This window comes from Planctomicrobium stercoris, from assembly GCF_051465655.1.
In the GTDB taxonomy this organism is placed as follows: domain Bacteria; phylum Planctomycetota; class Planctomycetia; order Planctomycetales; family Planctomycetaceae; genus Planctomicrobium.
Window position 1 is genome coordinate 3229609 of sequence record NZ_CP195791.1, and the last position, 57671, is coordinate 3287279.

Genomic DNA, 57671 nt, shown 5'->3' on the forward strand with positions numbered 1-57671 from the left:
CCGCATTCGGGATCGGTTGCCGCTGGAGATTCACCAGCAGGTGTTCCAGCTGGTGCTCAGCATCATCGATGAGCATGGACTTCTCAAGCTGAAATCAACCGGTGTCGACTCCACGTTGCTGGAGGCCAACGCCGCCATGAAGACGATCGTCCGTAAGGACTCGGGTGAAGACTGGAAGGAGTTCCTCAAACGCCTGATGCAGGAGGAAGGGCTGATCGAAGAAGATGATGATCCCAGCGACGACGACCTGCGCAAGTTCGACAAAACCCGTCATCAGCAGGGGAAGAAGAAGGTCTCCAATGCCGACTGGGAATCGTCGTCAGACCCCGATTCCCGCATCGTGAAAATGAAAGATGGCCGCACTCATCTGGGCTATAAGGCTGAGCATGTGATCGACCTGGAGAATGAGTTCATCCTCTCCGCCACGGTGTGTCATGGGACGAACAGTGATGCCGGCACGCTCATCGAAAGCGTGGTGAATGCCCAGCAGAACGTGATTCTCGCTGGCAGTCCGGAAGAGATTGAAGAGGTTGCTGCCGACAAGGGGTATCACAAGAACGAGACGATCACGCAGGCCACGCAGCTGGGACTGCGAACGTACATTCCCGAGCCCAATTCACAACACAATCGTACGTGGACGGACAAGCCGGAGGAAGTGCAGCAGGCAGTGCTCAATAATCGTCAACGGATGAGTCGAGCCAAAGGGAAGAACCTGCAGCGTCAACGCAGCGAGAAGGTGGAACGCAGCTTCGCCCATGTGTGCGAAACCGGCGGAGCGAGGCGAACGTGGCTGCGAGGACTCGAGAAGATCAACAAGCGTTACCTGATCGTGACCGCTGCGAGGAACCTGGGTCTGCTCATGCTCAAAGCATTCGGCATCGGCAAACCCAGAGGTCTGCAAGGCGGAATCCGGGCCATTCTGGCACTCTGGGGAACCTGCACGCTGCTCTGGGCCGCTCTGAGAAGCTGCCTGCGATCGCTCCAGGCAAGGACAGCTCATCCGATGGCGTTCCGAGACATCAACTGGCAATTGAACCCACAGCGACCACGTACACCCCGGAAACTCCAAATCATGCCAACTTCAACGGGCTGCTAAGGCTGCTTGGATGTACTCGTGGAGATCGGCCAATGTGCAGTCTGGAATCTGAATACGCCGCCAGATCGACGGTTTGATTTCGAGCAGCGTAATCTTGAATTGGTAAAGCAAGTCGCCCTTCTTCGGGGCCGTCTTTCGAGTCTTGGGCGTTTCTTCACCAAACAGTCCCGCATGATCTTCAGCGAAGAGTTCAACAACTTTGCGTTGTACTGCCACCAGTCGCTTCTTATCGGGATGCATGGCATATACCGCAGCCTGTCCGATCTCATCATTCAGGTGATCGAGTTCAGTGTGCGTGACACCAAAGATCTGCGTACCTTCACCGGCGGATTTCAGTCGTTCCTTGATCTTGTTTTTAATTCGGGTGCAATGAATCAGGCTGTCCCGTTGATGCTGGGTGAGCTTAAGCGGGTATGTTTCGCCGGGCTTCTTTGTCGGTTTGAGGCGGAATGAGATCGGTCCTGAATAGTTGCCCGCCAGCAGATCGTTCATGGCTTTGGCGATCTTGCCTCGGGCCTGTTCCATGGAGAGGGGCTTGTCGTCGGCGGGTTGTTTTCGGGACATATTAACCATCCTGATCTCGCATGGGAGTGGATCGCAAATTGTTCAGTTCAGCCTCTCTCCAGGCATCCATATTTTGCGATTCGTCCTTCAGCTATTCCACGGTACTTGGCGCTAATATCGATACCATGAAAACGTCGGTCAAGCTGAACTGCTGCAATTCCACACGGAGCGACTCCGCAGAACGGTGAACAGACCATTTCACCCGACTCCGTAAGGGCATGGATCAGCCACCTCATGACTCTCACTGGTTTCTGACAAGGATGTTGTCTCAGTTCCTCTCCGGTGAAGCATTGAGAGCAACATCAGAATGAACTCCGTGAACGACCGTATTTTCGATCTGGTTGAACAGTGGGAAATTGCCCGAAATGAAGGGCAAATCCTTACTCCAGAAATGCTTTGCCAGGAGTGCCCAGAACTTCTGCCTGAAGTGGCTCGTCGAATTCGAGCCTTGGCAGCCACAGCATGGATGGAGAACTCTGCTGTAGCGGATGCGGAACTGCTTGAACCCCCACTGCGACAGGTGGGTCGATATGAACTCATTGAATTGATCGGTGCAGGCGGATTTGCCGAAGTTTTCCGATGCACTTCCACTGTAACTAACTGTAACTGGTGGACCTATTCGCTGTTCTAAGTCCTAGGCAGGCAACTGCTTTATGACGTAAGTCGATGAAAGACAGTAAATTGCGTTTTTCGTGGCTTTCGAGCTACGGAACCGAAGGGCGGAAATCACTCCCATTTCCATCCCACGTTTCTCGAGAGTGCGAGCGATCTGCTCCTGCACCTCCACCGGGCGGCTCATCCCAACGAATGAGCTGCCCGGAGTACGTCGCCAGTCGCCCCATAATCGCAGTCAGAGTGCTGTAAGCCCCATTTTCAGCTTCATTATGTGGCTTGTCCTGAACGATTGCTTCGAAGAGGACATTGTGCTCCACTTGATAGGGGCTGATCTTCTTCCCGGAATCCTTCCGCCCCGGCTGCCAGACCTTCTCCTCGCCACGGAGGAGCGCAAATCGATTCCCTCCCAGTTCCGCTTGCCCTTCTGTCGCTTCCACAAACTCAGCGACTCTCTTCTGGCACCCCGGAATCTGACGGCACTGGCTATACATTTTCGTGCCGTCGGCATATGTGTACTCCACGGTATGATGATCGAAGATGTTGCCGAACTCCTTGCCTGTCCGGACCTGACGACCACCGATTCCCTCCGCGGAGACTGGATGCGCGTTCGCAATCCAGTTTCCCACGTCCAGATTGTGAATATGCTGCTCAACGTTGTGATCTCCGCTGAGCCAGTTGAAGAAGTACCAGTTCCGAACCTGATACTCGAGTTCCGTGAGATTCTCGCGGGGAAAAGGCTTTTTCGCGGGGAGTCCACCGTTCCAGTAAGCGCGAATTGCCACGATGCGACCGATCTCTCCGTCATGAATGCGCTGAATGGCCTCTTGATAGGAGGATTCGTGATGACGCTGCAGACCGACCCCCACTTTCAGATTCTTCTGCTTTGCAATCTGAGCTGCCGCGAGGATCCGACGCACACCCGCAGCGTCTGTCGCCAGGGGCTTTTCCATAAAGACATGCTTCCCTGCATTGACCGCATACTCGAAGTGCTGAGGACGGAACGCTGGGGGGCCGGTGATGATCACCACATCAACACCCGAATCAATCGCCTTGCGATAGGCGTCCAGCCCCACAAAACGACGCTCTTCCGGAACATCAATGGCGCCGTCAAAGCCATCCCCCTGATCGAGATTGTAAGCCCCGGCGGACCCCGCCTTCAGAGCTTTCAGGCTGGATTCCAGACGATCGGGAAAAGCGTCCGCCATTGCCCAGAGCTTGACCGGAAAAGGAGTCGAAAGAGCTTGGGCAGCCGCCCCGGCCCCGCGGGATCCACTTCCGATCAGGGCCACTTTGATCGGCTCGCCATTGCCAGCGTAAGCCCGGCTTCCCAGCGAGGAGAGCAACAGCGCCCCACCGGCAATTGCGGTCCCGAGAAACTCGCGGCGACTGGAAGTGGAGAAATTGAGATCAATCGTCATGCATCGGCTCCGATATAGTATCACGACAAAAGTGGTAGAAATTCATGCAAAAAAACAAAAACGCAATTACCAGCCATCCCGCATCGAAAATGCAGGTCCAACATGAGGTAAGTGGTCTAGAGAGTTGAGTTAATGTGAAACCATGAACTTCGCTTGAAATATTGTCGATCTCCTAGGTATTGCGTATTGACAAATTTCGAAAGCAAAACAAGTATAGAAGAATCTTTCTCGCGTTTGCAAGGGGAATCCACAAAAATCATGAGACTCGGTGAAGAAACTGGTCGCGATCTCGAATGCCAGATCGTGCGTTGCCTGCGTGGAAAGAAGGCTCTTTCCCGCGTTGAACTGGCACGCAGAATGGAGTTGGCACCTTCAACAATCGGCGCTTACGTCGATCGACTCATCAGCCACGGATATCTGCAGGAGGGAAGAAAGCTCTCGCAAGGGACTGGCCGTCCCGCGACGGCAATCGGACTGAATCCCTTGGCCGGGTGCTTCGCAGGGATTGACTTCGAAGGGCGCCACTTCTGGGTCACCGCAGTCGACTTCGCGCAGCAGGTCCTGCACTCAAAACGCGTCCCGATTCAACCGTCTGAAACGGCCGAAGCGATTCTGGAGAAGGCTGAAATCGCGATCGCCTCGACGATCGGGGGCGATCGTAAGCTTCTGGGGCTGGCAATTGGTGTCCCCGGTTTGATCGATATGGAAAAGGGGGTGGCGGTCCATTACAGCCATATCCGTGGCTGGAGCGACCTGCCGTTGAAGCAGCGGTTCGAAGCCCGATTCAAAGTCCCTGTCTCTCTTGAAAACAACATTCGAGCCATGGCGCTCGCGGAAGAACTGTTTGGCCAGGGACAGGGAGTCCGCAACTTCATCTGTGTCGGGGTTCGCAGCGGTATCGCTGCTGGAATTGTCATCGACAATCAACTCTACACCGGGGCCAATCACCTGGCTGGCGAAATTGGAAACTACCCCTGCCCCCAAGGAGCCACGCTCGAACAAAGAGCTTCTCTACTCGCCGTCCTGGAAACGCTTGAAGAGGCCATCCGGAATGGGGAACCGACAAAACTCAGCCTGCGCCGTGATCGTCTTCATCTTCAGGATCTGCTCGTTGCCGCCCGTGCTCAAGACCCACTCGTGCAAGACGTCTTCTGGAATACAGGCAAGGTCCTCGGCAGGGTGCTTGCACAGATTACTTTTGTGCTGAACCCGGAAAAAATCATTGTCTCGGGGCCGTTGGCTGAGTTTGAAAGCACCTTTATTCGCTCCATCCGTGAAGAAATGGACACCTTGCTGTTACCTCCTCACAGCAAGATGCCGGAGGTCGTCGGATCGACACTCGGGGAATACTCCGGAGCACTGGGAGCCGCAGCATTGGCTGTGCGTGAATGGGTTCCGGGTTCCCGTGAGAACTGAACGGCCTCATTCGATCCCGGGACTTTCTGAAGCCCCTTCCCAGTGATGATTGAAACCTCATCACCTTTAACAGAGATCCTGAACTGGAAATGGACCCAACTGTGTCAGTGGATAAATTGACCTTAAATACCGGACGAACAATCCCCTCACTCGGCCTGGGACTTTGGAAAGTTCCTCAAGAGGAGACAGCTGGTCTCATTCTTCAGGCGGCCAAAACGGGTTATCGCCATTTTGATTCGGCAAGCGATTACGGTAACGAAGCAGATGCGGGAAGGGGATTGCAGAGTGTGATTCAATCGGGAATTGCCACTCGCGATGACCTGTGGGTGACATCCAAACTCTGGAACACCGATCACCGCCCGGAGCATGTCCTGCCGGCACTGAAGAAGTCTTTGCACGACCTGCGACTCGATTATCTGGATCTTTACATGATCCATTTCCCCATCTCTTTAAAGTATGTCTCGCCTGAAAAACGTTATCCCGCAGGGTGGGTCCACGACCCCGATGCTGCACACCCCCAAATGGAAGAGGACCCGGTCCCCATCCGTGAAACCTGGCAGGCCATGGAAGAACTGGTCCACGCTGGGCTCGTTGGGAATCTGGGTGTCTGCAATTTCGGAGTCTCGCTGTTGCGGGATCTGAAAGCGTCGGCTCGCATTCCGCCTGCCGTTCTTCAGGTGGAATTACACCCCTATCTCACTCAGGAAAAATTATTGCGTTATTGCCAGGAATCCGGGATTGCTGTGACCGCGTTTTCACCACTGGGAGCTCAATCCTATTTTTCACTGAACATGGCACGGACGGAAGAGTCCGTGCTGGAGACGGAAGTGATTCGTCGCATTTCAACCCGTCTGCAGCGGACGCCCGGACAAGTTGTACTGCGGTGGGCGCGGCAACGGGGGACGGCCGTGATTCCAAAAACGACGAAACCCGAACGGTTAACCGAGAATTTCGGCATCTTCGATTTCGAGTTAACGACGGAAGAGATGTCGGCGATCAGCAGCCTGAACCGCAATCGACGGTTCAATGATCCCGGCGATTTCTGTGAAGCAGCATTCAATACGTTTTTCCCCATTTACGAATAGCCTCAACCCTTCCCCCTGTGAAACTGGTTTCCCTTCAGCCGACACCTTGAAGTTCGCGAATCTCTCAGAAAAGTATTCACATGAATTCGGTCATCAACATCTCGCCATTCCATCCCGATCAACAACAGGCTCATGGAGAGACGGTTTTCCCGTTCGCACTCCGCAGCCAGGGCACCGATCTTTCACGAGAGGATTTCCGCGACTGGATTTCATCGCAGCGTGGCAGTTTACTGGAACTGGCTGCGACACACGGCGCCGTTCTATTCCGCGATTGTCCTTTGAAGTCTGTTGAAGACTTCGATGCCTTTGTGGTTGCTCTGGGATTGCAGAATTTCCCGTACAAAAAATCACTCTCGAACGCGGTCCGCGTAAACCGGACCGAGCGTGTGTTTTCCGCGAACGAAGCTCCCCCGGAAGTGAAAATTCTCTTTCATCACGAGATGGCCCAGACCCCGCTGTATCCGGAGTGGATTCTCTTTTACTGTGAACTCGCTGCATTGGAAGGAGGAGCGACGCCGGTCTGTCGATCCGATGTGTTGTATGAACGCCTGAAAGTTCAATGCCCGAAATTCATTGCAGATTGCGAGCAGAAGGGACTGAAGTATTCCAACGTCATGCCGGATGCGGATGATGCGCTCTCAGGGATCGGACGCAGCTGGAAAGGAACTCTCGGTGTCGAAACGCGTGAAGCCGCCGAAGGTCGGCTCCGTGAGCTGAACTACACCTGGCAGTGGCTGAATGATGGCAGCTTACGGGCCACAACACCCACCTTGCCGGCAGTCAAACAGGTTTCCCTGGGAAGGAAGTCCTTCTTCAACCAGTTGATCGCAGCCTTTCTGGGATGGAATGACACCAGAAACGATGTGTCCGAATCATTGCGTCACGGAGATGGAACGCAGCTTGATCGTGACGCCGTGATGATCGCAGTCGAACTGGCGGAAGAATTGGCGTTCGATCTGCAATGGCAAGCCGGGGATGCCATCCTGATTGACAACACCATCGTGATGCACGCCCGCCGTACATTTCGAGGTCCGCGCAAAGTCGTTGCGTCGCTGGCTGAACCTCGCAGCAATATTTTCGTACCTCAATCGTGATGGTCGACACCACCGGCTGATTTTTCCATCGGCTGATTGGATCCGACAGGTTTCCTTCGCTGCGGATTGATGCCGTCCATGAACTGGTTTCATAACCCTTTGTGATCGCGATTCGGGAGGGCGAAGCTCCTGCTGAGCCGCATAAAAGACCACGCGTTCAGTGGTTTAAGGCTCGCCAGGAACCTCGCCCTCCCAGTGATGAAGCCGCCTCATGCCGTGACTTTGAAATGAAATCCGTGAATGAAGGCGCTGAAGTTTGGTCTGTTTCTCTGGGATCAATGACTGATGCGACCGGAATCTTATCGAGTCAGCAGTTCTTAATTGGATTTCAAGATGACTGACGAAATTCGCTCGACTGCCTACGCTAACCGTTCTGCAGATGCTGCGCGGCCGGAACAGGCATCTTCAGAAAATGGAAAGTGGTACTCAGGAATTACCTGGTACCAATGGACAGTTCTGATTGTCGCCTGTGCAGGTTGGATCTTCGATGTTTACGAAGGACAGATTTTTAACATCACTCGAAATGTGATGTTGAGTGAGATCCTTGACGGCACCGATCAGAGCAAAGTCCGGCAGTATGGCGACTTCTTTCTGGGGATCTTCCTGTTGGGAGGTACGATTGGCGGCATCGGCTTTGGGATGCTGGCGGATCGTTTTGGACGCCGCCTGACAATGGCGCTCACCATTCTGTTCTACTCTGTCTTTTCCGGACTCACATTCTTTGCAACCTCGCTGGGGCAAGTGGCTGTGCTGCGATTTCTCGTGGCTGTGGGAGTTGGAGGGGAATGGGCCGTGGCCGCCAGCCTGGTTTCGGAAGTGTTTCCCGCGAAAGCACGATCACATGCATCCGGAATTTTTCACGCCACCAGCATTCTTGGAACCTGGATGGCAGCGATTGTCGGAATGCTGGCGGGGACACATTGGCGATATGTTTATCTGCTGGGAGTGTTGCCGGCGCTTCTGGTGCTCTGGGTCCGAAGTAGTCTGCGTGAACCGGATACCTGGATTGAACGCCGGACACAAATTGGCGCGTCTTCCATGGGGCGTCTCCAGGACCTCTTCCGGGTTGCCTGCTGGAGAAAGCTTGCGGTGCTCGGAACCCTTCTGGCTGCGGTTGGACTGGGAACATTCTGGGCGATCACCGTTGCGGGACAGAACATTACTGAAGAACTATTGATCCGCAACGGCATGGCAAAACCGGAAGCGATTCGAAACAGTCAGTTCGCTTATGGTATTGTCCAGACAGCAGGTGGAGGCCTGGGATTGCTTGCCTTCGGCCCACTGAGCGCCAGATTCGGTCGACGGGCGACTTTTATGTTTTACCATCTTCTGGCGGCCGTCATCGTCCCAATCACCTGCTTTGTTCCTCAAACCTATTCGCAATTGCTTGTTGTTTTGCCGATCTTCGGCTTCTTCACATTAGGGATCCACGCGGGATACGCCATCTATTTCCCGGAATTATTCCCCACAAAACTACGTGCTACTGGCACCAGCGTCTGCTTTAATGGAGGGCGAACACTCGCGATTCCCGTTCTGATTTTCTCAGGGTGGTTAAAAGGGCTTCCCGATATCGACCTGCGCTGGACGCTCACCTGGCTTTCGCTGCTGTTCCTGCTGGGAATTCTCATCGTCTGGTGCATGCCGGAAACGCGCGGAAAGGCGCTGCCAGAGTAATTCAAGTGATGGCGTGTCAACGGGACCATCTCACTGCCCCGTATTGCGTCCGTGACAAGAGCGATTCTGAATAGGGGGACCACCAGCCCGCTTCCGATGGCTGGGAGTTCTCCAAGTGACGACCGACCCGTTGACGCGTGTCGCAATCCGTGCTTGTTCTGGGGAGTTTGACAAGTTCAACGCGAACGCAATGCTCCTCGGAAATCAACGTCTCCTCGAACCCAGTAACATCACTCTCGCTGAAGCGATGAATCGCACCCGTCGAGTGTCGCGATGAAGCTCAGTAATCTTGCTTCCTTGGATCCAGCGCATCAACAGCGAGGAATGATGGGATTGTCCGGTGCTTCGGAGATGGATCGGACAGTTTGGGATGAGCTCCACACCTGCGGAGCCGCATCAAAGATCATGCGTGAAATCCATAGCGGCTCGGCAGGAGCCTTCATCAGGCCGCAATGAGCGATTCGGAACAGTCCAGGCTGCGAAGACACAGGGACGGAAGTGAGCCATACCGATTCATTCTGCGTCTCTGAACGGACGATTGAAGGCCTCTTTTCGGAATTCGAAATGTGGATTTCACGTATCGAGTTGTGGACTGACATGATGGATTCAATACTCGTTGATGCACCACAATATTCTGATTCACAGGGCCACAATTGAGATCGTTGAGAGAATCGGAATTATGCCAAATCCCTGGACTGGACGTGGAAATCCATACACTCGCGAAGAGGTTCTCGAACGGTTGCAACAAACGTTGCAACGCGGAGAGCCGATCATCGCTGCCGGTGCAGGGACGGGAATCAGTGCCAAGTTCCTGGAAAAAGGGGGAGTCGACCTCCTGATTGTTTACAACTCCGGACGGTTCCGTATGGCGGGACATGGCTCCACAGCCGGATTGATGGCGTATGGGGACGCCAACGCTGTGGCGATGGAGATCGGCGAGTTCGAAGTACTGCCCATCGTTCAGGAAACTCCTGTGATCTGTGGAGTGCATGCGACCGATCCTCGCCGCCGGATGTGGCACTGGCTTGGGAAGGTCAAGGAGATGGGGTTTTCGGGAGTCAATAACTTCCCCACGCACAGCATCGTCGATGGTGAATTTCGTCAAGTGCTGGAAGAAACAGGAATGAGCTTCCGCAAGGAAGTTGAAATGACTGCTCTGGCCCGCCGTATGGACCTGTTTTCCATTGTCTATGTAGGAACTCCGAACGAGGCCCGCGCCATGGCGGACGCTGGAGCAGATGTCATCGTGGCTCACGTCGGCACGACCATCGGAGGATCAATTGGTGTCAGCAAGGCAGCGTGCACCATCGAAGAGGCTGCCCGTCGCACTCAAGAAATCGTCAAGGCGGCGCATGAGGTTCGTAAGGATCTCATCTGCCTGTCTCACGGTGGCCCAATTTCGAGTCCTGCCGATGCAGAATACATCAATCAGCATACCGATGCTGTGGGGTTTGTCGGAGCCTCCAGCCTGGAACGAATGGCATTGGAGCAATCGCTGCCTGATCTGGCTCGGCAATTTAAAAATATCCGCACACGCAAAATTACTAAAGAATAGGATTCCGATCAGTTTCTCCTGGTCTTCAGTTTGTCATCTCACCAACACTTGTCAGTTCGTCCTATTTCAATTCTTAAACATCAGGATATTGCCATGCGCCGCGGCTTTACACTCATCGAGTTACTGGTGGTCATTGCGATCATCGCGACACTCATTGCACTGCTGCTTCCTGCAGTCCAGCAGGCCCGTGAGGCTGCCCGCCGCAGCCAGTGCAAGAACAATCTGAAGCAGCTTGCTCTCGCCTTACATAACTACCACGATGCCACGCGAGTTTTTCCTTACGCCAGTTCCTATGATGAAGATGGAACATACAGACGCCACAACTGGGTGGAGTTCCTCCTGCCTTATATTGACCAGGCTCCGCTTTACTCGCTGATCAACTTTAACGAAGACATCGACACGGGTACCAACTGGACCAACGTCAACAACAAAAGATTTTCCGTTCTGACATGCCCGTCGAATCCCAACGGATCGTCTGGATTAACCATTGCGAATTTGCCGTTTCGCACTGGAGCATCGGCGGGATTCCAGATGCCGGGGCCGCAGCAGCCGTTGCATTATGTCGTCTCTGGAGGGACCAGCCTGGACAATCCTTCTGACGACTGCTCAGGAGGAACTCCAGCGGCGACGTATAACAGTTTCTGCCGCAATATTCTCAGTAACGGTTCAGGAAATCAGTGGGGTTACGCACATCAGTATCCGGCATCGAGCCATCCAGGGGTCTTTACTGTTCGTGGCATCACAAAAATCGGGATCCCGCAGGTAACCGATGGCACCAGTAATACTTTCATGATCGGTGAGCGGCGGGCAGAACTCATCGGATACGGAGGAGGGGCCTGGAGCGTAAATTATCCTGGAGCCTACACGACGCAGCGTCCTAACAGTCCGACAATGGCCATTGATCCCACAGCTTATGCTGCAACTCCTTCAGGACATATTAAAAATGGCGGATTCAGCAGCCACCATGTGGGCGGACTGCAGATGGCCATGGCGGATGGCTCAGTCCGATTCATCAACAGCAATGTCGACTTCCCAACTTATTGCTACATGGGGGACAAGAGCGACGGGAAAGTTGTGTCTGGAGAATGACCACAGGACGTTTCACTGAAGTACGGTGATTTTCAGATCCTTCATTGAGCAGGAGACAGGTTGTGCTGTGCCGCAATTTTGTGGTGACGTTGTTGCTGGCAGTATCCATCGGAGCTTTTCCTGGATGTGGTAAAAAGAACAATTCCGGGCTGATTGATGTTCGGGGCGACGTTCAATTTGACGGGAAGCCGATTGAACGCGGAACAATCGCCTTTACGAAGGCCGATCGCAGCAACATCTTCAGTGGAAACATCAAAGATGGCAGGTTTACAATCGGCAACTCTGAGACCGGACAAGGGGTCCCTCCTGGAACTTACCACGTCTCCTTCAGCGTCTGGGAAACTGCTCCGGGTATGGGACAGGCTGGGAAAGAAGCGATCCCCCAAAAGTACTTTGATCCTGCGACATCTGGCCTGGAAGTCGAAGTTTCACCTGAGAAGATGCAGCACAATTTCGAATTGAAACCGTGATTCTGGACAGACCAGGCGTTTCAATCTCAAAGAGTGAAGCGTTCCTACGCGGCACACTTTCGTCTGGTTGAAGCTGTGAATTTCTAATCAAAAGCCCTGTAAACTTAAAATTCACAGCTGACCGATTCGCGAAGGGCGTTCAATACATGGCCAAGATCGCAGTTCTGGGAACGTTCGATACGAAAGGGGATGAACACGCCTTCGTCGCTGAATGTCTTCGAAGCCGTGGGCACATTCCTGTTTTGATTGATGCCGGAACGGGAGCCCCCTCGCAGATCACCCCGGATATCAGTAGAGAAGAAGTTGCAGAAGCGGGGGGAATTAACCTCCCTCAGCTGATCGCGACGGGAGATCGCGGAGTTTGTATTGCAGGAATGGCAGAAGCCGCCGCTGTGGTCCTCAGTCAACTGCATTCCGATGGAAAGATTGATGCCGCTATTTCCTTAGGAGGAGGCGGAGGAACCGCGATCGCCTCTGCAGCCATGCGTTCATTGCCACTCGGAGTTCCCAAGCTGATTGTCTCGACGCTGGCGAGCGGAAACACAGCTGGTTACATCGGCACGAGCGACCTGGTTCTGATTCCGAGTATCGTCGACATTGCAGGCTTAAACCGAATCTCGAAATCTGTTTTCAGCAGAGCAGCAGGAGCAATCTGCGGAATGGTCGAGGCGGCTGTTCCGGAGGAGGAGATTCGACCTTTGATTGTTGCCAGCATGTTCGGCAACACCACGAAATGTGTGGGGACCGCTCGACAATTGATGGAAGATGCGGGATATGAAGTCCTGGTCTTCGCAGCGACCGGCGCCGGCGGAAGGTCCATGGAAGCGGTGATCGACAGTGGCATGGTCGCCGGCGTGTTGGACATCACGACAACAGAGTGGGCGGATGAACTGGTCGGTGGAGTCTTGACCGCCGGTTCGGAACGCCTCGATGCAGTCGCGCGAGCGAAGATTCCGGCGATTCTTGTGCCCGGTTGCCTGGATATGGTCAATTTTTCCGAACCGGAAACTGTCCCTGAGAAATACGCTGGCCGGAAATTCTACCAGCACAATGCTCATGTCACTCTGATGCGGACGACCCAGGAAGAATGCACGCAGCTGGGACGGATCCTGGCCCGTAAGATCAACGCCTATTCCGCCCCCGTCAGCGTGTTGCTTCCTCTGCGCGGTGTGAGCGTCATCAGCGCCCCGGGCGGACCGTTCCACGATCCACAGGCGGATGCGGCACTGTTCAATTCGATTGAAGAAGAGCTGCGGAGCGAAATTCCGGTGATCAAGCTCGATTGCGACATCAACGCTGACGAATTCGCCCAGGCCTGTGCCCGGACGCTTCTGAAGATGTTGCAAGTAAAAACCCCATGAGCGATTGGGCCGATCGCTCCCAATTCAAAACCTGTCGACGCGGGAGCGTAAGTTCCCAGAAACAGCGTTCTAAAGTGAACCACGGATTACACGGAAAAAGTAGCTCCCCGATGATTATGAAATGCTGTCACTACGAAGGGGGAATCGCGACCAGTCGGGGGAACCGCCTTGAACTTTCAACGTTCAATCGTCAACAGCACAGAATCAACCGGCTGACATTCGCCGCTGGCAGGGTCGCTCAGGCATGTTTCGTTCTGATGTGCGCTGCGGTCTGGATATTCGGCATCACACCCGGAGAAGCATGGTCGTCGGAAGAGGCTCAGTCAGCACCGGTGAAAGTGTTGTTCCTGGGGGATCAGGGACATCATCGCCCTGTCGATTTCGCATCGATTCTGGGGCCAGCGTTGGAGCCGCGATCGGTGCGTCTCGATTACACGGAACAGCTTTCGGATCTGAATCCTGAGAAGCTGGCGGAGTACGACAGCCTGTTGATCTATGCCAACATCAACTCCATCGAGCCGGCTCAGGAAGAAGCGTTAGTCGAGTATCTCAACAACGGCGGCGGCCTGGTTGTTGTGCATTGCGGAGCGTTCTGTTTCCAGAATTCGAATCGCTATGTCGCGATTGTCGGCGGGCAATTCCGATCACACGGCGTCGGGACCTTTCGGGTCCAGATTCTCGATTCCCAGCATCCTGCCATGCATGGTCTCACCAGCACGGACTGGACCGATGAAACCTACATTCATCACAAGATTGCAGACGATATCCACGTGCTGATGGCACGCGAGCAGGATGGTGGACTGGAACCGTATACCTGGACGCGGGATCAGGGCAAAGGGCGCGTTTTCTACACCGCACTCGGCCATGATGACCAGACACGTCGCCGGCCCGAGTTTCACTCGTTGATCGAGCAGGGCATTCTATGGGCATCCGGTCGCCTGCAGGGATTGCCCAGCATCGCAGCTTCCGGCCCGGTTCAGCAAAGTGCCAGCGGACCTCAGACCGAAAATTTCCCGGAGCCGCTTTCTCCGGAAGAATCCCGCAAACGCATGCATGTGCCCGATGGCCTGGAAGTCCAGCTGTTCGCTTCAGAGCCACTGATCCAGAACCCGATGGCAATGGCGTTCGATGAACGTGGGAGACTCTGGGTACTGGAGTCGTCAGACTACCCGAATAACGTGCTGCCCGGATCGGTTGGCAACGATGTCGTCAAAATTCTGGAAGATACGGATCAAGATGGTCGGGCCGATACGGTAAAGATCTTTGCCGAAGGCTTGAACATTCCCACAGCCATCGCTTTCGGAGGAGGGGGAGTGATCATCGGGAACACTCCGGACATCCTTCTGTTCCGCGATCTCGATGGAGACGATCGCGCCGATGAAAGAAAAGTGCTGTATACCGGCTTCACTCGCGGTGACACCCATTTCGAGATGAACAATTTTCAGTACGGGCATGACAACTGGATTTGGGGTGTCCTTGGTGCTGCCGGGGCGAACGTGACAGCCGGCGGGAAAAACGCTCAGTTTCAACGCGGGATCTTCCGTTTCAAACCAGACGGCTCTGCGTTCGAATTCATGACCCTGACCAGCAACAACACGTATGGACTCGGCTTCACTCCGGCTGGTGACGTGCTGGCATCAACGGCCAATCGAGATCACAGCTGGTTCCTGGGGATTCCCAATCGATACTTCGAAGCGGTGCATGGCTGGCGTGGGACCGGCAGTCGCTACAACGCCGACCATCATCGGACATTCCCCATCAACCGCCCTCCTCGCCAATGGGACTTTGCCGGATCATTCACGGCGGCCTGCAACGCTTTTGTGTATACCGGGTCGCAACTCCCCGAGATGTATCATGACCGCACCATGATGGTCTGCGAACCGACAATTAACATCATCCATGCCAATCTGCTCCAGCCAGCAGGGGCAGGTCTCGTCAGCCGCGACGGTTTCAATCTCCTCGCCAGTGAAGATCCCTGGACCGCCCCGGTTGTCGCCCGGACCGGGCCGGATGGAGCAGTCTGGTTTCTCGATCTGTACAGTTTCACCGTCCTGCATAATAAACCGGATGAACCACATAGCTCGCATGGTGCGGGGCATGCCTGGGTCACAGCGATTCGCGATCGAGACAGAGCCCGTATTTATCGCATCACGAAATCGCCTGACTCATCCTCCACCGGAAATGCTGTCCCGGAAATCCGCAGCCTGAGTCTCTCGGACGTGAACCAGCTGCTCGCTGCATTGGGGCATCCCAACATGGAATGGCGACTCCACGCCCAGCGACTTCTGGTCGAACGCAACCAGCTGGATATCGCCGATCCATTGCAGGCGCTGGTACGCGGAGAGAATGTTGACTCGGCACTGCATGCCTTCCGGACCCTGCAGGGCCTCAATTTCTTCGAGAACGAAGAGCATGGCGAACTGCTGGACTTCGCATTGCAGCACACGAATCAGGCGGTGATTCGAGCTGCACTGGATGCGCTTCCGAAATCCTCGCGGTCCGTCACCTCGATTCTGAACGCTCAACTCTTGAATCACGCTTCACCATTCGTGCGACGCGATGCACTCCTGGCCTTGTCGGCCATGTCCCCCAGTGACGCGCTCGGTCAAGAGATTCTGAGTGTGCTGAAGCAACCGGAAAACGTCCGAGATGAATGGATTCGTCAAGCAGCAATCGCAGCAGCAGCGGCAAACAGTACCGCCTTCCTGGCGGCTGCCATCAACGACAACCAGCTGTCGACGGCCAGTGCAGAGGAACTCGACAATCTCGTCAGGACGATACATATCGTCGCGACAAACTGCGCACAGGGAGGGGATCTTCACGGCATTCCCGAACTGCTGCTCCTGTTTCCAGGTCGCGAGATTAATGCGCGGTTGAAGACGGCGTTGCTGCAAGGGCTTGTCGACGGAACCCGCAAGGGGATCGACGTCACACTCTCCGAAGCCGAGGAGAAAGCGTTACGGCAAGGAATCGCCTCGCTCACCGATGAGCAGCAGGTTCTCCTGATCGCTCTTTCCCGCAGGTGGAAGGAAGGTTCCCTGTTCGATGATCTGGCACAGGTCACAGCAGAACGGCTCATTCAGCGAGCGTCTGACTCCACGCTTGAACCTGCTGTCAAAGTGAACGCTGCCAGACAGGTCTTCCAGCTTGGCGACAACGCAACCGTCATTGAGGCATTAATGACTCAGGTCGACGCTCTGCAGCCGCCTGAAGTTTCACTGGGGATTCTCGAACTTCTTTCGGGCAGCAGTAACGAAAGTCTGGGCACGCAATTGGTCGGTCGTTGGACGTCGATGACGCCCAAGCTCCGCGCGGAAGCGATCGACATTCTCATCAGGCGCAAGGTCTGGACGGACGAGCTTCTGAAAGCGTTGGATGCCGGCACGGTGAACTTCGCAGATCTTTCCGCCAGACAGCGTCAGCAACTCGCATTGAGCACCGATGCGGACATTGCAACCCGCTTCCAGCAGCTGATGGAAGCAAAAGGATCCGCTGCCGACCCTAACCGCAAGAAAGTCATCGAAGAACTTCTGCCTGTGACGCAAACCCACGGAGACGTTGTCAGAGGCCGTCAGGTCTTTCAGAAGAACTGCATCATCTGCCATACCCGGGATGGAGAAGGGGGAAAGGTCGGGCCGGATCTGACCGGGATGAACATCCGTTCGAAGGCTCAGCTGTTGACGGACATTCTCGATCCGAATCGGTCGGTCGAAACGAATTTTCGAATGTGGGTCATTCAGACAGTGTCCGGGCAGATCTTCAGTGGCCTCATCGGAGCTGAAACACAGACATCGATTGAAATTCTGGACTCGGCGGCCAAGCGGCACCTGCTGCAGAGGAGCGATATCGAGGAACTGGTCTCCCGCGCTGAATCCGTCATGCCGACAGGGCTGGAGAAAAACATTTCACCTGAGGAGCTGACAGACCTGCTGGAGTATCTGACCTCCGGTGGAAAGTACGTCCCGTTATCATTGGAATCAGTGGCGAATGTCGTGACGACGACACCGATCTGGCAGGAAGGGATGCTGCATGAACGGCTGATCTTCGACTCGTGGTCGAACCGCGTTCTCTTCGGGGTGCCCTTCACCTTCATCGATCCGGTGGGAATCAGCAAACCCAACTCCGTGGTGCTGTACGGCCCGAATGGCAACCTGTCGAAGCGGTATCCAAGGACCGTCGAAATTCCCTATCACGGGTCCGCGGCAGCGATTCATTTTCTCGGTGGAATTGCTGGCTGGGGCTTTCCTGCCGACAAGTCAAAAACCGTGTCGATGACGGTTCGGCTGCGATATGTCGATGGGGCAACCGAGGATCATCATCTCGTCAATGGGGAGCACATTGCCGACTTTTATACTCGCATTGATGTGCCCAAGTCGCAGTTTGCGTTCGCGGACGAAGAGGGACGACAGATCCGCTATTTCTCACTCCGCCCGCAGAGATCTGTTGAGCTGAGTGCCATCGAACTGATCAAAGGGGACGATCAGACTTCCCCCGTGGTGATGTCGATCACTGTCGAAGTTCTTCCACAGAGCCCCGCTGCGCAGCAGTAGTGAATGCGCAGCTGAAATCCGAGTGATCAGCTTTTATTGACAGGGGAAGTTGAACCGATGACGCGACCGGAGACACTCAGCTTTATCACTTCAGCTGAAGTTGAAATTGAAGATGTTCCGTGGTGCCGATGCGAATGGATCTGCCGTCCGGGTCTGGTCGATACGGAGCAACTCCTCCTCGTCCGTGCCGACATGCCCGCAGGCCAGGGACATCGCTTTCATTGCCATCCGCATGCAGAAGAGATCATCTACGTACTTGATGGGGAAGTGGAACAGTGGGTGGGGCAGAAGAAGAGGCTTCTCAAGGCTGGTGAATCGGCCCACATTCCCAAAGGAGTCGTTCACGCGACCTTCAATCGTTCTGAACACCCGTCTCGATTCCTGGCGATCCTCTCACCAGCACGGTTCGAGGGGCCAGCCACCGTCGACAAGTACGAAGAAGAGCCATGGTGCTCTCTCGTGTAGCATCCGGCCTCAGATGAGTGTGGCAGCGATTGGCCAGCAAGTTCGAAATTCGTGTTGATCGACGCCCGGACGTGACTCTCACGTGAGACTCGCGTCAGGCTGCGGGGCGTCATTTTCGCTGTTCCAGCAGGAAGGCCATCAGGGCACATAACTCGGCTTCCGGAATGATTTCGCCCCAGTTGTCAGGCATGATCGACACGTTCGAGACCGCTTGATCTTCAACATCACTCTCGGCAAAGGAGTGTTCGTTCCCCTGGTTGTCGGCGATGACAATCAGCGCGCCTTCCTGTCTGCGGAAAATTCCGGAGTAGATCTTTCCGTTCTCCAGAGAGTAAGTCCGGCTGCGGAATGAGTGGTCGACGTTGCGGTTGGGATCGAGGATGTCTTCGAACAGACGTTCCGCACCTCGGGAACCAATGCCGTCGAGTTGCGGTCCGATGACCTTACCGACGCCTTGAACCTGATGGCAGGCAGCACACTTGCTTTCAAAGACCTTTCGGCCGAATGTGGCATCTGGCGTGGAATTGACGAACTGCTGGCTCAGCTGGTTGATGCGTTCATCCTTCTCGGCGGATGCGGCAGGCAGTTTTTCCAGCAACTGCTTCATGCGGTGCTTGAGTTCGATCTGCCGGGTCGCTTCCACGCGAGGACGAATCGACGAACTGACCAGCACTCGCGGAGAAATGGAATTCGATTCGCACATCTCCAACAGCAATGCGATTCCGCCATCGCGAGAGAGCATTGCCTGAGCGATCTCCACCTGAAAACGTGTCGACAGTGTTTTCGTGATTTCACTCAGGATTTTGAGACGCTGGTCTCTCAGCGATGTGTCAATCAGAGCGGATTCTGCCTGCTTCAGCTGCTCGGGCGAGATGTCGGGGAGGTGCCACAGTACCGCCAGTGCAGAAGCTTCCGGCGTTCCATCCAGCCGGGCAATTGCCGTCGCCGCAGCTCCGCGAGTTTCTGAGTTGAGGTCAACTTGCTGAAGAAGCGAGATCAGCTCCTCCGCGACACCTTGAAGCTCCATCTCCCCTGCCAGCAGAGCTGCTGCTGCCAGGCGTTTCTGCCTTTGAACGCCACTGATTGGAGGAGCGGTCATCACTGCGGGTTCCAGCCGACCGAATGCAATCCAGGCGTAAGCCGCCAGGTCAAGGCCGTCGACAATCTCCAGATATCCTTTTTGCCCCGCGTACTTTTGCAGGTTCCAGGAGACCGGCTGTGCAATATCATTCCGTGGCGGAAGGGCACGCTCGATTTCCTGATCAGAATCGACCAGTCGGAGCCGGACAAAATTCACCGGACGTGCCGGTTCATTGGGGAATCCAAGATGACCGCAAATGAGGAAATTCAGCTGCGGAGGAATCACAAAGTCCGGTGAACGCAACGTGGAGACAGCCTGTTCACCCGCCGGCAGACTGCTGAACAGCTGCAGTGGTTGAGGGCTGTCGACGCTGGAACGGAATTCAAAGTCCCAAGCGGCCGTCACCCCGGATCCGTCAGGCAAAAGTCTCCACCCACTCTCGGTGTCTTGAGTCTTCAGTATCTTACGGACAAGTCTCGTGGCCCAGTTCTTGAGCGGATCAGAAGAGTCGACCTTCTGCTGTTGGAACCCTTTTCGAGTCGCCTGCAAAAGTCGCAGCTGGAATTCAGGATCATCGCGATAGCGGGACTGAAGAACATCGATGAGCTGCATCTGTTCATCGGTCGTGGCCCATTTCGCGAGCCGTTCCACAAGCGATTCCACGTTCTGCGGGACGAAGGACGGATCGGAGAAGGACGACAGCAGGAAACTGGCAGCATCCTGAGAGTCGAGTCCGAGGCAGAACTCCGCGATGGCCGTGCGCTCCTCTGAAGAGACTCCTTGTGCTCGCAGCTGCTGCAAGACACCTTCCTGTCTCAGCTGATTTCGCAGTGCCACTTTTAACTGGTAGCGGAGCATCACATCCGATTCCGGGCAGGACTGCCACAGTGACAGGAGTGGCCTGAACTGATCGGCATGGGGATGCTGGCCGAGTGCCTCCGCTGCAGCTCGTTGTACAAATGGACTGACATCCCGAAGCCCGGCCAGTGCAGCGGATCGCAGTTCGTCATTCCACGCGGGTGTCTCGGTCAGAATTCGCTGTGCGTGCAGACGAACAATTTCGACTGGTGACCGGGCAGCTGTGAGAAGCTCGGATTCGGTCAACACCGAGAGTCGATGTAATGTCCAGAGCAGACTGACTCTGATGGTGTCATCAGCAGTCTCGTGGAGTGCTTTGCGAACTTCAGGAACAGCTTCGGTGCCCAGTCGATCCGAGAGTTCATCGATCGCACAGATGCGTCTGGGGAGATTCAGCTCTCCTGTGGCAGCGATGACTTCATCCATCTTCGCTGTGCGCAGATTCGCGACCTGTGCGAGAGTTGAACGGGAATGATCCGCTCCGACATATTCGACCCGCCAGATCCGGCCTCGATGTCGATCCCGGTCAGGATGGTTGAGCGGCACTTCGTAGTGACCAATGATCTTGTTGTAGAAGTCCGCGATGTAGATGGCACCGTCCGGGCCGAGTTGAAGATCGACGGGTCGGAACCAGGGATCGTCCGACGCCAGAAAGTCCGGCTGTTCGACCGCTGTCATCGACGAGCCTGAATAGCTCAGCGAGTCCCGGTTGACACGGCTGGTCATGACATTGCCTTCGAGAAACTGGCCCTGCAGGTTTTCGGGAAGACGCCGGTCGGTGAGCTGCATCGCTCCCGCGATGGCTGTCGAGCCGTGGCTGTGATGCATGACTTCGGGAACGAATCCCAGGCCGTCATGTTGACGTCCGAATCCCTGATACTGGCCTTCACGAATCAACAGCGTCAGCGGCTTCGTGTGGCAGTCGGAATTGAAGAGGTCCCCCCGGAAGTCAAACGTCATTCCGAACGGATTGATCTGGCCGTGAGTAAAATGTTCGATCCGCGATCCGTCGGGCCGGAACCGATAGGTATTCCCACTGGTCATGGTGACGGTATTTCCGTCCCGTCCCGTCACGACCGAATGGTTGGCGAATCCATGGCAGGCATAGATCCAGCCGTCGAAGCCGCGTCGGAACGCATTGGTCATTCCGTGAGTGTCACGAGAAAAATCGAACGGTCCATAAAGCAGTTCGCGATGGTCGCAGCATCCATCCCCATCCCGGTCCTCGAAGAACCAGATGTTAGGAATGCAATACGCGATCACTCCGTCACGATATGGAAGCAGCCCCATCGGATGAGTGATCTTGTCCACGAATGTGGTGAATCGATCTGCTCGCCCATCGCCATCGGTATCTTCGAGGATTCGAATGCTGTCCCCGGGCTGTTTCTGATTGGGAAACGGATAATCGACCGTACCACTCACCCAGAGCCGTCCCCGGGAATCAAACGCCATATTCAAGGGTTTCTGAATGTCCGGCTCGGATGCGAACAGCTGAACACGAAACCCCGGAGGAACGTGCAGGGCTTGTTCCTCCTCAGCGGGAGTGAGGGCATTCGTGGGACGAACAGCAGATGCAAACGGATCTTCAGCAGCGACTGCGAGACTCGCGGTGAAGCAGAATGCCACTTTGACCAGCAGAGTGATCACTTTGCCGTGAAAACCACACATGCCACATTCCCCCCTGCGTAACGCTCTGCTCTTCCGGGCCAATATCATGACGCCGGCCCGCTTTGCTTCTGGCCGAATCACCATATTACCAACGCAGAGGGTTCCGTGCAGCCGCGTCGCTTCAGTTCATTCTTCAGACAGCAGGGGAAGAAAAAGTTTGATTGACGTTCAAAGTCAGGCAAGACGACCGTTGTCGATGTCGTGGGGATGGATGTTTCGATTCGGCCACTGGAAATCGCCGGGAAACGACTCGGCTGGGGCAGCTTCCTGAACGACAAATCTCCCCGAATCGCTGCCACACTCCCCTGAGACAGGGGCTCAAGCTGATCCGTTGTTGATCGACCGTGATTCGCCCCAGTTTCAGGGCTTAGAACTCGCCGGGAGTCTCGCCGCCTGAGCGGGTTCCGAGGGCCCGCCAGGTGCCAAGATCAATATTGCTCGAAATACTGCGAACGGCTCCATCTGCCAAAAGTGAATGCACGATGCCCGTGTGCAGGCTGCGACTGGTGATCGCGGCCCAGGTACTGACGGCAGGGCCCTCCGAGGCGGAGACATAATCCACGTCAGTGTATGTTGTCCCTGCAGTATCGGTACAGCTGCCGTCACAGGGAACCTTCGTATTCGGCGCAAGCGTGGTGGTGAAACTGTAGTGAGGCGAACGCCCTTCAACCCATTCTGTATGACCAGAGGTCCGGATTGTGGTGGACGCCCCAATCAAGCTGGTGACTTGAGCGGCATTGGGAGTTGTTGCATGGGGAGGCGTGCCCGGGGCGGTCGCTGGCCGATGGTATGGCTGTCGGGCGCGGACTTCGGACATCATGAGGGTGTTGCTCAACCCGTCCGTGAAATCTCGGGGGGAGAGACGGGAGTTCTGCCCGAAAGCTCCGGAGCCGATGATTTTGGAAGTCGCATCCCAGACCAGCCATTCACCGGCGTTCCCAGCGTAGCAGATCGGCCAGTGCTTGACCGAGCCGTCAGTGGAATCCAGGGTCGGCACGATCTGCGTCTCGCTCGGACAATGAAAGACCGGAATCTTAACTGCAGAGACTTTGACTCCGGCTGTATTCCCAGGTTGTTTATCGTAGGTAAAGTCGTAGTCGATGAGATTGGCGAGATTCGCTCCTTCCAGGAATGGCAGCAGCCGGGCTTGCGGCGAGTAGGATCCCCCAGCCGCCATTGTGATTCCTCCCATGGGGAAAACCGTATAAGCGTCCAGATAGTTGTGCAGAGCGAGCCCGAGTTGCTTCAGATTGTTCTTACACTGTGAACGACGGGCCGCTTCTCGTGCCTGTTGCACCGCAGGCAGGAGCAGCGCAATGAGAACTGCGATAATCGCGATCACAACAAGAAGCTCAATCAGCGTGAAACCGAAACGTCGACGAGTCATTTCAATGGCCACTTTCAAAGAGATTGAAGAGCGTGGACCTGAGAAGCTGCACTGTCGATCGCGACTGGGAAGCGTAGTGTGGAATCAAGCGTCGCTAAGGTTGGGCCTAATAGATCATGGCAAATGATCGTTGGGAGCCTTGGAGCCTTGAGGCAAAACCTTGTTCATGTGCGGCGTTGAAGCATTGCACACGTTTCGGTCCTCAGGCTCTTGGTCGACACTGAAACTCAGTCTCAGGTGCCTGCAGGAGGTTAACAACTCTCTCCGAACCCACAACCAACTTTCGCCATGCACGCCATAAAAGTCATTTGGCAGTTAGCCAGGCGTTAACTGTTCGTTATCAGATGTTTAGATTCGCGTTATCTGAGTCATGTTTCCGTGGAACCGACTTCTGTGGCCATCGCTGCGAGTCTCTCGATGCTTCTGGTCCAATACGTTGAAGCGAAAGAAATTTCGCCGAACACTCGAAGTCATCTCTGTCGTGAGTCCGAGTCGAATTGGCCCGCCGCTCCGATCCGCATCCGGTCGGCCTCGCAGATGTCATGCGCGTGAAGTGATCCTTCCTCGTGGATGTCTTCAGCGTTGGGGCTCGGACGAGGGCCCGAACCCCAGCAGATCTTCCGGCACGGTCTCGGAGGAGGTTGCATGCACCCGGTCCTCTGCAGGACCGACCTTCTCAGAGAGATTCAAAGCGGTGTTGATGAGGCCGATGTGGGAGAATGCCTGAGGAAAATTCCCGACGAGTCGTTGCGAGTGCACATCGTACTCCTCAGAAAGCAGGCCGACATCATTTCGAAGTGACAGCAGTCGCTGAAACAGTTCCCGCGCTTCTGGAATTCGACCTTGTAATGCCAGGTTGTCTGCCAGCCAGAACGTGCATAACAGGAACGCTCCTTCCCCCGGCGGCAAGCCATCGACATCGGATTCGCTGCGATACCGATCCACGAATCCGTCCCGGACGAGTCTCTGCTGAATGTACTCGACCGTGCCAATCATTCGGGGGTCGGTGGCAGGGAGAAATCCGACGAGCGAGAGCATCAGAAGGCTTGCGTCCGGTTCGTTGGAATCATAATGCTGAACAAAGGAATTCAGGCGGCGGTTGAATCCTCGTTCGCACACTTCGTGAAAGATCTCCTCCCGCAGCTTTGACCATTTTCTGGCGTCGCCCGGAAGGCCGAACGTTTCCACCGCATCCACCGCACGATCCAGCGCGACCCAGGCCATGACCTTGGAATGGGTGAAATGCTGTCTCGGCCCACGGATTTCCCAGATCCCCTCATCGGGCTTCCGCCAATCCAGTTCGAGGAACCGGACCAGTTCTCGCTCGACCCTCCAGGCGTTTTCATCCAGAGAGAGTCCGGCCCTTCGCCCCACGTGCAGCGCGTCGACAACCTCACCGTAAACGTCCAGTTGATGCTGGCTGTAGGCTGCATTTCCGATGCGAACCGGGCGAGAGTTTTCGTACCCGGGGAGCCAGTCGAGCTGTTGCTCGGTTAAGCGGCGTTCGCCTCCAATTCCGTACATGATCTGGATCTGATGCGGTGTCCCTGCAACAGCGTTGATCAACCATTCCCGCCAGGCTTTCGCTTCTTCGATATAGCCCCCTCCCATCAGCGCGTAGAGCGTGAAAGTCGCATCCCGGAGCCAGCAATACCGGTAGTCCCAGTTCCGGACCCCGCCCAGGTGCTCGGGCAAGGAGGTCGTCACTGCAGCGACGACCCCGCCGGTCGGCGCGTAGGTCAATGCCTTCAGCGTGATGAGTGAACGTTGAACAGCTTCTCGCCATTCTCCATGATAGCGGCACAGGTCTGACCATCCCGTCCACCAGGCCTCGGTCTCTTGAAGTTCTTTTTCGACATCCGTTTCCTGTGGATCGGGAGAGAATGTGGTTGACCACACCAGTGAGAACCTCGTTCGCTGCCCTTCGGCTGCCACAAACTCAGCAACCGTTTTCAGGTTTTCTCCATGCAAAGGAACGTCCGAAAAGCAGACGAGGGTATCCGGACCAGCCACCGCTCGAATTCCCCGGGGCAGATGCCGGACCCAGGGGATAATCGAGCCATAGTCGAAGCGGATGACCAGTTCCAATCGCATGAGGACACGTCCGGAAACTCCTTCGACAATGCGCATGAGGTCCGGATCTTTGGTCCGTGGAGGCATGAAGTCAATGAGGCGCACGATACCCGACGCTGTCTCCAGTTCCGTTTCCAGGATCAACGTTTTGGGGCGATACCGTCTCTTCACACGGATCACTTCTTCGACAGGAGCGATCTGCCAGCGACCGTGTTCGGGTGTCCCCAGTAATCCGGCAAAGCAGGCTGCGGAATCAAACCGTGGAAGGCAAAGCCAGTCGATGGAGCCGTCATTTCCGACGAGCGCTGCAGTCTGACAGTCCCCAATGAGTGCGTAGTCTTCAATGCGAAGCGACATACCGTCTCTCGAATTCTCGGAATACTTGCTGAGCACTTGATGACGAGTGGACCCGCAATCTTTCTGCCAGAACTGCCAGAAGCAAATCGTAATTGTGAAGTGCGGCTCGGCAACCCCCCTTGTCGTTGAAGGCGAGTGCGCCGCGCGCCCTCAGCGACCAGCATGAGAGATGAACGATCACCTGACGCCTCAGGGACCGAGCACGAGAGATTTTCGCTTGCGACCGTGGTCGATCTTTCACGCTGCGCTGCGTCGCATTGAAGCGCTGGGACCCGTCACCCGACCGTTTAATCCGGGAATTCGTTGCCATCAGGCATGATGGCTGCAGTGCCAAGTTCTCGATGGAGAGAGCGAGTACAGGTGCGCAATGCTTGCTCAATTGCAAAGGCAAAGAGGGATCAATGGGGCAGCATGGATATTCTCAGGGGGCCTTGCGAGTTTCAGAAGGCGGATTTCTCTGGAGACTCTGGGCGCCGAATGCAGAGACGGTTCAGTTGGTGATTTCGCCCGGACCTCAGGAAGTTGTCAGGGACCTGACGACTTGCGGAGAGATGCTCACATGTCAGCTGGACGATGCCGCTGAAGGTCTGCGGTACTGTTACCGGGTCGATGGGGTTGATCTTCCGGACCCGGCCTCACGCTCTCAGCCTGACGGCGTCCACCGGGCTTCGGTTGTTGTGGATGTTTCGCAGTTTCACTGGTCGGATCATCAATGGACTGGAATTCCACGAGAACAACTCATTCTGTACGAGCTCCATGTCGGAACATTCACGAGTGAAGGGACGTTCGGCGCCATCATACCTCGGTTAGCGGAGTTGAAGGCACTGGGCATCACCGCGATTGAACTGATGCCTGTGTCGCAATTTCCGGGGACGCGAAACTGGGGATACGACGGTGTGTTCCCATTTGCGGTGCAGCATTCCTACGGCGGACCACGGGAGCTGCAACGACTCGTGGATGCGGCACACCGGGTGGGGCTCGGCGTTATTCTGGACGTCGTCTACAACCACCTTGGCCCTGAAGGAAATTACTTATCCCGATTCGGACCGTATTTCACGGACAAATACCACACCCCCTGGGGGAAGGCACTCAATTTTGACGATACCGGGAGTGAGCCGGTGCGCCGGTTCATCATCGACAATGCTCGCATGTGGGTGCGTGATTTCCATATGGACGGCCTGCGGCTGGACGCCATACACGCCATCTACGATCTGGGGGCCAGACACATCCTGACGGAACTTCAGAAGGAAGTTCAGGACATTGCGGATCAACAGGGCCGCATCGTTCACCTGATTGGAGAAAGCAACCAGAATGATCCTCGGATCATCGATCCGGTCGAACGGAATGGAATCGGTCTGAATGCGGTCTGGGCGGATGATTTCCATCACAGCGTCCACGCGCTGCTCCGTGGTGAGCGACACGGATACTTCGCAGATTTCGGCCAGCCGGAACAACTTGCCAAAGCATACAACGACGTTTTTGTTTACGACGGAATCGACAGTCAGTGCAAGAAACGTCGGCACGGTGCCTCTGTCCGGGATCGCGACCGAACCCAATTTGTGGTCTGCGTTCATAACCATGATCAGATCGGCAACCGCGCTCAGGGAGATCGACCATCGACGTGGCTTTCTCAGGAAGTGCAGCGGCTGACTTGCGGCTTACTGCTGATTTCTCCCTGCATCCCGATGCTGTTCATGGGTGAAGAATATGGCGAACAGAACCCTTTCCCGTTCTTCTGCTCGTTTGAAGACTCTGAATTGATCGAAGTTGTTCGAAAAGGACGCCGGCAGGAATTCGAAGATCTGGGGTTTCAGTGGGGAGAAGAGATTTCCGATCCGCAGGCTGAGTCCACATTCATTTCCGCACGTTTGACGTGGGCTTGGCCCCCAGGGACGTTCGCGGCACAGATGCGGCAACTGTACGTGGACATGCTGGCATTGCGCCGCACTCACCCCGGACTTTTAGACCGGCAACACACGCGTGCGGAAATCATCCCGGTCAAGGTTGGTAATCCGCCACGAGATTCACCTGTGCTTTCCGCCCAGCGTGGAGTCGGAAAGTCACTTCTGGCACTGGCCAACCTGAGCGGTGAGTCTGTTCCACGTCCGGGATTGCCTGTTCCATCGGAGTTGATTCTGTCGACGGAACTCGCCCGTTACGGAGGCAGGCGAAGCGAACGCAGTCCGTCCGAAGGCCTGTTGCCATGGGAGATGCAACTCTATGAATGTCATGAGTCCTCTTGAGTCTCCGGTCGACGAAGCCCAGGAAATCGCACGGAACGTGATCGAGGAAGCAGCGCGAAGGGCCTGCCACCCACGAGCGACCTATCGCCTGGAATTTCACAAGTCACACTTCCGGTTTCGCGATGCGATTGAACTGGTTCCCTATCTCAGTCAACTGGGGATCAGCCATGTTTACGCATCTCCAATCCTGAAAGTCGCTTCGGATGCGACGCACCGATATTGCACGGTCAATTATTCGGAACTCGATCCACAGCTTGGAACCAGAGAGGAGTTTCAAGATCTGGTGCAATGCCTGAAAGAAGAAGGGATGGGGATCATCCTCGATATTGTTCCCAACCACATGAGCACCTCTGAAGAGAACAATTGGTGGATCGACGTCCTGGAGCATGGGCCCAGCTCCTTGTTTGCAGACTTCTTTGACATCGACTGGAACCCGGTCGAGAAATCTCTCAAGAACAAAATTCTCCTTCCCATTCTGGGAGACGCGTTCGGCGAAGTTCTGGAAGCGGGCGAACTGAAGGTGAATCTGGAATCCGGAGCCTTTCGTATCCAGTATTATTCGCATTCGCTTCCGGTGGATCCCCGCAGCTACCCGATCATCCTCGAGAAGCTGCGGGATCAGCTGACACAGGCCCAGCCTTCAGCAGAAACGTCGATCGAGCTGGAAAGCATTCTGACGGCTCTGCATCATTTGCCGCCGCGAACAGACGTCACTCCCGCAGGCTCCGAAGAGCGACAACGCGAAACGCTGGTCATCAAGAGTCGACTGAAGGCCCTATTGGAAGGGGATGCCGATTGCGCACGCGCTCTGCAGAAGGTTCTCGAACAATTGAATGGCGAACCTGGGAACTCAGCCAGCTTTGACCCGCTGGAGCAGTTGCTGGACTGTCAGGCCTATCGTCTCTCGTCCTGGAAAGCTGCTTCGGACGAGATCAACTACCGTCGCTTCTTTGATGTGAATGAGCTGGCAGCTGTCTGTACTGAAAAGATGGTTGTCTTTGAACAGAGTCATCAGCTCATTCTCGACATGCTGGTCAATGAGGAAATCCAGGGACTCCGAATTGACCATGTCGACGGCCTTTTCGATCCGGGGCAATACCTTTGGCGACTGCAGTGGAGTTATTTGCTAAAGCTCGGGAAAAAGCTCTGGAGAGATCAACATCCCGAAGAATCCGATCAGGACTGGATGTCTCTGCAAAGCGACTTCCTCCGGAGCCTTCATCGTGAGTTCGGCGGACCCGACCCGTTTTCAATTCTGGACCTCGCTGTGGACGATGCGGTGCATGAACGACCTCCTTTAAGAGTCTCTAAGGAAAATCTCCCGCTTTACCTTCTGGTTGAAAAGATCCTGGGGCCGGAAGAGTCTCTTCCCGCCGAGTGGCCCGTGATGGGGACAACTGGATATGACTTTCTGAATACCGTCAATGGTCTCTTCATTGATGGGGCCGGGGCAGCCAAGCTGCGTCGCAGTTATGCAAGGTTCACCGAACGCCGGGACGAGTTCGATGTCACCGCACGAAACTCAAAACGGCTGATCCTGGATGTCTCCATGTCGAGCGAACTGCACCTGCTCGCGACCCGACTGAAGCGAATTGCCGAGCACGATCGCTACGCGCGAGACTTTACATTGAAGTCACTCACGAATGCTCTGAGTGAAGTGATCGTCCACTTCACTGTTTATCGCACGTATCTCCGCCCTGGTTCATCCCATTCGGATGACCGGAAAATCGTGATGCATGCGGTGGAAAAGGCGCGTCGCGCCAATCCCGCCATGGATGCACGTCTCTTCGAATTCATCGGCGATCTGTTGATGAATCAAGCCACAGAGGCCAACGCCAGACAGCTCGAGATTGATGTCTTTATCGGCCGGTTTCAGCAAGTGACCAGCCCGGTCATGGCCAAGGGGGTCGAAGACACCGCGTTCTATCGTGATATTCCACTCCTGTCGATGAACGAAGTGGGTTCTCACCCTCCGAGTGCAGTCGTTTCGCTCAGCCAGTTTCATCATGAGAATGAAAGGCGCCTGCGTGAATTTCCGGCAACGCTGCTGTGCAGCTCAACACATGACACCAAGCGAAGCGAGGATGTCCGCTCCCGAATCAATTGTCTCTCGGAGATTCCAGACGTCTGGAGAACTTCGGTCGGACGGTGGAGACGATGGAATCGTCGTTTTCTCAAGTCCGTCCATGGCAACACCGCGCCCGATCGAAACGATGAGTACCTATTCTATCAAACTCTTCTGGGGATCTGGCCGGCAGGCGAGGTCGACTCGCAAACGCACGACGACTTACGAGAACGGATCCACAAGTTTATGGTCAAAGCTGTCCATGAAGCCAAGGAACAGACCAGCTGGATTTCGCCGGACGAAGAGTATGAACAGGCGGTCAAGGACTTCATCGACGGGGCACTGCGTCAATCCACAGGAAACCGGTTTCTTCAGGACATGGGGGAGTTGGTCGCACGCATTAGCGAAGCCGGACTGATCAACTCCGCGGCACAGCTTGTTCTCAAGCTCACCGTTCCCGGAACTCCGGATGTCTTTCAAGGACAGGAGCGCTGGGACGACAGCCTCGTCGATCCCGACAATCGCAGGCCGGTCGATTTCCCCCAGCGAAAAGTCCTGCTGGACGAATTGAAGGACGAACTTGAGCACGATCGCAGGTCGGTCATTCAGAGGCTGGCGCAGAACCCGGCTGATCATCGGTTCAAGCTGTTCGTTCTCTGGAGCTGCCTGCAAGCACGCGCTGCATCTCCATCGTTCTTCCATTCAGGATCGTATTCCCCGCTGGAAGTGGACGGTGCCATTCCGGAATCGATTTGCGCGTTTGCCCGCGCGGCTCGCTGGGGAGATCGCGTTGAAGCAATCGTCGTGGCTGTTCCAAGACTGACACTCCGCTATGGAAAGCAGAATGAATCTGATGTTCCAGTCACGGTGAATCTGCTTGAAGGAACTCCGAGGCGATACTGGAACATCTTCACACGAAATGAAATCCGGGCTGACGACGGAATACTGAATCTCTCGGAACATCTGAAAGAGTTCCCTCTGATCGTGATGACGACCTGGGAGCCCTGACAAACATGCAGTTCAGAGAAATGACCACGCCATTACCGATTTGACCCGGTCGAGGTGCACGCAGACGGACCAGCGACCCTGGTATTCGCTCGGCAGAGGTATCCCCCGGGACGGCGAATCGCACCGTTCGGACTTCGCGAACGGTGCGATTTCCTTCAAGAGTGTCCAGATGAAAGAGATCTCGCAGAAACAGAACCGGCAGTCGAAACCGTCCACATTGTTGAGAACTCTCAACAACGACAGTCGACATTTGTCGCCTCGTCAACCAGCTTGGGCTCTCGCTTCAGGAAGTGATGCTGTTCGAATCTGGCCTGGCAAGCCGTATCCTCTCGGAGCGACCTGGGACGGAAAAGGGGTCAACTTCGCTGTCTATTCGGAACATGCGACACGGATTGAGCTTTGTCTGTTTCATTCCGTGGAGGATCAGACGGAGACTGTCCGGATCCCGTTGGAGGAACGCACTCATCAGGTCTGGCATGCTTACCTGCCGGATGCTCTGCCGGGCCAGCTCTACGGGTATCGAGTCCATGGTCCCTATGAGCCTCTGCAGGGGCATCGCTTCAATCCCCATAAGCTCTTGCTGGACCCGTATGCAAAATCGATCGCAAGAAATCTGACGTGGGACGATGCTCTTTTTGGTTACCACATCGGTCATCAGGACCAGGACTTGAGCTTCGATGATCGGGACAGCGCAGCGTATGCTCCGCTGGCGATGGTCGTTGATCCGGCGTTTACCTGGGGAAACGACCGGCCCCCGAACGTGCCGTTGCATCAGACCATTCTCTACGAGATGCATGTCAAAGGGTTCACGCAACTCAACCCCTACATCCCGGAGGAAATTCGCGGCACGTATATGGGGGTCGCCTCTGAGTCCGCAATTCGATATCTGCAGAAACTCGGAGTGACCGCTGTGGAATTACTCCCCGTTCACTTTCACGTCGATGACCGGTATCTCATTGACCGAAATCAGGTCAACTACTGGGGCTACAATACGCTCGGCTATTTCTCTCCGGATCCTGCCTACAAATCCCGCATTCAGGCACTCGATCTCGTCCAGGAGTTTAAAACGATGGTTTGCAGCCTCCATGCCGCCGGAATCGAGGTGATTCTCGATGTGGTCTACAACCATACGGCGGAAGGAAATCACCTCGGCCCAACATTGTCCTTTCGCGGCATCGATAACGCCGCCTATTACAAGCTGTCCCCTGAGGACCCGCGATACTGCATGGATTTTTCCGGATGCGGAAACTCCTTCAATCTCCGTAACCCGCGGGTTCTTCAGTTGATCATGGATAGTTTGCGATACTGGGTGATGGAGATGCACGTCGACGGATTTCGCTTCGATCTGGCCAGTTCGTTAGCTCGGGAACTAATGCATGTTGACCGGTTAGGCGCTTTCTTCGACATTATTCACCAGGACCCTGTGTTATCTCAGGTCAAGCTGATCGCTGAGCCCTGGGATCTGGGAGAAGGCGGCTATCAGGTCGGCAATTTCCCGGTGTTGTGGTCGGAATGGAATGGGCTGTATCGCGACTGCGTGCGACATTTCTGGAAAGGGGACGGCGGATTCATTGCGGAATTTGCGACCAGACTCTGTGGATCCAGCGATCTCTATCAATGGGACGGACGCCGTCCCGCTGCGAGCATAAATTTCATTACCGCACATGACGGCTTCACCGTCCGCGATCTTGTCTCATATGACGGCAAGCACAATGAAGACAACGGCGATGACAATACCGATGGACCCGACGACAATATCAGCTGGAATTGCGGCGTCGAGGGGCCCACGGATAACCCGGATATAGCGGAGTTGCGGAATCGCAAAATTCGCAGCCTTTTGGCAACGTTGCTGCTTTCTCAGGGAGTCCCGATGATTCTTTCCGGCGATGAGGTCGGAAAAACCAAGCGGGGAAACAACAACACTTACTGCCAGGACAATGAGCTGACATGGTTCAACTGGGATCTCTCTGATGAACAGCAGCAGTTGCTCACGTTTGTTCAGAGATTGATCGAATTTCGCAAAGGCCAGCCGGTCCTTTGCTGTCGCCGATTCTTTCATGACGAAGTGCTCAAGGGCGAAGGGGCCTCGCAGATCATCTGGGTGAACAACGATGGGACCGAGATGACCGACCAGGCCTGGGCGACGGCTCACGCAAGATGCCTGGGTGTGGTGCTCAAGGGAGGCCGAATCGATGTGAATGAACAGGGCGAGGATGTCTACGGGGACACATTGCTCATCATGTTCAACGCCGATCACGGAGAACCCATTCCCTTCACTTTTCCAGCATCAGCTACCGGCGGCCGTTGGGAGCTGCAGATAGATACTTCCAATTCCGATGAGCACAGGGTGGACTATCGTCCCGGAGACAGCCATCCCCTCGTCTCAGCCTCGTTGGCCGTGTTCAGGTGGCGAGTCGAAGAGCAGTAGGTTCAAAACGACAGAAAGCATAGAAGACGGAAGTGATTCGTGCTGGAACTCATCCGGATGTGTCGTCGTAAGGTTGCATGCTGCCACAGGGCGAGCACAGGCAGGTCTGAATCTCCCTTCGTAAACCGATCTTGCCGCAGAACGCGCTTCTGACACGCAGCAGTCGCGCCGTTTTGGTCCGCGTAGAAATTCTTCCACTGCGTGAACGTGACTCGCATTGAGTTATGTCAGGCGAGTAGCTTTTCGACGATGTGGGCAGGTTCAACGCCTGTGAGTTTCATGTCGAGACCCTGGAACTTGTAGGTCAGGCGTTCATGGTCGAGTCCCAGCAGGTGAAGGATCGTGGCGTGCAGGTCGCGGACGTGCACGCGGTCTTCGACGGCATTGAACCCCAGGGGATCGGTCGCCCCCAGCGTCAGGCCCGGCTTCATCCCGCCTCCGGCAAACCACATGGAGAAGGCGTTTGGATGATGGTCCCGTCCGTCGTCGCCCCCCTGAACCATCGGAGTGCGACCGAATTCTCCACCCCAGATGACCAGCGTTTCATCAAGCAGGCCCCGCTGTTTGAGATCCTTGATCAATGCAGCTGCTGCCTGATCGGTGTTTTTGCAGTTGTTTTTCAGCCCGTTCGTCAGGCCGCCATGCTGATCCCAGGATTCATGGAAGAGTTCGACAAATCGTACGCCGCGTTCGACCAGTCTTCTGGCCAGCAGGCAATTGTTGGCGAAGGATGACTTCCCGGGTTCGGCGCCGTACAGGTCCAGTGTGGCTTGAGTCTCCTGGGTCAAGTCCATCAATTCGGGAGCACTGGCCTGCATCCGGAAGGCCGTTTCAAACGCGCGTGTACGTGTCGCGATTTCGGGGTCGCCCATCTCCAGAAGCCTTTCCCCATTGAGGGCAGCAATGGTCTCGATGGAATCCTGTTGTAACGAACGGTCGATCCCCGGCGGGTTGTCGAGAAACATGACCGGTTCGGGTCCGCCTCGAAACTGAATGCCCTGATACACCGTGGGAAGAAAGCCACTTCCCCAGTTGCTGTTTCCGCCGCTGGGACCTTTCTGTCCGCTGCTGAAGACAACGAAGGCAGGCAGGTCCCGGGATTCGCTTCCCAGTCCGTAAACGATCCAGGCCCCCAGGCTGGGACGTCCGAACTGCTGATTGCCCGTACTCATCAATAGCTGACCGGGAGCGTGATTAAAGGCGTCCGTCACCATCGAGCGGACAATGGTGATGTCGTCAGCAACACTGCTCAGATGGGGCAGCAGCTCCGAGAGTTCTGCTCCGCATTCGCCGTGTCGGGAAAACTGGAACTTCGGGCCCAGCAACGTCGAGTTCGGATCGATGAACGCAGCGCGGTAGCCTTTGAGCAGCTCGGCCGGGGGGAGCGTGCCACTGAACTTCGCAAGATCCGGCTTGTTGTCGAAAAGTTCAATCTGACTCGGCCCGCCTCCCATGAACAGGAAGATGACACTTTTAGCCTTCCCCGGGAAATGAGCGGGCCGGGATGCAAACGGGTCTGAAACGGGCCCCGCGAGAGTCCGGCTTCCCAGCAACTGTGACAGGGCGATGCTGCCCAGTCCCACTCCGCACTGCTGCAGAAACCAGCGTCGACTGACCGCATGTTGATCATGATTCATGTTGCACCTCGGCTGTCTATCAAACTACTGGCGGGTCATGGTTTCATCGAGATTCAGCAGCACCCGGGACAGCAATGTCCAGGCGGCGCGCTCCTGCAATGCGGCTGCATCAAGGGGATTCTCCTGCTCGGTCGAGAATGCGATCGCTGCAGCGTCGATCTCCCCCTTGCTCAGCCGTTCCCGCTGCCGGTTCAGGTAAGCGATCAACGTCGCCTGTTCGCTTGGCGTGGGAAGGCGCGAGGTGCAGCGGCGGAACGTTTGTTTGAGCCGTTCCTCATCAGAACCTTCCGCTGGCTGCAGCGATACTGCTGCCAGATTCCGGGCACATTCCAGAAAGACCGGTTCATTCAAACTGGCCAGAGCCTGAAGCGGAGTGTTCGATTTCGTACGGCGCACACAGGAGACTTCGCCGATTGGAGCATCGAAGATCTGCAGAACCGGATAAGGGACCGAGCGAAAGCGGAACGTATACAGGGCCCGGCGATAACGTTCCGGGCCGGTCGCCAGCGGCCAGCTCTTCGGACCGTAACTCGCTGGGGGTTGAAACAGAAACTCGGGGCAGGGGGGGCAGACCGGCGGACCGCCCACGTTCAGATTGATCAGTCCGCTGACCGCCAGGGACAGGTCCCGAACTCCTTCTGCTTCCATGCGGAAGCGCGAACCGCGAGCCAGCAGACGATTGTCCGGATCACGTGTCAGCAATTCCGGAGTGACAGCTGAGGATTGCTGGTAGGTCGCTGAATTCAGAATCTGTCGGTGGAGTCGCTTCAGACTCCAGCCGTGCTCCATGAAATCGACCGCCAGCCAGTCGAGCAATTCCGGGTGCGAAGGATACTCTCCCTGCAGTCCAAAGTCTTCACTGGTGGAGACCAGTCCGTTCCCGAAATAAGTCTGCCAGACTCGGTTCACCATTGACCGGGCGACAGTGGGCGACCGCGGATCGACGAACCACCTCGCCAGATCCAGACGGGTGGGAGATTCCTTCTCCAACGGATGAAGAATCGCTGGGACTCCGAGCGTAACGGGTTCGGTCGGCTGAAGAAAATTACCTTTGGCCAGAACGAACGAGGTGCGTAAATCTTCGCGGCTGGCGAGACTGGGTTGCGTGACCGGTGACGGAAGTTGGCTTCGAATCTCTTCGATCTGACGGTTGACTTCATCGAACTCGGAGAGGGTCGTTCGCCAGTAAGAGAAGAGTTGGTTCTGCTGTGCGGAAGTTCGTGCTTCCACTGGAGTCTTCAGGACAGAACGAATGGACACCGGAACAACATCGAGCTTGGCCTGTTCCTCTCCCGTGACGCTGAAGCGGAAGCAACCGAGGTTATTAGTCTGGTTATCATCCGAATTCCATCCGCCATGCTCCTGGACCAGATGAATGCGGAGTTTCGTTCCTCCCGGGAACGTTCTTGGTTCGTTAAGGGCAAAAATCGCTGTGCGGGGAACATTGCTGTCTTCAGGACCGACGTTGATGCTCCAGGCGGTCTCCTTCTTGCCGTCAATCGCAAATTCAATCGGACCGGTCACACGATGCAGCTTGGACCGGTCTGCAAACTGCGGGCTCAATTCAGCCTCAGGGGGATTGACGTCCGCAACTGCCGAGGAAATCTTGATTTTCTCGTACCCCGACGAACCGTCAGCGGGAGCGATTTCGATTTCCATTTCGGTCAGGGCACACGTCCCATCTACAGCTCGCCCCGGACCTGACAAGGGGAGATCAGGGTGATTCAAAAGTTCCAGCCGGACGGACTGGACCGATTCGATCGGGGAAGTGACTTCGAATGTGGTCGTCGATTTCGTCGGCGCATACCCCTGCGCAAGGATGGAGTCATTCTTGAGGACATAATGCTTCTGGGCACCGCTCACTTCCTGCCGGGGAGCGACCGGAGACCATTCGGTCTTCACTTCCGGCAGCGTCCGCTCCCAGTCGGCCAATCGCTGTGGCCAGTCCGGAACCCGATGCTTCAATTCCTCTTCGAGCATTTCAATCCGGGAGAACGCCTGTGCCCGCTGCATCTGCTGCTGAGGCGTATATGCCGGAACACTCGCGTCATGAGTGTCGTTAAAGAAAGCAAAGAGTCGATAGTAATCCTGCTGGGAGATTGGGTCATACTTATGGTCGTGGCACTGGCTGCACTGCAGGGTCAACCCGAGGATGCTTTTACCGATCGCGTCCATCCGGTCGAACATGGCTTCCATGCGGAACTGCTCCGGATCGATGCCCCCTTCTTCGTTGAGCATGGAGTTGCGAAGGAAACCGGTCGCCACAAGTTGATCCTGAGTCGGGTTCGGCAGGAGATCTCCAGCGAGCTGTTCGATGATGAACTCGTTGTACGGAAGATCGCGATTGAACGACTGCACGACCCAGTCGCGGTATGCCCAGACAAATCGGGGCTTGTCCTTTTCATAACCATCGGAATCAGCATAGCGGGCTCCGTCGAGCCACATTCGTCCCCAGCGCTCTCCATAATGCGGGGACCCCAGCAGACGATCGACCACCCGTTGCTCCGCCTCCTGATCCTGGTCCGCCAGGAACGCATCGAGTTCTTCGAGCGTCGGCGGAAGACCAGTCAGATCCATTGTCACCCGGCGGATCCATGTGATCCGGTCCGCCTGTGGAGATGGTTTTAAACCGGCTTCCTCAAGCTGCGCGAGGACGAAACTGTCGATCTCGTTGCGGGGCCAGTCCGCCTGCTGCACGTGGGGCAAAGAAGGGCGCACGGGAGCCTGAAAAGCCCAGTGTTTCTGATATTCGCCCCCTTCCGCGATCCACTGCCGCAGCAAATCCTTCTCTTCCGCAGTCAGACTCTTTTTCAATGCCGGAGGGGGCATCTGTTCGGAATCGTCTGACGAATCGATCCGGCGAATCAATTCACTCTTGTCCGGATGGCCAGCCACTATCGCCGGAGTTCCGCTATCCCCTCCTCGCAATGCATCTTCGGACTGGTCGAGTCGCAATCCCGCTTCGCGATGATTGGCGTCAGTACCGTGACAGGCGAGGCATTTATCCGCGAGGATCGGTCGAATCTGTCGTGAGAAGTCGATCCGCCGGGAATTCTCTGCATGCAGAAGACTCGCTTCCGTGCCGATCAACAGCAACAGACATCCCCAAAACAACCCGCGCGGTTTCATCATTGCATTGACCTGCAAACTCTGTGACGGCAAGGAGTGACGGAATTATTCTGGCTGATCGAACGTCAAGAATCAAAGTCCAGCATCCCTGTACGACCCAGTTCCCGTGAACTTGCGCAGTAAGTCCCTGTGAAAACCATTTGCGCAGAACCTCTCATTCACTCTGTCCTTTAGATCGCGAACCCGCCGGGCAAAGTGAGTGTGATCCGGGATCGCGTCAGATCATGAGCGGACCATCGACATCGAAATTCGGCTTCACCCCAACCTGTTCCACGGGCCTTTCCAGTCGGAACCCTCAAAGTTGAACCGCAGGTTCTCCTCCGTGCGGGGCCGACTTTCATTTCGAACACGGAGTCCTGCACATTCCAAGATTGCGGACTTCCACTACAATCCTGTGCACTGAGACCGTCCCGTCCCTGAGTCATGAGCAGGAAATGAAATGAGCGCTCTGCCCCCTTGTCCCGAATGCAAGTCAGAGTACACCTACGAGGATCGTGGCCTGTTCGTCTGCCCGGAATGCGCTTATGAGTGGAAAACCGGTGCTGTCGATGCCAGCGAAGAAACGCGTGTCTGGAGAGATGCGAATGGCAATGTGTTGAATCATGGAGACACGGTCTTGGTGGTCAAGGACCTCAAGGTCAAGGGGGCTTCTTCGGTGCTGAAAGCGGGAACGAAGGTCAAGAACATCCGTCTGACCGAAGGGGACCACGATATCGACTGCAAGATCGACGGCTTCGGCTCGATGCAGTTGAAGTCGGAGTTCGTGAAGAAAGCTTGAGGCTCCCCACAGGGGCAGTTGATTCCTGCGATCGAAAGCGGAAAGCGATTGTGCGGTACTCACGCCAGAAAGGGACCCTTTCGCTGATGACCACGGTCGATGTTGCCAGGACGTTCTCGCGGGCTGTTTGAAAGCAATTCACAATGATGGCGAGTCTCCACAAGTGACTTGTTAACGGGCTTCCAGATAGCTTCTCTGCGGGCCATTCCGGCAGGGCTCACCCTGCTGTTCTCAAAAGCCAGGCACAATTTGCTCCAGTCCGTTCTTCAACAGGACAATATCACAGTTGTGAAGCACCAGACGGGCTCCCATGTTGATCATTCAATGCTGTGTTGATCGCCGCCGGGATGCCACGCTGTCGTGAGATTCGCTCTGGACCAGTTTGGTCTATCATGTGCAGGCGATTCAGGATTTTCAGCGCATGAAAGTCCATATGATCGCCTGCGGAACGTAATAGATTATTGGCAAAACTGCTCGAGAGTCTGGAGATTCTGTCCAGTCGCGGAGCATTGACGATATCGACCAGATCGGAATTTGTTGTCCTGGAGAGCCCAGCATCGGCCTTCACTGTGAATTCAAAGAGTTCTTTAAGCAAGGATCGCCTGAATGACTTCTCCATGCACGTCTGTCAGACGTCGTTCGAGTCCGTTGTTATAGTATGTCAGGCGTTCATGGTTCAGGCCGAGCAAATGGAGAATCGTGGCATGGAAGTCATGGATCGTGGCCACGTTATCGACCGCACGGTAGCCGAACTCATCGGTCGCTCCATAGGTGAAAGGAGCTTTTACGCCCGCTCCGGTCATCCAGCAGGTGAAGCCTTCCGGGTTATGGTCTCGGCCGCTGGCTCCTTTTTGAAATGTCGGCATGCGTCCGAATTCCGTGCACCAGACGATTAAAGTCTCCTCGAGAAGTCCACGCTGTTTCATGTCCTTGATGAGTGCTGCGGTCGGTTGATCGAACACCGGTCCGTGCACCGAATACTGGCCATGAAGATCTTTGTGTCCGTCCCAGTTGCTGACTCCTTCGCCCCCCGTCTGATAGGCGCCATTGAAGAGCTGTACGAAGCGGACCCCTTGTTCCACAAGGCGACGGGCGAGAATACAGTTGCGAGCGTAGGCTGCCTTCAGTGCATTCCGGGTGTCATCGGCTCCATAGAGTTTGAATGTGGCAGCGGATTCCGTGGACAGGTCCGTAATCTCCGGAAGACTCACCTGCATTCGGGCAGCAAGTTCATAACTGGCGATTCGAGCAGCCAGCTCTGAATCGCCGGAGAACTTTTCGAGGTGCCGATTGTTGAGCTGCTGGAGAAAGTCGCGGGTCCCGTCGTCCACGTCCTGGCTGATTTGAGCTGGACGTTTGAGATTCCGGATCGGTTTGGCCGAATTGAAGTCGGTTCCCTGAAATGCTGCAGGAAGAAACCCCGGTCCCCAGTTATTGACAGAGGCCTGAGGTGCGCCGCGCGGATCGGGAATGGCGATATACGCAGGGAGATTGCTGTTCTCGCTTCCCAGCGCATAGGTTGTCCAGGCTCCCATGCTGGGATACCCGTTCAACGTGAATCCGGTGGACATGTAATTTTCACCGGGGCCGTGCGTGTTTGTTTTTCCTTTGACGGAATGCAGGAAACAGAACTCATCTGCCAGTTCCCGCAGATTGGGAACAAGGTCCGAAATCATCTTGCCGCATTCGCCCCCCGGACGAAAGACCCAAGGGCTCTTCGTGAGGTTTCCCTGTTCCCCCTGAAACGTCACCAGCTTCTCCCCGCCCGGCATCGGCTGGTCGTGCCGGGCAATGAGTTCCGGCTTGTAGTCGAAAGTATCGAGCTGGCTGCATGCACCTGAGCAGAAAATGACCAGCACGTTCTTCGCTGCTGCCGGGAAATGCGGATCACGGGCCGCGAATGGATGGCCGGGGTCGATCCTGGGGCGGATCGGCGAGCTTCCGCTGACACTCGGGACGGCCCCTCGTGCGGAGGACAGCAGGCCCTGCTGCGCCAGGATCATCGAGAAAGCGATACTGCTCAGGCCGGAGACTGTCTCGCTCAGAAAGCCGCGGCGGTTCAGCAGATGGCTGTGCGTCTGCGGGAGGAAATCTCGAAACAACATGTCAACCCCCTGTTGAATTGGCCAGCGACAACAATTCCTGATGAGTGCACTGACGTTTCAGCTGGACCACGTTCATTGAAGGAACAGAAATTCATTGCTGTTGAGGATCGCCCGACAGAATGCTGACAGTCCATATTGATTGATGAATGTCTCGGCCGTCTGAATTTCAGGAGAAGACGGGGACCGTGAGTAACACAGTTCATAAGACCTGCAGATCTGTGCAGTTCGATCTTCCGGATGTTCTCGTTGAAGTCGCTCGGCGAAAATATCGGACTGCTGCAACAGAAACTCACTGTTGAACAGGTTGAGAGCCTGCAGTGGTGTCGTCGACGTGGTTCGTCTGGGAACGGAAGTCGCCGCATCAGGGCAGTCAAAGGCTGCGAAGACCGAATCCTGCTCCATGCGGACTTTGGTCATGTAAATCATCCGTCGCCATTCTTCCGGGCCAAACGACGTTTTAGGGGCATAATGCCGAACGTTCTCAGCTTCAATCTCGAACAGACTGAAGCCCGGGCCGCCTGCCCGCAAGTCGAGCACACCCGAGACCGCAAGAATTGAATCCCGCATCGGCTCCGCTTCGAGTCGACGAGGAGGGTAACGCCACAGATACTGGCTCTCTGCATCGATCTCCGATCCTTGGGGAGAAGGTGCACTGGACTGCTGATATGTCGCGGAGGCCAGAATGAGTCGATGAATTCTCTTGAGCGACCAGCCGTTTGACTTCAACTCCATCGCCAGCCAGTCGAGGAGTTCAGGATGACTCGGAGGAACTCCAGCTGCCCCGAAATCGCTGGCAGTCTCGACCAGTCCCCGTCCAAAGTGATACTGCCAGAGACGGTTCACAATCACCCGGGCCAAAAGTGGGTTCTCTGAAGAGGCCAGCCAGTCTGCCAGGGCACCCCGACGGTCCTGTTCGGGGGTATCTGATGGAAGGTTCAGGTTCGCGAAGATCGCAGGAACACCCGGACTCACTTCTTCTCGCTTCATCATCGGTTCGCCGCGAAACAGTCGATGGGTCGGTCCCGGCTGCTGGTATTGACCAGCATAGGCCTGCGGCGGCTTCGACAACTGTTCTTTCCTCTGTCGAAGCACCATCAGCTCCTGCTGCAGGCTTCTGGCAAGGGGCGCCTGCTCCGCAGGCAGATTGTCAAAGCGATCGGTCGCACTCAGATGATCCGGGGTGAGCGACAACCGACCTTGAGAGCTGGCAATTGTTTTCCATTTCTGGCCATCATCGGAACTTTCAATCCGGTATCGCACCGGAAGGCGGTCGGTGTATTGGCCCTCCCGGTCCCGGCTCCAGATGATGCGGTCAATTGATTCAGAGTGGGCAAATTCAATCTGCACCCAGGACTGCGAAGTCTGGTCTGCGATCCAGCTGAACTGATTTCCGTACTTCCCATCATTCACGTGTTCGAGTTGATGAATGGGGTAGCCTTTCAGTGATCCCGAGGCACTCGCCCGGGCCCCCGCGTTGGCGGCTGCCACATTCTTCGCTCCGGAGAAAATTTCCAGTTCATCCAGGCAGGGTTGCCCCCCGTTGGTAGCGTCGATGTGGAACCGGACGAATCGAGCCTGATGCGGCGAGAACTCTTCCGTGTTCTCTGTTGATTGAGCCGGTGCCCGGAAGTTCGGTTTCAAATCCAAAGGGGCCTCCTCCCCGGGGACCGCCGCTTCGAGCAGCAGGGCGTCTGCAGTCATCGCCTTGCCTGTCTTTCCTGCCACAAGCAGTATCTTCTGTTTGGAGTCGAGCTTCACGGTGCGGGCATAATAAAATCCGCTCCAGAGAGGTTCCTGCAGCAACCCGGATTGACCGTTCGCAAACCGCTGCTGATTGACGATCGCCAGATCGATCCAGTCGTTCGTCGTCGCTGGATTGCCGTCCCTGTCAATCACATACCTTGCGTCCTGGCAATGTGAGTCAAAGCCTGTTCCCCAGGAGAGCCAGACCCGATACTCTCCAGTCACCTGTGGCGCCCAGGCAATGACTGGCACTCCACTTGTCGACGTCCACCACGAATACCTGCCGCCGCTCACGTTGCGGGACCGGTCCTTGTCTCCAACATCATTCAACTGTCCCGGCTCCGTCCCGGTCAGGTTCTGCCCGTACCCGCTCGGTGGTTGCAGCACTTCGACGAAATCCTTCGCAACACTCGGATGATCGTCGATCAACACCAGCGACGGCGAATCGCTCGAGGCAATGAGCGACGTCAGCTTTCCGCTCAATTCCGAAATTTTGTTCTGGACCAGTTGCACTTGCTCAAGCTGAGCAGGGGGGAGCGGGAGAGCCAGATCTCCGTGATTGACGCCAGCAAAGATCGCCTGCAATGCATAGTAATCCGTCTGAGTGATCGGATCGAATTTATGGTTATGGCACCGCGCGCAGCCAACCGTCAGCCCCAGAAAGACTGTACTCGTCGTGTTGATCATGTCGTCCAGTTCATTCTGACGCTGCATCAGCGTCAGATTGAGATCCGGACTTTTGACCTGATCCGCCGCCCCGGCCACAAGAAATCCCAGACCGTTCACATCTCCAAGAACGTCCCCTGCCAGCTGCTCTTTGACAAACTGGTCGTAGGGCTTGTCGGCATTGAATGAATCAATGACATAGTCTCGATAGCGCCATGCATTGGGACGCTCGCGGTTTGTTTCGAAACCATAGGTTTCCGCGAATCGAACAAGGTCCAGCCAGTAGCGCGCCTGCCGCTCTCCATACTGAGGACTCGACAGAACCTGTTCGATGAGTATGTCGGTCGCATGAGGGGAATCGTCTTTAACGTACCGCTGCACCTGTTCTGGCGTGGGAGGCAACCCGAGCACATCGAGATACATCCGGCGTATCAGCGTCCGGCGGTCCGCAGGCGGGTTCAGATGGATCTTGTGCTGTTCCAGGGATTGAAGAATGAAGGTGTCGACCGGCGTTTGAATCCGGTCACTCTTCACCATGGGGAGGCTGACCGCTTTCAACGGTTGAAACGACCAGTGATCGCTTGTGACCTTCTCGTCGATCACCACTCCGTCAGGTCCCGGCCAGACGGCTCCCTGATCAATCCAGGCTCGCAGCAAACTGATCTCATCGCTGGTCAGGAGATCGCCCCCTTTCGGTGGCATCACCTGTCCGGCGTCGATCCCCGCCACAAGCCTGATGAGATGACTCTCTGCACTGTTGCCCGGCACAATCGCCGGCTCACCTGAATTGCCACCTCGGATCAGGGACGTTTTGCGATCGAGTCGAAACCGACTTTCCTGAAGATCCGCCCCATGACAATCCAGGCACTTGGCTGCAAAGATCGGACTGATCTGCTTCTCGAAGTCGATTACAGAAGTCGCGGGAGCAGGAAGGTCCGCAAAGCAGATCTGTCCCCAAGTCACTGCGATACACGCGAATGCGGTACATCCTCGATTCATCGCTTTTACCTCGGTGGATTCAAAGCGGAATTCATCCAGCTACAACATCGGAGGCTCAGTCACTTCGTCAATTCAACCGAAATTTTCTCTTCGTGTCGAGACAGCGGGGCGGCGGAAAGTTGTCTGGATGTCTCCTTGAGTCGTTCGAAGAGCTTCTTGGGCGGGTGCCGCTGCTTCCGCTGCCGGTTGTCAGATCCTGGAATCTCAAAACCTCAAAGTCTGCAGAAAGGGCAACTGGCAGGCATCTGGGCGCTGCACTTTTCCCTGAATTCCCCCTCCTCCACAGGCGCTACGTTGTTGCACTGATGTCTACAATGTGGTTGACCAGCTGGGTCTGAGTCTGACCGGCTTCCTTCCGCAGCGTACTGAGCTTGCGGTTCTCCTGCTGAGTGGTACGGGCAATGTTCGCCTGCCGCAGCCCCCGGACCGGTTGGCGTTCCAGGAAATGATCCCGGTTGGGTGAATCGCATTGCGATTCGGTCCTGGGTTTCTACGGTGCTTCGGTCTTGTCGCTTTTTATTTTCAGTAGCTGTTCCCGTTCGGTTCGTTGCTTGTAGAACGGGTCCAGAGGGTAGCAGCCGGAGACCAGACCGTTCCGCGGGGCGGTGGTACAGTCGCTAAAGGTACGGCAGATCAGTTTACGAGCCATCGGCCGGCCAGCCAGCGTGTCGGCCGGCATCTCGGGATAAGACAGAACCATGCGTCCCAGGCCGATCAGGTCTGCTTCCTCTCGGCGGATCACTGCCTGACCCACATGGGCGAGCCAGTCCTGCAGATACGAGTATCCGGAACCGACGACGATCAAGCTGGGATGCAGCGCCTTGACGCGGGCGGTTGTCTCGATCTGCCGAGCGACGCTCAACAGCGGATCTTCCGGCGGCTGATACCCGTCGCTGGGGGGAAACGTCGCCGGACGTTGAAGATGGGGGTTATAGTACGGACTCCCTGCAGTCGAACACACCAGTTCGATGCCGAGTTCTTCCAGCAGCGTGAGAAACGCCGAAGTTTCAGTGAGATCAATCCCCAGGCCCGTGCCATCGCCTCCAAATGCGTACCGATAATGGCCCGGTTCTTGGGCAGGTACTCCCACACCATCAAAGCCCGGCCGAAACGGGAGGAAATCGAACAGACTCAGCCGCACGCCAATCTCCAGCCCAGGAGCCTCCGCGCGAATGCCCGCAACAATCTCGCGCAGAAATCGGGTCCGATTCTCGAGTGAGCCCCCATACCGCCCGGGACGATCGACAGCGGACAAAAATTCATGCCCCAGATATCCGTGACAATGCTTGATGTCGACAAACCGAAATCCTGCTCGCTGCGACAGTCGAGCAGCTAGAACAAAGTGCTCGATTAACCGCTGGATTTCATCGTCGGACATGAGGCAGCCAACAGCGGGCTCGCCGTAGCGTTCGGCAAGCAGCGCATGGTGATAAAGGATTCGCGGTTCCAGGCGGTGATGCTCGTGTGGCCGCGCAAACCGTCCGGAATGTGTCAGCTGCAATCCCAGGAGCAGGTCATCCGTCCTGCCGAAGCGTTCCTGATGTGTCTGCTGAAGCAACTCCCGCAAGCCGATGAAATCGGACAGGGTCTTCTGATTGATGAGCAGCTGATGCGGATTGGCGCGGCCTTCCGGATGCACCGCCACGGCCTCTCCTCCCCAGATCAATTTCGCACCACTGGCCCCGAAGTTTCGCCACCGGCGTCGGGTTAATTCCGTCGGATGTCCCTCTGCTGTGCCATCCCAGCCTTCCATCGGCAGAATACAGAATCGGTTGCCGATGGTGCCTGACCTGGACATCAGCGGCTGGGCCAGGGGAGCCGACGATCCGGTTTGCACCTCCTCATCTACCGGCAGGTGAACATTCAGTTGCTGGAGACGTTCGCGAAAAGCGGTTAACGATTTCAACGTGGCAATTCGAGGATAAGACATGCGATGAAAAATCCGAGTGCTGGAATGCAGAATGTGAAGCGTGAATGAGACATCGGTGCGGGTGGCGAGGCCTGTTTTCCGTGCAGGGACAAGCGACCATCGCTCATGCACCAAGTCAAAAGGATACGAGCGCCTTGAGAACCGCCGGTTGTCAGGCCAGCACTTGTTGCACGACGTTCCCTCCCACGTCGGTGAGCCGGAAATCACGACCCTGATAGCGGTATGACAGGCGTTCGTGGTCGATTCCCAGGCAATGGAGTATGGTTGCCTGCAGGTCGTGAACGTGCACCGGGTCTTCGACGATGTTGTAAGAAAAGTCATCCGTCTTTCCGAGAACGACTCCCGGTTTCATTCCGCCTCCCGCCAGCCACACCGTGAAGCAACGAGGATGATGGTCACGGCCATAGGTTTGATTTGTAAGGGTCCCCTGGCAATAAGCTGTGCGGCCAAACTCCCCTCCCCAGATCACCAGTGTTTCCTCCAGCAATCCCCGTTGGGCCAGATCTTGCACCAATGCTGCACAGGCCTGGTCGACTTCTCGAGTCTTCTTGCGCAGCTTCTGCGGCAGGTCGGCATGATGGTCCCAGTCCTTATCGAAAAGATGAACGAACCGGACTCCGCGTTCGATCATGCGACGGGCCAACAGGCAATTGTTGGCAAAGGAGTTTACTCCAGAACTTGCGCCGTACATGTCCAGGATGTGTCTGGGTTCTTTGTTGATCTCCATCAGTTCGGGAACGGATGTCTGCATCTGAAATGCGAGTTCGTAAGCGCTGATTCTCGCCTGAATCTCCGGGTCTCTCAGCGTCTGAAATCGCATTTGATTCATTTGGTTCACAGCATCGATTGTCTGGCGACGCGCCTCCCGGCCGACTCCTTCCGGGTCGGTCAGGCTCATGACTGCGTCACCCTGCGAGCGAAACTGCACTCCCTGGTGTTTTCCCGGCAGGAAGCCGCTGTGCCAATATTTTGAAAGAATGGGCTGGCCTCCGTAATCTCCTGATGAGGTCAAGACGATGAAGGCGGGCAGGTTTTCGCTTTCGCATCCCAGGCCATAAGACAACCAGGAACCCATGCTGGGCCTGCCGGTGATGCTGTTTCCCGTGTGCAGAAACGTAATCGCAGGATCATGGTTGATGGGTTCGGTGTGCATCGATCGAATGACCGTCAATCGATCGACAATCCCGGCTGTTTTCGGCAGCAATTCGCTGATCTCCAGTCCCGCGTCTCCAGCCCGTTGAAAACGGAACTGAGATCCCGCAATGGGAAATGACGTCTGTCCGCTTGTCATCGTGGTCAGGCGTTGGCCGTTGATCACGCTCGCGGGGATCTCTTCACCATGCATTTGTTGCAGGCGGAGCTTGGGATCGAACAAATCCATTTGGGAAGGAGCCCCCGACATGAACAGGAAGATGACCCGTTTGGCTCGCGAGGGGAAATGAGGAATTCCGGGCAATCCGCCCGATGCTGCCATCGTCCGTTCCGACGTCAGTAACGAACTCAGGGCTGCGACTCCCAGGCCTCCGGACGTCCGTAGCAGGAACCGTCGACGAGCTTCGAATGTTGCCGGTTCGCCGCAGGATCGGGAAACATCACTGGAGAAATTTCGCATCAACGTTCCTCGCGTGCGGGTTTGAACTCGACCTGGAACATGTTCACTATGGACGGGTGATGGCTTCATCCAGGTTCAGCAACACATTTGCGATGAGCATCCATGCTTGCTGTTCACTGGTCTGATTCCCGCTGGCGGGGACAGTAAGTTGCTTGTGATACAATTCCAGCAGCAACCTCTCTTCGTCTGCCGAGGGGAATCGCGACAAGACTGACCTGAACAAGAAGGTCAGCTTTTCGATGGAAGACTGCCGTGTCGATGCCACAGACGAAGCCATCGCGCGTGCAAGTTCGACAAACACCGGATCATTCAGGGTGATGAGCGCTTGTAATGGAGTATTGGTGGTAGAACGGATGACGGTACATTCACCGCGGCTGGGAGCATCAAATGTCTGGAAGGCCGGGTAAGGACACGTTCGACGGATAAACGTATAAAGGCCGCGACGATATTTCTGGGCACCGTGATCGGTCCGCCACTGCATTTCATTCAGACCGTCTTCTTTGTCCCGATAAAAATCTTCAGGCTGGAATGGGAAAACGCTTCGCCCACCAATCTCCGGAGAGAGGACTCCGGCGCTCATCAGGGCCGAATCTCGAATTTCTTCAGCGGTTAAGCGAAATCGCGAATTCCGGGCGAGCAAACGGTTGTCGGAGTCATGTTCGAGGAGCTGCGGGCTGAAGGCGGAAGACTGCCGATAAGTGGAGGACATGACAATCAACTTCAACATCCGTTTGACATCCCATGCAGCGGTATCGGCATCAGCGCTCGGGGCAGGAGTCATGAAAGTCACTGCCAGCCAGTCAAGCAAGTCGGGATGCGTCGGGAGTTCTCCTCGCACCCCAAAGTCCTCCGGAGTTCGAACCAGTCCACGACCGAATAACTGTGTCCAAAGCCGGTTGACGGCCACACGGGCGGTGAGTGGATGCTCAGAACTCACTAGCCAGCGTGCCAGTGCCAATCGATCCTGAGGTACATCAGCATCCAGTGGCGGAAAGATGGACGGAATGCCCCGCTCCACTTGCTCGCCCGGTTGCAGATAGTCCCCGCGCTTCAGAACGTGGGCAGGACGGGGCGTCTCCATTTCTCTCCAGACGAGTGCTTGAGGAATCCCTTTCTCAAAAAGGATTTTTTCCTGCCTCTTCGCAGCGAGTTCTTTCTGGAGCCCGAAGAGCTGGGGGGCATGCTCCTTGATGTAGTAACTTCGCAATTGCTGCGTCTGCTCAGGAGTTCGGCTCTGCGCAGCGACGCTCAGCAGCGAGAAGACCTGATCCTTCTCTGCATTTTCTAAAGAATGCCGGGGCTGATAACCAAAGTGATAGCCATCGCTGGTATTCTTCAATCCATGCCAACCAGGATCACGGTCAAACGATTGTTGACGGGTCTCCTGACCTGCGGAGACGGTATATGTCAGTTCATCCAGAAAAAATCTGATCGGAGCATCTTCCTGACTCAAATCTCTGGTTGTGATTCCGAACGCATCGAATTGCTGTCCGCTGAATTCTTCCCCGGCGCGGAGGAGCAGATGGCTGCTTCCCACCGTCCGCCCCTCGTAGGTCATTGTCAAACGAATTTCTCGTCGAGATGGATCATAGTCCCAGCTCCATGCGTACTTGAGTCCATAGGCCCCGCCAATTGGATCTCCATGCAGGACACTGCCATCGGGAGTGATCGCCGCCGGAAAAAAACGGGGGCCATCCTCAATGTCGAACCCGAACGCTGCAAAGCGTCCGACAGTGGGTGTCGTGGAAAAGTGACCGATGGTCGCGGCCGAATTGACGCCACTCGTGACTACCACCTGGCCACTATTGTGAAGTTGATCGCGGTGCGTCAATTTCCCATTGAGCTTGACGTCGCCGTAGTAGGCAGAAGTTCCGGAGCGGGCAACCACTCCTCCAGCCACTCCGGAACGGGTGTGATTGTCCACAGGAGACAACTCGCCTGAAGCTGAAACCAGCCATCTCTCATACTCTTCTTCGACTCCCGGGAGCAACTCCCGTTCGCCAAACTCCAGTCGGCTGATTTGTTGATCGAGCAGTTCCAGCTGCGCCTGTTGTTTCATACTGGGAACGCGAATGCTCGGCTGAAATTCAGGTCCTCCATTGATGGGGATTTCACCATCAAGGCTGTTGAAGAACGCAGAGAGAGCATAGTACTCCCGCTGGGAGATGGGGTCATACTTGTGATCATGACATTGAGCGCATCCGAAGGTCAGCCCCATCCAGGTCGCTGCAGTCGTGTTCGCGCGATCCACTGCGTACACAATCCGAAACTCCTCCGGATCTGATCCTCCTTCTTGATTCACGCGATGCAGCCGATGAAATCCAGATGCAATCTGCTGCGACTGCGTGGCATTCGGCAGCAGGTCTCCCGCAATATTTTCAACAGTGAACTGATCAAAGGGCATGTTGGCATTAAATGCATTGATCACATAATCCCGATAGGGAAAATTAGGACGTTCGTGATCATCCGCATATCCGGTGGAGTCTCCGAATCTTGCCAGATCAAGCCAGATCTGTGCCATTTTTTCGCCGTAGTGTGGCGAGGCTAACAGGCGGTCGACAAGAGCTTCGTAAGCTTCCGGACTGTCATCCGCCAGAAATGCATCGACTTCCGCCACGGTCGGAGGCAAGCCGGTCAGATCCAGGGACAGCCGTCGGATCAGCGTGATGCGGTCGGCCTCCAGCGATGGCGCGAGCCCCTCCGCTTCCAGACGCGCCAATACGAATTGATCGATTGCATTTCGTCCCCAGATCTTATTTTTTGTGTGCGGGATCTGCGGAAGCTGCGGTTTCACAAACGCCCAATGCTCCTGATAGTGGGCGCCAGCCTGAATCCACGCACGTAATGTCTGTTTCTCTTCTGTACTGAGCTGGTGCTTGCTGTCTGGCGGCGGCATGACGGTGTCAGGATCGGTCGATTCGATACGACGGATCAGTTCACTGAGAGTTGCGAGCCCTGGTGCAATGGCCCTGTTTCCCGATGGAAGTTCTCTGGTTGCCGATTCCCGCTGATCAAGTCGTAGTTCGGCCTGACGCTGCGCAGCATCAGGTCCATGACAAGTAAAGCAGGTTTCGGAAAAAATGGGACGAATGTCCCGAAGATAACTTGGAGACGTACTCACTTCCCCCAAAGCCATCCGCGTTGACAACAGCCATAGAACTAAGAGTAGCCGAGTCATATTCAAGAGATTTCCATAGAATGCTACTTTGATGTCAACTCGATATTGATGACGTTCGTGCCTGCCAGCACATCCTTTACGAGCAATCCAGGTTTGTTGTATTTCTGAGGCACTTTCTCAGGAACGCCGGGAGGGTCTCCCGGATCGTCTCCCCCCTGCTGAAATGTCGAAACGTGTACGTTGTATTGACCGATCAATGCTCCTTTGGACTCGAGTGTATAGCTGAGTTCATAATGTCCCTGGGAATCGGTTGTCGCCATGGAACTGCGACCATTTTCAACCGGATTGAAAGACACGGTCGCTTCCGGCAAAGGTTGACCATCGAGGGTGACAGTGCCGCTCACCCGGCCTAATTCCGGAATGTCTGCATTTGATCCACAGCCGAGCGTCATTGCCACGCCGGTTACGATCACCATACACAAGCATGCATTTGTGTTTTTCATTTTTTTGAGCCACCCTGAGGAAAGACAATTAATGAAGCGTTTAGTAGTAGCACGTTCTAAACCATCATTGCACACCCTGAGGCATTGCTTCATGACATAAGTATGTGTCATCCAGAAAATGACCTTTCCGGATGTACCTCCGGAGAACTAAAAGTCACCGATCGACTTCCCATCTTCGCGAGCAATCAGGTATTCGATGGTGCTGTTGATGGTTTCGTCGACATTGTGATTCGTATTCTGGCTGACAAATCGTACAGATCCATCGCAAAGCAAGAAATGAGCGCCACCTGCGTGGGAGCTGCTGAATCCCCGCTGATCGGAGTTCATGAGATACTTTCCACAACCGGCACTGGTGGAGGTTCCATAACTTGTTTGATCGACATCAGAATCATGCAAGCCAAAGACGAGCGAAGCGTTCAACTGCGAGTTGGCAACCGTATATGCCCGCTCGCCAACAGCGAACGTATTGGTCGCGCCATCGGCGATATCAGAGATTCTGATGGGACGTCGACCGACGCGATCTTTAGTGGACTGATCGAATCCGCAGGGACCGAAGGCCCCGTTAAACGTGCTGCTTCGATTGCTTTGATACGAATCGTTGGAAACCACGTAGTTGGACGTGGCGGTAGGGACGAACGCTGTGGCGTCCCAGCTGGTGCTGGTTCCCTTCCTGAAGTTCCAGGCGGAATTTGTGGCAGGGCCCGTGTCAGAGGGGCAGCGAAACGCCGGATAGGATTGACTTAAGATTGCGTAACGGGAAGGATCATTGGCGGCTTCCTGGGCAGGAACGAGGCCCACTCCCAGCAAATTGAATGCATTTCCGAGGTCCATCTGCGGAAGCAACAAGGCGCCCCAGGCCCAATTGCTGCCGCTGCTGCCGTAGTAGTAGACATAGGCCGGCGGAAAGCTGTCGTACTGTTCATGATAATTATGAAGCGCCAGCCCAAATTGCTTCAGGTGATTTTTGCATTGTGTTCTTCGAGCAGATTCCCGTGTCTGCTGGACTGCCGGAAGCAGCAGGGCAATCAGCACTGCAATGATAGCAATGACAACGAGTAACTCAATTAATGTAAAGCCGCGACGTTGAAAAGATTTCATGCCAGTCTTCCGCTGTGTGAGATGTGTACGAAATCTGCAAGAGAACCTTCTTGTGCGAAAAAAGCGTGAGATGAAACATGGCTGCCGACAGTCCAGAAGGCATTTCTAGAATTCGGCTACCGGATTTCCGTCTTCACGGCCAATCAGGTATTCAACGGTGCTATTGATCGCCGAGTCCGTATTGTGGCTCGTATTCTGGCTCACAAAGCGTACGGAACCGTCACACATCAGAAAGTGAGTTCCACCAACGTGCATGCTGCTGAAGCCACGAGGATCCATGTTGAGCAAGTATCCTCCGCAACCTGTCACGGTGGAAATTCCCATATAGTCCAGGTTTTCGTCAATGTCGGTGGCTCCAAACACTAAGGATGCATACAGGTCTTTTCCGGATAATTTCGTCGCACGTTCTCCGAGAGCGAATGTATTGCTGGTTCCATCTGTGATGTCTGAGATGCGTTTTGGCCGCATCCCAAACAGATTCGATGGCAAGCCGACGGGGCAGGTGATTCCAAAGACCCCGTTTGCAGTTGTGTCACGCTTGTTCAGGTGCGTGTGATTTGAAGCGATATAATTAGACGTGCTTGTCTCAACCAGATCGCTTCCTGTGGTTCCGCTGCGAAATCTCCATCGACTGTTTGTCGACAGACCCGTGTCTGATGGACAGCGAAAGACCGGATACCCCTGACTCAGAATGGCATAGCGGGTGGAATCTGCAGCGGCAACCCGAGCGGGATCATTCGCTTTCAGTTGATTGTAGACGCTGGAGAGGTCCAGCATCGGAAGCAGACACGTTCCCCACGACCAACCGGTTTCAGCGCCCGTTCCAACCCCGAAGTATGCCGGCGGAAAGCAGCCGACCTGTTCGTGATAGTTGTGCAGGGCCAGTCCCATTTGCTTCAAATTATTTTTGCATTGACTGCGTCGAGCGGCTTCGCGAGCTTGTTGGACCGCAGGCAGGAGCAGGGCAATCAGAACAGCGATAATTGCGATGACAACTAATAGTTCAATCAGCGTGAATCCGGAATGGGCAGGTCGCTTCATCGATCAGACTCCAGAAAAACATGTTCAGAAGAGAGAATTGGAATACAGAGTTCTTCGAGCAAAAAACTGAATGGAGGAGATGCAGGCACAGCAACGCTGATTTCAGGTCGATGTTCCTTTCTAGCTGCACTTGAATTGATTTGAGTATAGAACTACGGGCTATTGCCCTCGCAGAGCGGTGCCGCCCGAATTTTTTTCGAAACTCACCACCGACCGAGTTGCCTCAGGTCGTCGAATGCCTGGCAACTGATCCCCCTTCGACAAGAGTGGGGTCCAGACCGATATCGCAGAAGGGCTGATTGGGATGATTCATGCGCCAGGCGAGTTGATCCACGCAGCGTGAGCCGATCTGTTCGGCGTGAACATCGATCGTGGTCATGCGGGGATAAATTCCCATGAGCAACGATTGTTCGTTATTGCAGGACATCAGGCTGATATCCCGGCCGATCTGCAAGCCGCGAGAAGCGAGTGCCTGCGCGACCATGGCACCAACGCTATCATCGGGAGCAAAGATTGCAGTCGGCCGCTGACGTGCTGCAAGCAATCGGTCGACAAGCCCCTGCACAATCTCAACATGATCGACCGCTGCTGACGGAAATGACCATTGTCGGTCATCTCCGATATAATTCCAGACGGTCGCGCCAAGATGGCCTGCATAAAACGAGAAACTGGCCTGCCTCCGCATCAAAGTGACCTGCGTCGGCTTGGGGCTGATAAATGCCAGATCGGTATGCCCTCTTGAAACGAGATATTCTGCCGCCAGCTGCCCCACTCGTAGATCATTCGCGCGAACATCATCGCCCACGAATCCCGCAGGCCGTCCGAGAACCCATACCGTAGGTACTTCGGCTAGAGTTTCAATCAGTTCGGGACTGGTGTGCCCGGAGAGATCGCCCTGCAAGGCTCCCTTGACGATGATGCCGTCCACTTTTGTACGTCGCATCACTTCCGGCACTGTGTCCGCCGTGGGAACATTGACCATCAGCAGGTTGGCGTTGGCGTTGTTCAACCCCTTCTCCACTCCTTCGATGGCGGCCGCCACGACCGGTAGTCTGGTCAGCGAACGGTCCATTCCCAGCATGAGCAACAGCACGTTCTTCCCGTCGAGCGGATATGCCTGTGCCATCGATGCCTTTCGCTGCTTGGGAGAGTAGTTCAGCTCCTTGATCGCCTGCTGAACTCGCCTGAAGTTTTCCGGTGCAACTGCGGGGTGATTGCTGAGAACGCGACTGACCGTACCTGCCGAGACCTGCGCGAGTTGAGCAACATCTTGAATGGTGGCCATGGCCCCCCTCCCGGGACATTCATTGATTTTTTGGAAAAGCTTGCCCGCAGATCCGTGGACAGAAGTGATGAATATTCACGGATGAATTATTGAATAACGCATTGAAATTGTCAAGCGCGTTGCGCATAATTCACAATGTGCATCAATTTTCTGGCTGAGATCTCCCACTTGGCAGCACTCTTCAGATCCGTTTTCTTAGATGGTGCGGTGAATATTCATGGAATATGTTCCATTTGGAAAGACGCCGATCCGAATTTCAGCCCTTTCTTTTGGAGCTGGCCCTATCTCGACGTTGATGGTCGGGAACCAAACAGACGCCCAGATTCGTGTGGTCGAACACGCGATCAGACGGGGAATCAATTGGTTCGACACGGCAGCGACCTATGGTGGCGGCCAGTCTGAAGAGAGTCTCGGGCAGGCGCTGAGTGCCCTGGGGGGCCATGCCAAGGTACACATTGCCACCAAGGTTCGGCTCTTTGCAGATGACTTCAAGAATCTCCGCGATGCGATCCGCCGGTCTTTCGACGACAGCCTCAAGCGTTTGCGCTGTACCAGCGTTACGCTCTTGCAGCTGCATAATGCAATTACCGTTTCACGCGATGATCAGCCGACGTCTCTTTCTCCTCGGGATGTGCTGCAACGGGGTGGCATTGCAGACATCTTTTCATCCATCCGTGAGGAGGGACTGGCAGCTCATATCGGGCTGACCGGGATTGGGGAGTCACGATCGTTGAGGGAAGTCGTGGATTCCGGTCGGTTTGAATCGGTGCAGGTTCCGTATCACTTGTTAAACCCGAGTGCAGGCTGGGATGTGGGGGAAGACTTTCCGGAAGTGAATTATGGAAATGTGATTTCGCATTGCGCACGTCGAGGGATGGGAGTGCTGGCGATCCGGGTATTGGCTGGCGGAGCGCTGGCTGGTAATCCACCCAGTCCACACACGCTCAAGACCCCCTATTTCCCTCTTGAGTTGTTTGACCGCGACCGCGACCGCGCCAGACGGATCGCTGAGATGCTCGGGCTGAAACGAAATCTTCCTGCTGAAGCAATCCGATTTGCACTTGCTCACCCTCACGTTCAGTCTGCATTGATCGGATTCGCAAGTACCGAGCAGATTGACCACGCGATTGCAGCCATCGAGTCTTCGGTTCCGCACCCGGACTGGGCTGCGATCCTGCCCCCTGAACTGCTGTTTGACGCAATCCGAGTTGAAAAGTGCGTTCCATAGAAGAACCCTGGGAAAGTGATCAGGTCGACTTCGCCTTTGCAATTGAGAAGTAACGCCATGGCAGAAATTCCCCCACTCCGGACAGTTCAGCGAGCATTGATTCTGTTCAGTTCGCTGGGAGGCTGGTGGTTTGCAGGAGTGATCATGGCCGTTCCCCCCCTGGCTGCTCGGGTTGCTGTGGCTTCGATGGGAATTACCAGCGAAGCGATGCGAGGACGCTGGTTTTCATGGTTCATCTGCGCATTTCTGTTGGGGGCCGCCTGCGGCGGATTCGTCTTTGGCTGGCTGGGAGACCGCTATGGTCGTTCACGCGCCCTGGGATGGAGCATCTGCACTTACTCATTCCTGGCAGGGGCCTGTTATTTCGCAAAGTCTCCAGAGCAGATGCTGGTGTTGTGGTTTCTGGCGTGCACCGGAGTCGGAGGAGCCTGGCCAAATGGGATCTCACTGGCTTCGGAGGCGCTCCCGAAAGTTTCGCGACCATGGCTGGCAGGAGTGTTCGGAACAACGGCCAACCTGGGGCTGATGACACTTTCGTCGCTGGCATATCTCTTCCATGTCAATGGGAACAACTGGCGCTGGGTGATGCTGGTGGCTGCTTCCCCCGCTGTGCTGGGACTTGTGGTCCTGTTTCTAGTCCCGGAATCTCCACGATGGCTCGAGGAACAGCAGACCAGGCCCCTCGCAAAGAAGCGACTCCGGGTTGGAGTTTCTGAAGTCTTTCGCCCTCCGCTGCTGGGTTACACCATCATTGGAATTCTGCTGGGAGCGGTTCCTTTAATCGGCAATTGGGGGGCCTCGAACTGGCTGGTCCCCTGGTCGAATCAGGTCGAAGAGCAGGTGGGCAAACATGGCCTCAGCGCAGCAACGCAGTGGGTGAAGTCCGGAGGAGCGACATTAGGCAGTCTGCTGGGGGGCTGGCTGGCCAGTCAGTTCGGGCGAAGAAGCACTTACTTCCTGGTCAGTCTTGTTTCGCTCTCAAGTAGTTTTTACATCTTCCACAATCTATCTCCGATGGATGGCGAGTTTCTGGTGTGGGTCTTCTTCCAGGGATTTGTCGGAACCATCTACTTCGGCTGGCTTCCGTTGTACTTGCCCGAATTATTTCCCACGCGGGTGCGAGCAACGGGGACGGGAGTCACTTTCAACTGGGGCCGACTGGCAACTGCCGTCACGGTC

At 55.5% G+C, this 57671-nt stretch carries 36 protein-coding genes (2 of these 36 only partly in view); 18 read left to right on the top strand and 18 right to left on the bottom strand.

Features of this window, described 5'->3' with window-relative positions; translation table 11 throughout:
- On the top strand, positions 1-1096 hold the 3' portion of the coding sequence (locus tag SH661x_RS13210; protein WP_437222126.1) for a transposase. Its footprint begins 341 nt before the window's first position; the window shows 1096 of its 1437 coding nt (coding positions 342-1437); its start codon lies beyond the left edge, outside the window; it ends in the stop codon at positions 1094-1096.
- Here SH661x_RS13210 and SH661x_RS13215 read toward each other — a convergent pair.
- A complete protein-coding gene (locus tag SH661x_RS13215) occupies positions 1082-1660 on the bottom strand; it encodes an IS1096 element passenger TnpR family protein (RefSeq protein WP_437222128.1) in 579 nt (192 codons plus the stop codon). The genes SH661x_RS13210 and SH661x_RS13215 overlap by 15 nt on opposite strands.
- Positions 1661-1707: 47 nt before the next feature.
- Entirely contained in the window at positions 1708-1932 is a 225-nt protein-coding gene (locus SH661x_RS13220; RefSeq protein ID WP_437231198.1) for a DNA methyltransferase, read from the bottom strand.
- A gap of 44 nt (positions 1933-1976) precedes the next feature.
- Here SH661x_RS13220 and SH661x_RS13225 point away from each other — a divergent pair, with 44 nt between their 5' ends.
- On the top strand, positions 1977-2291 hold the full coding sequence (locus SH661x_RS13225; protein WP_437222131.1) for a hypothetical protein: 315 nt from the start codon (positions 1977-1979) through the stop codon (positions 2289-2291).
- A 73-nt stretch (positions 2292-2364) separates the two neighbouring features.
- Here the strand turns inward: SH661x_RS13225 and SH661x_RS13230 are convergent, their stop codons facing one another.
- Positions 2365-3693 (bottom strand): Gfo/Idh/MocA family protein, encoded by a 1329-nt coding sequence (locus SH661x_RS13230; RefSeq protein ID WP_437222133.1) that lies wholly within the window; start codon positions 3691-3693, stop codon positions 2365-2367.
- A 258-nt stretch (positions 3694-3951) separates the two neighbouring features.
- Between SH661x_RS13230 and SH661x_RS13235 the strand changes: the two genes are divergently transcribed.
- The 10 genes from SH661x_RS13235 (at position 3952) to SH661x_RS13280 (ending at position 18452) form a co-directional block, all read left to right on the top strand.
- Positions 3952-5109, top strand: a complete 1158-nt coding sequence (locus SH661x_RS13235) for an ROK family protein (protein ID WP_437222135.1) — start codon at positions 3952-3954, stop codon at positions 5107-5109.
- Positions 5110-5225: 116 nt separating this feature from the next.
- Positions 5226-6194, top strand: a complete 969-nt coding sequence (locus tag SH661x_RS13240) for an aldo/keto reductase (RefSeq protein WP_437231199.1) — start codon at positions 5226-5228, stop codon at positions 6192-6194.
- 80 nt (positions 6195-6274) lie between these two features.
- A complete protein-coding gene (locus SH661x_RS13245; RefSeq protein ID WP_437222138.1) occupies positions 6275-7288 on the top strand; it encodes a TauD/TfdA family dioxygenase in 1014 nt (337 codons plus the stop codon).
- Positions 7289-7621: 333 nt separating this feature from the next.
- Positions 7622-8962 (top strand): MFS transporter, encoded by a 1341-nt coding sequence (locus tag SH661x_RS13250; protein WP_437222140.1) that lies wholly within the window; start codon positions 7622-7624, stop codon positions 8960-8962.
- A 679-nt stretch (positions 8963-9641) separates the two neighbouring features.
- Positions 9642-10517: a phosphoenolpyruvate hydrolase family protein gene (locus tag SH661x_RS13255; protein WP_437222143.1), complete on the top strand. Its 876-nt coding sequence runs from the start codon at positions 9642-9644 to the stop codon at positions 10515-10517.
- A 93-nt stretch (positions 10518-10610) separates the two neighbouring features.
- Entirely contained in the window at positions 10611-11606 is a 996-nt protein-coding gene (locus SH661x_RS13260; protein ID WP_437222146.1) for a DUF1559 family PulG-like putative transporter, read from the top strand.
- A gap of 62 nt (positions 11607-11668) precedes the next feature.
- Positions 11669-12076, top strand: coding sequence for a hypothetical protein (locus tag SH661x_RS13265; RefSeq protein WP_437222149.1), 408 nt, complete (start codon positions 11669-11671; stop codon positions 12074-12076).
- A gap of 146 nt (positions 12077-12222) precedes the next feature.
- Positions 12223-13437 (top strand): Tm-1-like ATP-binding domain-containing protein, encoded by a 1215-nt coding sequence (locus SH661x_RS13270; RefSeq protein WP_437222151.1) that lies wholly within the window; start codon positions 12223-12225, stop codon positions 13435-13437.
- Positions 13438-13547: 110 nt separating this feature from the next.
- A complete protein-coding gene (locus SH661x_RS13275) occupies positions 13548-17987 on the top strand; it encodes a PVC-type heme-binding CxxCH protein (RefSeq protein ID WP_437222154.1) in 4440 nt (1479 codons plus the stop codon).
- 57 nt (positions 17988-18044) lie between these two features.
- Positions 18045-18452, top strand: coding sequence for a cupin domain-containing protein (locus tag SH661x_RS13280; RefSeq protein WP_437222157.1), 408 nt, complete (start codon positions 18045-18047; stop codon positions 18450-18452).
- A 109-nt stretch (positions 18453-18561) separates the two neighbouring features.
- Here SH661x_RS13280 and SH661x_RS13285 read toward each other — a convergent pair whose 3' ends face one another.
- The 3 genes from SH661x_RS13285 to SH661x_RS13295 form a co-directional block, all read right to left on the bottom strand.
- A complete protein-coding gene (locus SH661x_RS13285) occupies positions 18562-22059 on the bottom strand; it encodes a PVC-type heme-binding CxxCH protein (RefSeq protein WP_437222159.1) in 3498 nt (1165 codons plus the stop codon).
- Between the two features lie 367 nt (positions 22060-22426).
- The gene (locus tag SH661x_RS13290) at positions 22427-23446 is read right to left on the bottom strand and encodes a DUF1559 family PulG-like putative transporter (RefSeq protein ID WP_437222161.1); all 1020 of its coding nucleotides are present in this window, start codon (positions 23444-23446) and stop codon (positions 22427-22429) included.
- 576 nt (positions 23447-24022) lie between these two features.
- Entirely contained in the window at positions 24023-25876 is a 1854-nt protein-coding gene (locus SH661x_RS13295) for a glycoside hydrolase family 15 protein (RefSeq protein ID WP_437222164.1), read from the bottom strand.
- Between the two features lie 401 nt (positions 25877-26277).
- On the opposite strand from SH661x_RS13295, the gene treZ reads away from it, so the two are divergent.
- From treZ to glgX, 3 genes are all read left to right on the top strand, one after another.
- The gene (gene treZ / locus SH661x_RS13300; protein ID WP_437222166.1) at positions 26278-28119 is read left to right on the top strand and encodes a malto-oligosyltrehalose trehalohydrolase; all 1842 of its coding nucleotides are present in this window, start codon (positions 26278-26280) and stop codon (positions 28117-28119) included.
- On the top strand, positions 28106-31192 hold the full coding sequence (treY, locus tag SH661x_RS13305) for a malto-oligosyltrehalose synthase (protein WP_437222168.1): 3087 nt from the start codon (positions 28106-28108) through the stop codon (positions 31190-31192). The genes treZ and treY overlap by 14 nt, the downstream gene beginning before the upstream one ends.
- Before the next feature lie 169 nt (positions 31193-31361).
- Positions 31362-33620 carry a glycogen debranching protein GlgX gene (gene glgX / locus SH661x_RS13310; protein ID WP_437222171.1) on the top strand — a complete coding sequence of 753 codons (2259 nt, stop codon included), beginning with the start codon at positions 31362-31364 and terminating at the stop codon, positions 33618-33620.
- Between the two features lie 227 nt (positions 33621-33847).
- On the opposite strand, the gene SH661x_RS13315 is transcribed toward glgX, so the two are convergent.
- Both SH661x_RS13315 and SH661x_RS13320 read right to left on the bottom strand, forming a co-directional pair.
- Positions 33848-35257 (bottom strand): DUF1501 domain-containing protein, encoded by a 1410-nt coding sequence (locus SH661x_RS13315; RefSeq protein ID WP_437222173.1) that lies wholly within the window; start codon positions 35255-35257, stop codon positions 33848-33850.
- A gap of 24 nt (positions 35258-35281) precedes the next feature.
- Positions 35282-38389 (bottom strand): PSD1 and planctomycete cytochrome C domain-containing protein, encoded by a 3108-nt coding sequence (locus SH661x_RS13320; RefSeq protein ID WP_437222176.1) that lies wholly within the window; start codon positions 38387-38389, stop codon positions 35282-35284.
- A gap of 436 nt (positions 38390-38825) precedes the next feature.
- Here SH661x_RS13320 and SH661x_RS13325 point away from each other — a divergent pair, with 436 nt between their 5' ends.
- Complete coding sequence (locus SH661x_RS13325; protein ID WP_437222179.1) at positions 38826-39164, top strand: zinc ribbon domain-containing protein YjdM; 339 nt, start codon at positions 38826-38828, stop codon at positions 39162-39164.
- A gap of 280 nt (positions 39165-39444) precedes the next feature.
- Here SH661x_RS13325 and SH661x_RS13330 read toward each other — a convergent pair whose 3' ends face one another.
- From SH661x_RS13330 to SH661x_RS13375, 10 genes are all read right to left on the bottom strand, one after another.
- Positions 39445-39783: a hypothetical protein gene (locus SH661x_RS13330; protein WP_437222181.1), complete on the bottom strand. Its 339-nt coding sequence runs from the start codon at positions 39781-39783 to the stop codon at positions 39445-39447.
- Entirely contained in the window at positions 39752-41269 is a 1518-nt protein-coding gene (locus tag SH661x_RS13335) for a DUF1501 domain-containing protein (protein WP_437222183.1), read from the bottom strand. The genes SH661x_RS13330 and SH661x_RS13335 overlap by 32 nt, the downstream gene beginning before the upstream one ends.
- A gap of 72 nt (positions 41270-41341) precedes the next feature.
- On the bottom strand, positions 41342-44677 hold the full coding sequence (locus tag SH661x_RS13340; RefSeq protein WP_437222185.1) for a DUF1553 domain-containing protein: 3336 nt from the start codon (positions 44675-44677) through the stop codon (positions 41342-41344).
- Positions 44678-45167: 490 nt separating this feature from the next.
- Entirely contained in the window at positions 45168-46607 is a 1440-nt protein-coding gene (locus tag SH661x_RS13345) for an NADH:flavin oxidoreductase (RefSeq protein ID WP_437222188.1), read from the bottom strand.
- A 151-nt stretch (positions 46608-46758) separates the two neighbouring features.
- On the bottom strand, positions 46759-48219 hold the full coding sequence (locus SH661x_RS13350; protein ID WP_437222191.1) for a DUF1501 domain-containing protein: 1461 nt from the start codon (positions 48217-48219) through the stop codon (positions 46759-46761).
- Positions 48220-48265: 46 nt separating this feature from the next.
- Positions 48266-51340 carry a PSD1 and planctomycete cytochrome C domain-containing protein gene (locus tag SH661x_RS13355; RefSeq protein ID WP_437222194.1) on the bottom strand — a complete coding sequence of 1025 codons (3075 nt, stop codon included), beginning with the start codon at positions 51338-51340 and terminating at the stop codon, positions 48266-48268.
- An 80-nt stretch (positions 51341-51420) separates the two neighbouring features.
- Positions 51421-51951, bottom strand: coding sequence for a carboxypeptidase-like regulatory domain-containing protein (locus tag SH661x_RS13360; protein WP_437222196.1), 531 nt, complete (start codon positions 51949-51951; stop codon positions 51421-51423).
- Between the two features lie 36 nt (positions 51952-51987).
- On the bottom strand, positions 51988-52938 hold the full coding sequence (locus tag SH661x_RS13365; RefSeq protein WP_437222199.1) for a DUF1559 family PulG-like putative transporter: 951 nt from the start codon (positions 52936-52938) through the stop codon (positions 51988-51990).
- Between the two features lie 105 nt (positions 52939-53043).
- On the bottom strand, positions 53044-53979 hold the full coding sequence (locus SH661x_RS13370; protein WP_437222204.1) for a DUF1559 family PulG-like putative transporter: 936 nt from the start codon (positions 53977-53979) through the stop codon (positions 53044-53046).
- Between the two features lie 223 nt (positions 53980-54202).
- Positions 54203-55264 carry a LacI family DNA-binding transcriptional regulator gene (locus SH661x_RS13375; protein ID WP_437222206.1) on the bottom strand — a complete coding sequence of 354 codons (1062 nt, stop codon included), beginning with the start codon at positions 55262-55264 and terminating at the stop codon, positions 54203-54205.
- 217 nt (positions 55265-55481) lie between these two features.
- Here SH661x_RS13375 and SH661x_RS13380 point away from each other — a divergent pair, with 217 nt between their 5' ends.
- Complete coding sequence (locus SH661x_RS13380) at positions 55482-56492, top strand: aldo/keto reductase (protein WP_437222209.1); 1011 nt, start codon at positions 55482-55484, stop codon at positions 56490-56492.
- Positions 56493-56549: 57 nt separating this feature from the next.
- On the top strand, positions 56550-57671 hold the 5' portion of the coding sequence (locus SH661x_RS13385) for an MFS transporter (protein ID WP_437222212.1). Its footprint extends 159 nt past the window's final position; 1122 of the gene's 1281 nt are visible here — the first part of the coding sequence; its start codon is at positions 56550-56552; its stop codon lies off the right edge, out of view.

Coding starts and splice junctions, on each gene's coding strand:
- SH661x_RS13330 (WP_437222181.1), bottom strand. CDS start 39,783: ATGGAGAAGTCATTCAGGCGATCCTTGCTTAAAGAACTCTTTGAATTC.
- SH661x_RS13325 (WP_437222179.1), top strand. CDS start 38,826: ATGAGCGCTCTGCCCCCTTGTCCCGAATGCAAGTCAGAGTACACCTAC.
- SH661x_RS13365 (WP_437222199.1), bottom strand. CDS start 52,938: ATGAAATCTTTTCAACGTCGCGGCTTTACATTAATTGAGTTACTCGTT.
- SH661x_RS13345 (WP_437222188.1), bottom strand. CDS start 46,607: ATGTCTTATCCTCGAATTGCCACGTTGAAATCGTTAACCGCTTTTCGC.
- SH661x_RS13230 (WP_437222133.1), bottom strand. CDS start 3,693: ATGACGATTGATCTCAATTTCTCCACTTCCAGTCGCCGCGAGTTTCTC.
- SH661x_RS13250 (WP_437222140.1), top strand. CDS start 7,622: ATGACTGACGAAATTCGCTCGACTGCCTACGCTAACCGTTCTGCAGAT.
- SH661x_RS13270 (WP_437222151.1), top strand. CDS start 12,223: ATGGCCAAGATCGCAGTTCTGGGAACGTTCGATACGAAAGGGGATGAA.
- SH661x_RS13360 (WP_437222196.1), bottom strand. CDS start 51,951: ATGACACATACTTATGTCATGAAGCAATGCCTCAGGGTGTGCAATGAT.
- treY (WP_437222168.1), top strand. CDS start 28,106: ATGAGTCCTCTTGAGTCTCCGGTCGACGAAGCCCAGGAAATCGCACGG.
- SH661x_RS13255 (WP_437222143.1), top strand. CDS start 9,642: ATGCCAAATCCCTGGACTGGACGTGGAAATCCATACACTCGCGAAGAG.
- SH661x_RS13260 (WP_437222146.1), top strand. CDS start 10,611: ATGCGCCGCGGCTTTACACTCATCGAGTTACTGGTGGTCATTGCGATC.
- glgX (WP_437222171.1), top strand. CDS start 31,362: ATGAAAGAGATCTCGCAGAAACAGAACCGGCAGTCGAAACCGTCCACA.
- treZ (WP_437222166.1), top strand. CDS start 26,278: ATGGGGCAGCATGGATATTCTCAGGGGGCCTTGCGAGTTTCAGAAGGC.
- SH661x_RS13320 (WP_437222176.1), bottom strand. CDS start 38,389: ATGATGAAACCGCGCGGGTTGTTTTGGGGATGTCTGTTGCTGTTGATC.
- SH661x_RS13215 (WP_437222128.1), bottom strand. CDS start 1,660: ATGTCCCGAAAACAACCCGCCGACGACAAGCCCCTCTCCATGGAACAG.
- SH661x_RS13235 (WP_437222135.1), top strand. CDS start 3,952: ATGAGACTCGGTGAAGAAACTGGTCGCGATCTCGAATGCCAGATCGTG.
- SH661x_RS13275 (WP_437222154.1), top strand. CDS start 13,548: ATGATTATGAAATGCTGTCACTACGAAGGGGGAATCGCGACCAGTCGG.
- SH661x_RS13280 (WP_437222157.1), top strand. CDS start 18,045: ATGACGCGACCGGAGACACTCAGCTTTATCACTTCAGCTGAAGTTGAA.
- SH661x_RS13350 (WP_437222191.1), bottom strand. CDS start 48,219: ATGCGAAATTTCTCCAGTGATGTTTCCCGATCCTGCGGCGAACCGGCA.
- SH661x_RS13285 (WP_437222159.1), bottom strand. CDS start 22,059: ATGTGTGGTTTTCACGGCAAAGTGATCACTCTGCTGGTCAAAGTGGCA.
- SH661x_RS13380 (WP_437222209.1), top strand. CDS start 55,482: ATGGAATATGTTCCATTTGGAAAGACGCCGATCCGAATTTCAGCCCTT.
- SH661x_RS13245 (WP_437222138.1), top strand. CDS start 6,275: ATGAATTCGGTCATCAACATCTCGCCATTCCATCCCGATCAACAACAG.
- SH661x_RS13375 (WP_437222206.1), bottom strand. CDS start 55,264: ATGGCCACCATTCAAGATGTTGCTCAACTCGCGCAGGTCTCGGCAGGT.
- SH661x_RS13295 (WP_437222164.1), bottom strand. CDS start 25,876: ATGTCGCTTCGCATTGAAGACTACGCACTCATTGGGGACTGTCAGACT.
- SH661x_RS13340 (WP_437222185.1), bottom strand. CDS start 44,677: ATGAATCGAGGATGTACCGCATTCGCGTGTATCGCAGTGACTTGGGGA.
- SH661x_RS13290 (WP_437222161.1), bottom strand. CDS start 23,446: ATGACTCGTCGACGTTTCGGTTTCACGCTGATTGAGCTTCTTGTTGTG.
- SH661x_RS13370 (WP_437222204.1), bottom strand. CDS start 53,979: ATGAAGCGACCTGCCCATTCCGGATTCACGCTGATTGAACTATTAGTT.
- SH661x_RS13335 (WP_437222183.1), bottom strand. CDS start 41,269: ATGTTGTTTCGAGATTTCCTCCCGCAGACGCACAGCCATCTGCTGAAC.
- SH661x_RS13315 (WP_437222173.1), bottom strand. CDS start 35,257: ATGAATCATGATCAACATGCGGTCAGTCGACGCTGGTTTCTGCAGCAG.